General features: G+C 31.7%; 50 protein-coding genes and 3 pseudogenes (2 of these 53 only partly in view). 44 read left to right on the forward strand and 9 right to left on the reverse strand.

The window, feature by feature from the left end; translation table 11 throughout:
- Window positions 1-366, forward strand: partial view of a hypothetical protein gene (locus NMU03_RS08225; protein ID WP_290142160.1) — the 3' portion only. It extends 87 nt beyond the left edge of the window; only the last 366 of its 453 coding nucleotides appear in the window; its start codon lies beyond the left edge, outside the window; its stop codon occupies window positions 364-366.
- Between the two features lie 351 nt (window positions 367-717).
- On the opposite strand, the gene NMU03_RS08230 is transcribed toward NMU03_RS08225, so the two are convergent.
- Window positions 718-1,017 carry a PTS sugar transporter subunit IIB gene (locus NMU03_RS08230; protein ID WP_290142162.1) on the reverse strand — a complete coding sequence of 100 codons (300 nt, stop codon included), beginning with the start codon at window positions 1,015-1,017 and terminating at the stop codon, window positions 718-720.
- A 143-nt stretch (window positions 1,018-1,160) separates the two neighbouring features.
- Between NMU03_RS08230 and NMU03_RS08235 the strand changes: the two genes are divergently transcribed.
- From NMU03_RS08235 to NMU03_RS08255, 5 genes are all read left to right on the forward strand, one after another.
- Entirely contained in the window at window positions 1,161-2,195 is a 1,035-nt protein-coding gene (locus NMU03_RS08235) for a MerR family transcriptional regulator (protein ID WP_290142164.1), read from the forward strand.
- Between the two features lie 32 nt (window positions 2,196-2,227).
- Window positions 2,228-3,250 (forward strand): MerR family transcriptional regulator, encoded by a 1,023-nt coding sequence (locus tag NMU03_RS08240; protein WP_290142166.1) that lies wholly within the window; start codon window positions 2,228-2,230, stop codon window positions 3,248-3,250.
- Window positions 3,251-3,322: 72 nt separating this feature from the next.
- Complete coding sequence (locus NMU03_RS08245) at window positions 3,323-4,009, forward strand: GTP pyrophosphokinase (RefSeq protein ID WP_290142168.1); 687 nt, start codon at window positions 3,323-3,325, stop codon at window positions 4,007-4,009.
- Between the two features lie 215 nt (window positions 4,010-4,224).
- A complete protein-coding gene (locus NMU03_RS08250) occupies window positions 4,225-5,496 on the forward strand; it encodes a transposase (protein WP_272595458.1) in 1,272 nt (423 codons plus the stop codon).
- A 667-nt stretch (window positions 5,497-6,163) separates the two neighbouring features.
- Entirely contained in the window at window positions 6,164-6,682 is a 519-nt protein-coding gene (locus NMU03_RS08255; RefSeq protein WP_290142170.1) for a suppressor of fused domain protein, read from the forward strand.
- A 37-nt stretch (window positions 6,683-6,719) separates the two neighbouring features.
- Here NMU03_RS08255 and NMU03_RS08260 read toward each other — a convergent pair whose 3' ends face one another.
- Window positions 6,720-8,393, reverse strand: a complete 1,674-nt coding sequence (locus NMU03_RS08260) for a glutamine--tRNA ligase/YqeY domain fusion protein (RefSeq protein ID WP_290142172.1) — start codon at window positions 8,391-8,393, stop codon at window positions 6,720-6,722.
- Window positions 8,394-8,524: 131 nt separating this feature from the next.
- On the opposite strand from NMU03_RS08260, the gene ispF reads away from it, so the two are divergent.
- The 7 genes from ispF to NMU03_RS08295 all read left to right on the forward strand — a co-directional run bounded on the left by ispF (window position 8,525) and on the right by NMU03_RS08295 (window position 13,216).
- Complete coding sequence (gene ispF / locus NMU03_RS08265) at window positions 8,525-9,004, forward strand: 2-C-methyl-D-erythritol 2,4-cyclodiphosphate synthase (RefSeq protein ID WP_290142301.1); 480 nt, start codon at window positions 8,525-8,527, stop codon at window positions 9,002-9,004.
- Between the two features lie 6 nt (window positions 9,005-9,010).
- Complete coding sequence (gltX, locus tag NMU03_RS08270; protein ID WP_290142174.1) at window positions 9,011-10,441, forward strand: glutamate--tRNA ligase; 1,431 nt, start codon at window positions 9,011-9,013, stop codon at window positions 10,439-10,441.
- Between the two features lie 85 nt (window positions 10,442-10,526).
- A complete protein-coding gene (locus NMU03_RS08275; RefSeq protein WP_290142176.1) occupies window positions 10,527-11,330 on the forward strand; it encodes a DUF5011 domain-containing protein in 804 nt (267 codons plus the stop codon).
- Entirely contained in the window at window positions 11,320-11,889 is a 570-nt protein-coding gene (locus NMU03_RS08280) for a rhomboid family intramembrane serine protease (protein WP_290142178.1), read from the forward strand. The genes NMU03_RS08275 and NMU03_RS08280 overlap by 11 nt, the downstream gene beginning before the upstream one ends.
- Entirely contained in the window at window positions 11,886-12,326 is a 441-nt protein-coding gene (locus NMU03_RS08285) for a YaiI/YqxD family protein (RefSeq protein WP_290142180.1), read from the forward strand. The genes NMU03_RS08280 and NMU03_RS08285 overlap by 4 nt, the downstream gene beginning before the upstream one ends.
- Before the next feature lie 39 nt (window positions 12,327-12,365).
- Window positions 12,366-12,854, forward strand: coding sequence for an NUDIX hydrolase (locus tag NMU03_RS08290; RefSeq protein WP_290142182.1), 489 nt, complete (start codon window positions 12,366-12,368; stop codon window positions 12,852-12,854).
- Window positions 12,855-12,937: 83 nt separating this feature from the next.
- Window positions 12,938-13,216, forward strand: coding sequence for a hypothetical protein (locus NMU03_RS08295; RefSeq protein ID WP_290142184.1), 279 nt, complete (start codon window positions 12,938-12,940; stop codon window positions 13,214-13,216).
- Window positions 13,217-13,264: 48 nt separating this feature from the next.
- Here NMU03_RS08295 and NMU03_RS08300 read toward each other — a convergent pair whose 3' ends face one another.
- On the reverse strand, window positions 13,265-13,987 hold the full coding sequence (locus tag NMU03_RS08300; protein ID WP_290142185.1) for a hypothetical protein: 723 nt from the start codon (window positions 13,985-13,987) through the stop codon (window positions 13,265-13,267).
- A gap of 125 nt (window positions 13,988-14,112) precedes the next feature.
- Between NMU03_RS08300 and NMU03_RS08305 the strand changes: the two genes are divergently transcribed.
- From NMU03_RS08305 to carB (NMU03_RS08330), 6 genes are all read left to right on the forward strand, one after another.
- On the forward strand, window positions 14,113-14,931 hold the full coding sequence (locus tag NMU03_RS08305; protein WP_290142187.1) for a Cof-type HAD-IIB family hydrolase: 819 nt from the start codon (window positions 14,113-14,115) through the stop codon (window positions 14,929-14,931).
- Entirely contained in the window at window positions 14,931-15,536 is a 606-nt protein-coding gene (locus NMU03_RS08310) for a PCC domain-containing protein (protein ID WP_290142189.1), read from the forward strand. Before NMU03_RS08305 ends, NMU03_RS08310 begins: the two co-directional genes overlap by 1 nt.
- Window positions 15,537-15,575: 39 nt before the next feature.
- Window positions 15,576-15,869 carry a hypothetical protein gene (locus NMU03_RS08315; RefSeq protein WP_290142191.1) on the forward strand — a complete coding sequence of 98 codons (294 nt, stop codon included), beginning with the start codon at window positions 15,576-15,578 and terminating at the stop codon, window positions 15,867-15,869.
- A complete protein-coding gene (locus NMU03_RS08320; protein WP_290142193.1) occupies window positions 15,866-16,084 on the forward strand; it encodes a metallophosphoesterase family protein in 219 nt (72 codons plus the stop codon). Before NMU03_RS08315 ends, NMU03_RS08320 begins: the two co-directional genes overlap by 4 nt.
- 106 nt (window positions 16,085-16,190) lie before the next feature.
- A complete protein-coding gene (gene ilvA / locus NMU03_RS08325; RefSeq protein WP_290142195.1) occupies window positions 16,191-17,393 on the forward strand; it encodes a threonine ammonia-lyase in 1,203 nt (400 codons plus the stop codon).
- Window positions 17,394-17,624: 231 nt separating this feature from the next.
- On the forward strand, window positions 17,625-20,843 hold the full coding sequence (gene carB, locus NMU03_RS08330; RefSeq protein ID WP_290142197.1) for a carbamoyl-phosphate synthase large subunit: 3,219 nt from the start codon (window positions 17,625-17,627) through the stop codon (window positions 20,841-20,843).
- Window positions 20,844-21,253: 410 nt separating this feature from the next.
- On the opposite strand, the gene purF is transcribed toward carB (NMU03_RS08330), so the two are convergent.
- Window positions 21,254-22,657, reverse strand: a complete 1,404-nt coding sequence (purF, locus tag NMU03_RS08335; protein WP_290142199.1) for an amidophosphoribosyltransferase — start codon at window positions 22,655-22,657, stop codon at window positions 21,254-21,256.
- Window positions 22,658-22,911: 254 nt separating this feature from the next.
- Between purF and NMU03_RS08340 the strand changes: the two genes are divergently transcribed.
- The 14 genes and pseudogenes from NMU03_RS08340 to NMU03_RS08405 all read left to right on the forward strand — a co-directional run bounded on the left by NMU03_RS08340 (window position 22,912) and on the right by NMU03_RS08405 (window position 41,762).
- On the forward strand, window positions 22,912-25,002 hold the full coding sequence (locus tag NMU03_RS08340) for a glutamine synthetase III family protein (protein ID WP_290142201.1): 2,091 nt from the start codon (window positions 22,912-22,914) through the stop codon (window positions 25,000-25,002).
- Between the two features lie 75 nt (window positions 25,003-25,077).
- On the forward strand, window positions 25,078-26,166 hold the full coding sequence (gene asnB / locus NMU03_RS08345; RefSeq protein WP_435372939.1) for an asparagine synthase (glutamine-hydrolyzing): 1,089 nt from the start codon (window positions 25,078-25,080) through the stop codon (window positions 26,164-26,166).
- A complete protein-coding gene (locus NMU03_RS18025; protein WP_435372940.1) occupies window positions 26,118-26,606 on the forward strand; it encodes an asparagine synthase-related protein in 489 nt (162 codons plus the stop codon). The genes asnB and NMU03_RS18025 overlap by 49 nt, the downstream gene beginning before the upstream one ends.
- A gap of 13 nt (window positions 26,607-26,619) precedes the next feature.
- A pseudogene (gene gltB / locus NMU03_RS08350) lies at window positions 26,620-30,047 on the forward strand (glutamate synthase large subunit); the annotation flags it as partial.
- A 210-nt stretch (window positions 30,048-30,257) separates the two neighbouring features.
- On the forward strand, window positions 30,258-31,100 hold the full coding sequence (locus NMU03_RS08355) for a GltB/FmdC/FwdC-like GXGXG domain-containing protein (protein WP_290142302.1): 843 nt from the start codon (window positions 30,258-30,260) through the stop codon (window positions 31,098-31,100).
- An 11-nt stretch (window positions 31,101-31,111) separates the two neighbouring features.
- Window positions 31,112-32,566, forward strand: a complete 1,455-nt coding sequence (locus NMU03_RS08360; RefSeq protein WP_290142203.1) for a glutamate synthase subunit beta — start codon at window positions 31,112-31,114, stop codon at window positions 32,564-32,566.
- A 244-nt stretch (window positions 32,567-32,810) separates the two neighbouring features.
- Complete coding sequence (locus tag NMU03_RS08365; RefSeq protein WP_290142205.1) at window positions 32,811-33,692, forward strand: Rpn family recombination-promoting nuclease/putative transposase; 882 nt, start codon at window positions 32,811-32,813, stop codon at window positions 33,690-33,692.
- 136 nt (window positions 33,693-33,828) lie between these two features.
- On the forward strand, window positions 33,829-34,116 hold the full coding sequence (locus NMU03_RS08370) for a DUF4351 domain-containing protein (RefSeq protein ID WP_290142207.1): 288 nt from the start codon (window positions 33,829-33,831) through the stop codon (window positions 34,114-34,116).
- 258 nt (window positions 34,117-34,374) lie between these two features.
- Window positions 34,375-35,970: pseudogene (locus tag NMU03_RS08375) on the forward strand (ammonium transporter).
- 206 nt (window positions 35,971-36,176) lie between these two features.
- A complete protein-coding gene (locus tag NMU03_RS08385; RefSeq protein WP_290142209.1) occupies window positions 36,177-37,256 on the forward strand; it encodes a carbamoyl phosphate synthase small subunit in 1,080 nt (359 codons plus the stop codon).
- Window positions 37,249-40,441 (forward strand): annotated as a pseudogene (gene carB, locus NMU03_RS08390) (carbamoyl-phosphate synthase large subunit). The gene NMU03_RS08385 and the pseudogene carB (NMU03_RS08390) overlap by 8 nt, the downstream one beginning before the upstream one ends.
- A gap of 169 nt (window positions 40,442-40,610) precedes the next feature.
- Window positions 40,611-40,880: a hypothetical protein gene (locus NMU03_RS08395; protein ID WP_290142211.1), complete on the forward strand. Its 270-nt coding sequence runs from the start codon at window positions 40,611-40,613 to the stop codon at window positions 40,878-40,880.
- A 75-nt stretch (window positions 40,881-40,955) separates the two neighbouring features.
- Entirely contained in the window at window positions 40,956-41,219 is a 264-nt protein-coding gene (locus NMU03_RS08400; protein WP_290142213.1) for a hypothetical protein, read from the forward strand.
- 6 nt (window positions 41,220-41,225) lie between these two features.
- The gene (locus NMU03_RS08405; protein ID WP_290142214.1) at window positions 41,226-41,762 is read left to right on the forward strand and encodes a HipA domain-containing protein; all 537 of its coding nucleotides are present in this window, start codon (window positions 41,226-41,228) and stop codon (window positions 41,760-41,762) included.
- Window positions 41,763-41,775: 13 nt separating this feature from the next.
- On the opposite strand, the gene NMU03_RS08410 is transcribed toward NMU03_RS08405, so the two are convergent.
- The 3 genes from NMU03_RS08410 to bilS form a co-directional block, all read right to left on the reverse strand.
- A complete protein-coding gene (locus NMU03_RS08410) occupies window positions 41,776-43,005 on the reverse strand; it encodes an MFS transporter (protein WP_290142215.1) in 1,230 nt (409 codons plus the stop codon).
- Window positions 42,995-43,825 (reverse strand): zinc dependent phospholipase C family protein, encoded by an 831-nt coding sequence (locus tag NMU03_RS08415; RefSeq protein WP_290142216.1) that lies wholly within the window; start codon window positions 43,823-43,825, stop codon window positions 42,995-42,997. The genes NMU03_RS08410 and NMU03_RS08415 overlap by 11 nt, the downstream gene beginning before the upstream one ends.
- A gap of 133 nt (window positions 43,826-43,958) precedes the next feature.
- Window positions 43,959-44,438, reverse strand: coding sequence for a flavodoxin family protein BilS (gene bilS, locus NMU03_RS08420; RefSeq protein WP_290142217.1), 480 nt, complete (start codon window positions 44,436-44,438; stop codon window positions 43,959-43,961).
- A gap of 155 nt (window positions 44,439-44,593) precedes the next feature.
- Between bilS and NMU03_RS08425 the strand changes: the two genes are divergently transcribed.
- From NMU03_RS08425 to NMU03_RS08460, 8 genes are all read left to right on the forward strand, one after another.
- Window positions 44,594-45,487, forward strand: a complete 894-nt coding sequence (locus NMU03_RS08425) for a D-alanyl-D-alanine carboxypeptidase family protein (RefSeq protein ID WP_290142218.1) — start codon at window positions 44,594-44,596, stop codon at window positions 45,485-45,487.
- 11 nt (window positions 45,488-45,498) lie between these two features.
- Window positions 45,499-46,008, forward strand: coding sequence for a dUTP diphosphatase (locus NMU03_RS08430; RefSeq protein WP_290142219.1), 510 nt, complete (start codon window positions 45,499-45,501; stop codon window positions 46,006-46,008).
- Complete coding sequence (locus NMU03_RS08435) at window positions 46,009-47,133, forward strand: CapA family protein (protein WP_290142220.1); 1,125 nt, start codon at window positions 46,009-46,011, stop codon at window positions 47,131-47,133.
- A gap of 130 nt (window positions 47,134-47,263) precedes the next feature.
- Window positions 47,264-47,899 (forward strand): CDP-alcohol phosphatidyltransferase family protein, encoded by a 636-nt coding sequence (locus NMU03_RS08440; protein ID WP_290142221.1) that lies wholly within the window; start codon window positions 47,264-47,266, stop codon window positions 47,897-47,899.
- Complete coding sequence (locus NMU03_RS08445) at window positions 47,896-48,756, forward strand: phosphatidylserine decarboxylase (RefSeq protein WP_290142222.1); 861 nt, start codon at window positions 47,896-47,898, stop codon at window positions 48,754-48,756. The genes NMU03_RS08440 and NMU03_RS08445 overlap by 4 nt, the downstream gene beginning before the upstream one ends.
- Before the next feature lie 12 nt (window positions 48,757-48,768).
- On the forward strand, window positions 48,769-49,542 hold the full coding sequence (locus NMU03_RS08450; RefSeq protein ID WP_290142223.1) for a ParA family protein: 774 nt from the start codon (window positions 48,769-48,771) through the stop codon (window positions 49,540-49,542).
- Window positions 49,529-50,413, forward strand: coding sequence for a ParB/RepB/Spo0J family partition protein (locus tag NMU03_RS08455; protein ID WP_290142224.1), 885 nt, complete (start codon window positions 49,529-49,531; stop codon window positions 50,411-50,413). The genes NMU03_RS08450 and NMU03_RS08455 overlap by 14 nt, the downstream gene beginning before the upstream one ends.
- A gap of 787 nt (window positions 50,414-51,200) precedes the next feature.
- Window positions 51,201-52,589 carry an MATE family efflux transporter gene (locus tag NMU03_RS08460; protein WP_290142225.1) on the forward strand — a complete coding sequence of 463 codons (1,389 nt, stop codon included), beginning with the start codon at window positions 51,201-51,203 and terminating at the stop codon, window positions 52,587-52,589.
- On the opposite strand, the gene NMU03_RS08465 is transcribed toward NMU03_RS08460, so the two are convergent.
- Both NMU03_RS08465 and NMU03_RS08470 read right to left on the reverse strand, forming a co-directional pair.
- The gene (locus tag NMU03_RS08465) at window positions 52,553-53,839 is read right to left on the reverse strand and encodes an ABC transporter ATP-binding protein (protein WP_290142226.1); all 1,287 of its coding nucleotides are present in this window, start codon (window positions 53,837-53,839) and stop codon (window positions 52,553-52,555) included. The two genes, NMU03_RS08460 and NMU03_RS08465, sit on opposite strands and share 37 nt — an antisense overlap.
- Window positions 53,811-55,133: an FtsX-like permease family protein gene (locus tag NMU03_RS08470; RefSeq protein WP_290142227.1), complete on the reverse strand. Its 1,323-nt coding sequence runs from the start codon at window positions 55,131-55,133 to the stop codon at window positions 53,811-53,813. The genes NMU03_RS08465 and NMU03_RS08470 overlap by 29 nt, the downstream gene beginning before the upstream one ends.
- Before the next feature lie 217 nt (window positions 55,134-55,350).
- Here NMU03_RS08470 and NMU03_RS08475 point away from each other — a divergent pair, with 217 nt between their 5' ends.
- From NMU03_RS08475 to NMU03_RS08485, 3 genes are all read left to right on the forward strand, one after another.
- The gene (locus NMU03_RS08475; RefSeq protein ID WP_290142228.1) at window positions 55,351-56,184 is read left to right on the forward strand and encodes a DegV family protein; all 834 of its coding nucleotides are present in this window, start codon (window positions 55,351-55,353) and stop codon (window positions 56,182-56,184) included.
- Between the two features lie 72 nt (window positions 56,185-56,256).
- Window positions 56,257-56,496 carry a DEAD/DEAH box helicase family protein gene (locus NMU03_RS08480; RefSeq protein WP_290142229.1) on the forward strand — a complete coding sequence of 80 codons (240 nt, stop codon included), beginning with the start codon at window positions 56,257-56,259 and terminating at the stop codon, window positions 56,494-56,496.
- A gap of 92 nt (window positions 56,497-56,588) precedes the next feature.
- A protein-coding gene (locus NMU03_RS08485; protein WP_290142230.1) for a DEAD/DEAH box helicase crosses the window boundary here: on the forward strand, window positions 56,589-57,671 show its 5' portion. The gene runs 1,242 nt beyond the window's last position; the window shows 1,083 of its 2,325 coding nt (coding positions 1-1,083); the start codon lies at window positions 56,589-56,591; its stop codon lies off the right edge, out of view.

Below are 57,671 nucleotides of genomic sequence, written 5' to 3' on the forward strand. Positions count from 1 at the left end.
CATATAGATACATCAGGTGTTCTGATTATGCATTATCCTCATTTTCAATGTGTTTGTGTATCAGCAAAAGATTATCAAGCATCTTCTGTTAATATTATACAAGGCACTCAGGGAAGTTTATGTATTGAAAGTCCTGTCAGTCAAATTAAAGATATAAAACTAATCAAAAATGACGGAACACAAATCAATATTCATGGACATAATCATCATGTCATGTATGAAGAATGGTTAGCTTTTATAGAAATGTTTCAACATAAAGATTATGAAAGATGTTATAAAATGTTAGAACATAGTTTAACTGTCAGTAAAATTCAAACAATTGCTAGAAAAAAAGCAGGAATAATATTTCCGGCTGATTCTTTATAAAATATTCTTTTAGCAAATTTTATTGACTTCAATGAAGTCATGATTTATAATGTAAATGAAAAGGAACAACTGATATAGTGGTTAAGCCTTGGATTTATAAGTTCGAAATAACTGCCTAAACTTTTCCGTGGCTAGAGGCAGTTATTTTTTTATGCTTTTATCAATAATAATAAGAAGCAATTTTATTATAACATTTAAGAATGTCACAATAAATGTTAGAAAACCTAACATAATCATAACGATTTGTAATCACTTAATGCTATGTTGTCCTTTGAAAGTTGATTTTAAATAAAAATAGCTACCTCAAAATCAAGGTAGTTATTTTTATAATATGATATAATAATTGTAGTTCTAAATTTGAGCTAATGCTTCTTCAAGAACTTTTTTAGCATTGAATTGAGTGAAATCTTCATCGCTAATTAAAATAACTGGAGTTTCAGGTCTTGCGAGATCTTCAAATTTTCCAATTGAACTTCTTAATTGAGGAGTCACTAAAATGATATCTGCCTGTTCAATAGAATATTCAATCATTGTTTCAGTTGTTGCCCATATAATGATTTCAACTCCTATTTTAGAAGCTTCATCTTTTAAGGCAGAGGCAAACATATTAGAAGTCACTCCAGCTTTACAGCATAATATTATTTTTTTCATAAATTGTTCTCCTTTCTTTGTTTTATAAGATTATTTTATCATAAGTATGGAAAAAGTGAAAAAAATTCAATAAAAATAAAAAAACTCTTGACTGTAGAGCGACTCTATAGTGTTCAATGAGGTTGTAGAAAGGAAGGATTTATATGAAAACAAGTGATTTAGAAAAAGAATTAGGTTTATCTAAGCATACGATTCGTTATTATGAAAAAGAAGGTTTGATTACACCACAAAGAGATGATAATGGTTATCGTCGTTATAGTGAGGAAGATCTTCAAACATTAAAGTTAGTGAAGTTTTTAAGAGGTTTAAATATTTCTATTGATGATGTCAAAGCGATTATTCAAGGGCAATTAGATTTTCATGAATGTTTAAAAGTCAATCAAATTCATTTAGAAAATCAAATAGAAAGCATGAAAGAAGTCAAAAAGACAATAGATAACTATCATGATAAAGATTTGCCTTTGATTCCAGCTTTAGAAAATATAGAAGTCAATACAAAGAACTGGAAATTAGGTTTTCAAAAAACAACAAAAGCTGTATCTATTGGTAGAAAACTTACAAAATCTTGGGCTAAAAGACAAATTGTTTATGGTATGATTGTAGGTGCTTTGATGTCATTGCTTATTTCTATGTGGTTTATATCAGATGATTATCCAATATGGATGAAGGTTTTGATTTACTTCATTGTGTTTATAATTATGCAACTGTTTATTATAGCTTTTTCTTATAAGAGTACAAGTTCAGCCATGTTAGATCAAACCTTAAATCAATCCATAGAGTTTTTAGATGATGGTATACGCTATTATCAATTTAAAAATCCAATCAAGAATATTCGATATTTCTTTGCAGTATTATTTGGTAAAGATGAAAAATTTATGCAACATTATCGTTATGAAGATATTCGTAAGGTTTCATTGTTTGCTCAAAAACGATATATGAAACTTGTTTCACCAATTGCATATGAAAATTATGTTGTTGATTTTGAATTTGAATTTCATGATGGACAAAAGTTTTATTTCTACTATCCAATGATTTTAGATGATGATTCAAGATATATTGCGACAATTTTAGAGGCTAAAGTTTCATGTATTGAAGATAAAGATCACATTTTATATGCTATGAAAAATGGTTTAAATATAACAGATTACATGATGAATGAAAATAAACAAGATTTATAATATATTTGATAAGATGAAGGGAAGGATAGATTATGAAAACAAGTGATTTAGAAAAGGAATTAAAGCTATCTAAACATACGATTCGTTATTATGAAAAAGAAGGTTTGATTACACCTCAAAGAGATAGTAATGGTTATCGTAATTATAGTGATGAGGATGTTCAAACATTAAAGCTAGTGAAGTTTTTAAGAGGGTTAAATATTTCTATAGACGATGTCAAAGCAATTATCAATGGTGATTTAGATTTCCATGAATGTTTAGAAGTGAATCAGGTTCATTTGGAAAAACAAATAGAAAGTATGAAAGAAATGAAACAAGCTATAGATGCTTACCGTGATAAAGATTTACCATTGATACCAGGTTTAGAAAATATAGAAGTTAATACAAAGAATTGGAAACTTGGATATCAAAAAACAACCAAAGCTGTATCTTTAGGAAGAAAATTAACGAAAGCGTGGGCCAAAAGACAGATGTTGGCGGCAGGAGGAAGTTCTCTAGCATTATCAGCAGCTTTTACAGTATGGTTATCAATAGTGATTGATCCTATTATCGTACGAATTATTGTCTTTATATGTTTCTTTTTAGGATTGTTTGTGCTAATGATTGCCACTGCATTCGCCAGAACATTTGCAATGATGATGGATAATTCTTTAGATCAATCTGTGGAGTTTTTAAGTGAAGGGATACGTTATTATCAATTTAAAGGCTTGAAAGCGAATCTTAAATATTTTATTGCAGTATTAATGAATAAGGATAAAGATATTATGAAGTTTTATCGTTATGAAGATATTACAAAAGTATGTATTTATACTAATCTTAAGTATATGGGTATTGGTGCGCCAATGGCTATCGATGTTTATGTAATGGACTTTGAATTTCATTTCAGTGATGGCAACAAGTTTTATTTCTTTTGGCCGATGATTTTAGACGATGATTCAAGATATATTGGAGCTATTTTAGAAGCTAAAGTTCCTTGTATTGAAGATAAAGATAATGTTTTATATGCCATGAAAAATGGTTTAAATATTACTGATTATATGTTGAATAAGGATTAGCACAACATTTCACATTTTTACATGATGATTTTATTGAATTAGACATCTATCATAATGATAGGTGATAAAAAAATGAAATTATTTAAAGATTATAAAAATTATTGGGACTATATGCAACCTTATCGTAGTGCAGTTAATTTAGTAAAAGCAAAACTTGAAGGCATTGATGATGAATTAAAGTGTGAACATGGATATAGTCCTATTCATCAGATTCAATCAAGAATAAAATCACTTGAAAGTATTGAAGAAAAGATAGAGCGTAAACATTATTCAAATACGCTAGATTCATTAAAGAAACTTTATGATATTGCAGGATTAAGAGTCATTTGTCATTATATCAATGATATTCAGTATATTTCCCAATTGTTTATCATGCACGAAGATATTCATTTATTAAAGACAGTGAATTATATTGATTATCCTAAAGAAAGTGGATATCAGTCTTTACATTTGGTTGTTGAAGTATCTATCTATTGTCAAAATGGTTTAATGAAAATACCAGTAGAAATTCAACTTAGAACGATTGCGATGGATTGTTGGGCAAGTTTAGAACATGATTTGCTTTATAAAAATAAAAGAGCAATTTCAAAGGATATTCAAGATGAATTGAAAGAATGTGCCAAACGCATAGCGTTAACTGATTTACAAATGCAAAGAATATATCAAAAAGTTTATCAGGAAAAAAGAAAAAGAAGAAACAATCATCAGTCAAACGAGAAATGCTATCAAATCTATAACTTCATAATATTGGTTAAATGAGGATTTTATATATATTATCATTTCATAGAATAAAAATCCTATGTTATAACATACTTATATATGACAAACTACTGTTTTGAGTTTCGGTAAAAAAATAAAAAACAGGTAAAAAGTTATTCACAAATTGCCTGTTTTGCTTTATTTATAAGGAAAATCAGCCTCTTAAATGTTATAATAATTTTAGATCAATAAACAAAATTTAGGAGGGATTTTCCATGAGTTATTTTACCACAGATCTATATGAAACGAAAAGAGAAATTGTCAATTTTTCTAATAAATTATCAGACAGTCTTGATAAACCTGCTGCCAAGTTTGTCATGGACATGATGTTTGGTCTTGCAAGAAGTCAAAGTGTTCTACTTAGCGATATTGCCAGAGCTCTTGATGAAAATATCAAGCTCAATTATACAATTGACAGATTATCCAATCATTTGGCTCAATTTGATGATGAAGCAATGAACCAAATGAAATCCAATTATAATGATATGGTTATCAAGCATCTTAGCGAAGACAGGATCATTTTACTTGATAACAGTGAAATCATCAAAAAATATGGAAGAAAATTTGAAGATCTTTGTATGGTCAGGGATGCTTCCTCACTTAAGGATGACATTTATCCTGGATACCATGTATGTGAGGCAACTGCCCTCACACAGGATCAACATCATCCAATATCTTTGTATAGCCATATCTATTCAACTGAAAGTGAAGGATTCAGGTCAATGAACGATGAAACAATAAAGAGCATAAAATATGTCAAATCTCTCATTCCTGAAAGATGTACATTTGTATGTGACAGAGGATATGATGCCAATGTATTTTATGATTACTTCATAGATGAAAATCATAATGCAGATGATTTCATCATCAGACTCAAAGAAAATAGAACATTATTGTTTAAAGGGAAGCCAAAGAAAGTAGGAGAAATCGCCAAAAGAAGAAAAGGCAAGATTAAGATGAACATGTATTTTTCTAAGGAAGATAGTGAAGTCTATGTATCACATACGAGAGTGGAACTGCCATCACAAAAGGGAAGGATATTAAATCTAGTCATTGTGTATGGATTAAGTGAAGAAAAACCGATGATGCTTTTAACGAATAGAGAGATCAGGAATAAAAGAGATGTGCATAAGATAGTGAGGGCATATATGTCAAGGTGGCGAATCGAGGAGAAATTCAGATTCAAAAAGAATCAGTATGGTTTTGAAAATATAAGAGTAAGGACAATGAAATCAATAAATGTATTGAATACGATATTGATGATGCATATAGGGCATATAACACTGTTGGCAGAGAAAGTAGACAAGAAATTACTGGTCATAAAGATGATAGAGAGAAGCAAATCGCTTAAAGGAAAGAGATATTACTGGTGCTATCAGATCAGTAAAGGGATACAGGAAATATTAAAATATGCACAAAAGGGAATCAAGGAGTTTCAAAATATAAGAGAGAAGCAGGAATACAGGCAGCTACAACTGAAACTATAAAATGAACATATAGTAAATAATAAAAAAGGTCATGAAAATGACACTTTTTCAGCTACAATAAAAAGAGAACAAAAACAAAAAAGATGATATAGATAAGAAAACAAGGGTTATGACAATAAACAACAAGACATACCCTTCAAAAAAGAATGCAAAAAACCGAAAGTCAAAACTACTGTTCATTGATTTTATTATTGTTATGTGGTATATTATATTTAGAAATCGGAGAACCATAGCCTGAGTTGGAATAAAGTAGTTTGTTGACAGAGATGCAACTCATGTTGTTATCTCTGTTTTATTTTTTATATATTCTTGGCCAATAAAACCAAACAATCCAGTCGCAAGCATCGATTGAGTAAAAGTCACTAGTTCATCAAAGCTTAAATTCTTTCCATTTTCATACCAATGTAACTTTACGCTGATTAGTGCTGAATAACAAAAAGTAATAATATAATCTTTTAAATCACGTGGTTTATAGAGCTTTTTTTATTTGATGTATGATATAATAGTGAAAAGAAGAAAAGAGGGATTTTATGAGTTTGTTTGATAAAGCAAAAAAGAAAAAGAAGTCGAAACAAAAGATGTTTCGACATTAGGATGGGATGCAATTGTTCAGGTATGTGAAAAGATATATCCTAATCAAAAAGATCCTAAGCATTATGGGACGTTGGTGAGTTGGAGATTAGGTGGCAATGATCCATTAGATGGCATCAGTATTTATGATGGTGGTGACTATTGGCATTTTGTGACTTTTGGATTATCGGAACTTTATGAGAAAGAATCTAAGAATCAAGAGATTAGTGGGTATGGTATGGAATTTACTTTGAAATTAAAGAAAGGTTATAGTGATGATGAGGAATCTGAAATCAAAGGTATTTGTGGTATCCTTCAAACACTCGCTAGAATCACTTTTCAAAAAGGAGAAGTCTTTGGACCTTATGAATATATCTATACTGGACAAAAACAAGGTGTGGATATAAAACAGACTTCTATGTTAACGGGTTTTATTACTGTTGTTGACAACGATTTGAAAACAACCATGACACCAAATGGTCAAGTGACTTTTGTGGAATTGATTGGGGCGACAGATAAAGAACTTCTCGCTGTTCATAACCATCAATTGACAGTAGAAGAACTTTATCAAAAAATAGGAGATATCACTGATTATCAAAGAGAATCAGTGATATAGTAAAAAAGCATGAATTTCATTTCATGCTTTTAAAAAACTATTTTTTTGGTAATTTAAATGAACTTTTTAATGAAACAATTCTATTGAAAACAAGATGTTCGTCTGTAGAATCTTTTGTATCAACACAGAAATATCCATTTCTTACAAATTGGAATGCATCTCCTGGTTTGGCTTCTTCAATTGCTGGTTCAATATAACAATCTTCTACAACTGTTAAAGAGTTAGGATTTAAATTCATACTTCCATCTTCATTATAAACACCTTTTTCTTCATCAACAAGGTTTTCATATAATCTTGCAGTGACTTTTTTCGCAAATGGTACAGGTACCCAATGAATTGTTCCTTTGACTTTACGTCCTGTAAATCCAGTTCCGTTTTTTGTGATAGGATCATATGTACAATGGATGATAGTAACTTTGCCATTTTCATCTTTTTCATAGCTTACGCATTTGACAAAATATGCATTCATTAAACGGACTTCGTTACCTGGGAATAAACGGAAGTATTTTTTAGGTGGTTCTTCCATAAAATCATCACGATCAATCCAAAGTTCTTTACAGAATGGAATTTGTTTGATACCTAATTCAGGATTCTCCATATTCACTTGGGCATCTAAATATTCAACCTGTCCTTCAGGATAATTATCAATCACAAGTTTAATAGGATCTAAAACAGCCATCACACGAGGTGCTTTTGGTTTTAAATCATCACGAATACAGTATTCAAGCATCGCATAATCTACAGATGAATTACTTTTTGCGACACCAACTAAATCCATAAATGTTTTTAATGATTCAGGTGTAAAACCACGTCGTCTTAAAGCTGCAATTGTGACTAAACGAGGATCATCCCAACCATCGACAATGCCTTGATCAACCAAGCGTTTAATATAACGTTTACCAGTCACAACATTTGTTAAATAAAGTTTTGCAAATTCAATCTGTTTTGGTGGTTCAGGATATTCTAATTCTTGAACAACCCAATCATAAAGTGGACGATGATCTTCAAATTCTAATGTACAGATTGAATGCGTAATATGTTCAATCGCATCTTCGATAGGGTGCGCAAAATCATACATTGGATAAATGCACCATTGATCACCAGTGTTGTGATGTGTCATTCTAGCAATACGATAAATAATCGGATCACGCATATTGATATTTGGAGAAGCCATATCAATTTTGGCACGAAGAACCTTACTTCCATCAGCAAATTCTCCATTCTTCATTCTTTCAAATAAATCAAGATTTTCTTCAATAGTACGATCACGATAAGGTGAGTTCTTACCAGGTTCTGTTAAAGTTCCACGATATTCTTTAATTTCTTCAGCTGTTAAATCACAAACATAGGCTTTTCCTTTTTTGATTAATTTGATAGCTGCTTCATACATGTGTTGAAAATAATCAGAAGCAAATTTCACTTCACCATCATAATGTGCACCTAACCATTCAACATCTTTAATGATAGAATCTACAAACTCAGTTTTTTCTTTTGTTGGATTTGTATCATCAAAACGGAGATTAAATGTTCCATTATATTTTTTAGCAAGTCCATAATTTAATAAAATAGACTTTGCATGACCAATATGTAAATAACCATTAGGTTCAGGTGGAAAACGTGTCGCTACTTTTGTATATGTTCCTTCCTCTAAATCTTTATCTATAATTCTTTCAATAAAATTTTTACTGATAACTTCTTTGTTATTATCCATAGTCCAACCAACCTTCCTTCAATATATGCTTTAGTTTACCATATTTTTTGAAAATATAAAACAGTTTCTAAAGATATAGTTTTGTATATTAGCCATATTTATGCTAGAATAAGGCAGAAAGGGTGATGAACATGATGAGAATTGGACAATCTATTGATATTCATCAGTTGGTTGAAGGACGACCACTTATTTTAGGTGGTGTGGAAATCCCTTATGAAAAAGGGTTAAAAGGACATAGTGATGCTGATGTTTTGCTTCATGCGATTATTGAAAGTGTTATTGGAGCGATGGGACTAGGAGATATTGGGAAACATTTTCCTGATACTGATCCAAAATATAAAGGCATTTCATCTATGGTTTTATTGGAACATACCTACAATATGATGAAACAAGAAGGCTATGTTATTGGTAATATTGATAGTTTGATTTTATGTGAAGAACCAAAGATGGCACCACATATTCGTCAAATGAAAGAAAATGTTGCACGAGTTCTTCATTGTGACATCACACAGGTGAATATTAAAGCCACAAGAGGAGAAAAGATGGGCTTTATTGGTAGAAAAGAAGGTATTGTTGCCCAAAGTGTTGTATTATTAAATAAGGAAGGATAGATAAAAATGAGTAAAATACGAACAAGATTTGCCCCAAGTCCAACAGGATATATGCATATTGGGAATCTTAGAACAGCTTTATATGAATATTTAATTGCAAAACATGAAGATGGGGATTTTATTTTAAGAATTGAAGATACAGATCAGGAAAGAGAAGTTGCTGGTGCTGTAGATATGATTTATGATGTTTTAGAAAAAACAGGTTTACATTATGATGAAGGACCTGATCAACCAGGAAAAGTTGGACCTTATATTCAATCACAAAGATTAGATATTTATAAGGAATATGCGGATAAATTGGTTGAATTAGGTGGTGCACATTATTGTTTCTGTGATGAGGAAACAATTGAAGCCGCTAAAAAAGAAAACAGTGATCATGAAGAATTGGGATATATTGATCCATGTAAATCATTATCTTTAGAAGAAGCAAAACAAAGAATCGCTAATGGTGAAAAATATGTTGTCAGACAAACCATTCCAAGTGAGGGAATCACTTCTTTTGAAGATGAAGTTTATGGACATATTGAAGTTGAAAATGCTGGATTATCTGAAGGTGTCTTATTAAAAAGTGATGGTTATCCAACATATAACTTTGCTAATATCGTTGATGATCATTTAATGAATATTACTCATGTTGTCAGAGGGAATGAGTATTTATCATCAACACCTAAATATAATTTAATCTATCAGGCATTTGGATGGGAGCCACCTGTTTACATTCATTGCCCACCCGTTATGAAAGATGAAACACATAAATTAAGTAAACGTAATGGGGATGCTTCTTATCAAGATTTAATTTCTAGAGGATTTTTAAGTGAAGCTATCTTAAATTATATTGCATTGTTAGGATGGTCACCAAAAGAAGAAAAAGAAATTATGTCTTTAGATGAATTGATTCAAGAATTTAGTGTGGATCGTATTTCTAAATCTGGTGCTATTTTTGATATAGATAAATTAAAATGGATGAATAGCCAATATTTAAAAGAAAAATCTTTAGATGAAGTGGTTGATTTATGTTTGCCATTCTTACAAAAAGCTTATGATTTATCTAATAAAGATGAAACATGGATTCAAAAATTAATTGATGTACATCGTGACCATATCAGTTATGGAGAAGAAATCATTGAACAAGTGGCATTATTCTTTGAAGATGAAATGCAAGTCAGTGATGAAGCTAAAGCATTTATGCAAGATGAAAGTATTCCTCATACATTAGCGGTTTTTAAAAATCATCTTGAACAATTACCAGATGAAGAATTTGATGAAGATCATATCTTTGCATGTATTAAAGCAACACAAAAAGAAGCGAAAGCAAGAGGAAAGATGTTATATATGCCAATTCGTATTGCGACGACAGGTATTATGCATGGACCTGATCTTGCTAAATCAATAGTATTATTAGGAAAAGAAAAGGTTTTATCAAGATTAGAAGGATAATACCTTCTTTTTCATTAAAAAAGAAATCATTTGACACAAAAATTTCATATTTTCGTGCTATACTATTATCTAGGGGTGGTATACAATGCAAAATAAAATTATTGTTTCAGTATTAGGCTTTTTTATTCTTGTTGATACAATACTGATTTATTTAGCATTAACTATTTCCCCAGCTAAACTCAAAAGAAATGTTTTTACCTTTCAATATGGTCAAGATATTCCTACAGAGGTTAGTGAATATGTCAATGCTAACGGCTCGGTTTTAGAAAATGTGAAATTAGATTTATCTCAAGTTTCTAAAGAAGTTGGAAAATATAAGGCATCTATTACTTATTTTAATGAAACACAATATTTTGAAATCGTTGTTCAAGATACAATTAAACCAAAGTTTCAATTAAAGAAAGTTGAATGGCATATCCAAGTAGGTGAAACTCTAGAAGCTAAAGATTTAATTCAAAACATTGAAGATTTTTCTAAGACACATGTCTATTTTTATAATGAAAAAACACAGGAAAAAAGTGAATCAAAAAATTTTCCAATAGAAGGAACACAAATTGAAAGAATTATTGTTGAAGATAAACATGGAAATCAATCAAGTGCATTAAGAGTGAAGATTGTTGTTGAAAAGAATAAGCAGCCTCCAGTGATTAATGGTATTGATGATATTGAAATTCAAGTCGGTGAAACAATTGATTTAATGTCAGGTGTTAAAGCTAAAGATGATCTTGAAGGAGATATTACATCACGTATTATTGTCAGTGGTCATGTAGATAATATGACACCAGGAATTTATGAAATTATGTATACTGTCAGTGATAAAGATGGAAATACAACACAAGTTATAAGAAAAGTGACAGTGATAGAGGTAGAAATAGAAGATGATAACTAATATTTATGTATTGATATGTGCAATTATATTTATATATATTCAATTTATGCAACATGATGATAAATGGCATTGCGCTTTAAAATTAGGAGGATTTTATCCTCCTTATATTAAAGAATTTCATCAGTATTGGCGCTTTATAACAAGTCATTTTATTCATGCAGAATTTTTCCATTTCTTGATGAATGCTTATGCTTTATACCAAATTGGACATTTTTTAGAAGCATGTTTAGGAACACTCCCATATTTATATTTGATACTCATATCAATGATATTAAGTTCAATGTTGAGTTATAGTGCAGCTGAACTTTCTTCACGTTATTATGATACATTGACAATTGGAGCTAGTGGCGTTGTCTTTGGATTCTTTGGTGCTATTATTGTTTTAGGTTATGTTGTGGGTGGACCATTTATGAGTGTTTTAGAAAATTTTACAATGGTCATTGTGATTAATCTTGTTTATACATTTATAGATAGTCGTATCTCAAAGACCGGACATATTGGTGGACTCATTGGCGGTATCCTCGCTATGGTGATGATGTTGGCATTGCATATTGTATGAGAATCTTTGTAGACGGTGATGCTTCGCCTTATAAAAATGAAATCTATGATTTATCTATTCAATATCAAATTCCAATGTATGTTTATTTAGATTATGCTCATTTGTTAAAAGAAGCACCTTATCAGGTTATTGAATGTGAAATTGGACGAGATAGTGTTGATATGCGTATTTTATCTGATTTACAAAAGAATGATATATTAATTACACAGGATTATGGTTTATCTGCTTTGGCATTAGGTAAAGGTGCTTATGTTTTACATGTTTCAGGCTTACAAATTACATCAAATAATATTGATGAATTATTGTTAAGACGTTATCTTGGAGCACATCAAAGGAAAAGTCATAAACATATTAAAGGTCCATCAAAACAAACAAAAGAAGATAAAATATATTTTTTAAAACAATTAGAAAGCTTATTGAAACACTTATGCAAATAGGTGTTTTTCATATATTAAAGTCAAAAACGGAGGAAATATATGGAACTTTGGGATGCGTATGATAAGTCTTTTATAAAAATATCAGGATTAACACTCATAAGAGGAAAAGAAATACCAAAGGGTGTATATCATTTGGTCTGTGATGTTTTGGTTCAACATGAAGATGGGACTTATTTGTTAATGAAAAGAGATTTAAGAAAAACATTTGGTGGTATGTGGGAAGCAACGGCAGGTGGTTCAGCGTTGGTAGGTGAAAAGCCGTTAGAATGTGCTAAAAGGGAACTTGTTGAAGAAACAGGGATTATAGCTGATGAACTTATAGAGGTAGGAAGATGTATGGGGCATCATGAGATTTATGTTGAATATCTTTGCGTGACGAATTGGGATAAAAATCAGATTACATTACAAGAGGGTGAAACAATAGCTTATCAGTGGGTAGAGCGAGATATGCTTCGTGCAATGAATGATGATGAATTAGTGACTGAAAGAATACAAAAGTTTATACATGAATTAAATAGTTGGTATTAAAAAAATCATTTCTATTCATAAGGTTTTTATAAGAATATGCGAGAAAGAAAACGATAATAAAATGAAAATGGAGGAAGAAAATCATGTGGATGATTACTGGAATCATAAGTGTTATAACAACCATTATTGCTTTGTTAATGGCTGTGAATCAAAATAAGAAAAAAGTTTATATCAGTGTTACTGCAATAACATTTTTAGTGATAACTTTATTATTACAGTATAATCAAGTGAATGTTTGGGTGATGAAGGAAGATTGGTCTGCCTTAATGGATGTTATTCCTTCAATGAATGGTATCTTATGTGGATACACTGTGATTATCTTATTGGCTAATGGAATCGCTATGGCTATAAAGAATAAATAAAAAAGTTTCATAACGAAACTTCTTCATGTGCCCACTTAAAGATAAATTCTATCTGAGATGGGCAATGCAATGTTCATAATAATAAAGTTTAGTAATAGCTAGTATCCTTTTAGCGTTTTGATGCCATATCACTAAATAATCATGGGCCTCCTGATAATAACCTAATCCTCCTAAAGCACTAGAAATATTCATATGTGAAGTATAATTCAATATTGCTTTTTGAAAGATTGGTACATTACAAAGGTGATAAGTCATTTGAATATAGAGTTGACAATCTTGATATAAGTAAAAGTAATAATATTTCTTTTCAAGATGGACATTGATAAATGCAAAAATGAAATAGAGCGTTGTGATAGTTATGAAAAGTAATATAACAGGAAAGTTCGTAGATTGATGAAATAATATATTGATAAATATATGATATTCTAAACCAAGAGTGACTGTTGCTATGCAGAAATAATAGATAAGTAATGCCAAAATACGTTTTTGAACATACATAGTGGCATAAGATAAAGCCTGATCATGATGAATATCAGGATGCTTTTCTAAGAAATCTTCTAACCAATTATTGATAGGCATGATTGTTTTATTTTTAGAAAAATACATTCTCCAATAAAGCATCATAATACCAATAAACGAGATAGTATATATTGTGCGAATGATAGATGTATAAATATAAACATTGATACGCAACAAGAAAAACAAAAAGACTAAAAATGATAAAAATGTATAGATAAGTATTTGATTTCTAAGTTTATTTTTTAGATTCATATAGATTCCTCCAATGAAGTGATTATATTATAGATATTTCTCTAAAGTATGTGAAAAGTAACGAAAAATAGGATATGGACAAAATAAATAAAATTTTATAAGATAATAAAGACATGGAGGGTATTATGAAATATAAATTAATAGCGTTAGATTTAGATGGGACTTTAAAAGATTCTCATAATCAAATTACATTAAAGACAAAAGGAGCTTTAATTGCTTTACAAAAACAAGGTGTAAAAATTGTTTTAGCATCAGGTAGACCAACGGCAGGTTTAAGACATGAAGCTAAAGAACTTTTATTGGATCAATTTGGTGGTTATTTGTTATCGTTTAATGGAGCGAGAGTTGCAAGTGCGAAAACAAATGAAACAATATATGAACAGACATTAACGATTGAAGAAGCAAAATTAGCATATCAAAGAGCGAAAGAATTTAATATGGCATGTATGACATATAAAAATGATATGATTTACACAGAAGATATTGACGATGAATACGTTTGTGTAGAAGCAAAAATTAATGATATTGGAAAAAAACAAGTTTCATCATTTATAGATATCTTAGAAGATCCTATTCATAAGGTTTTATTGACAGGTAAACCAGAATATGTGGCTTCGATTGAAGAAGAATTTAAAAAGCCTTTTGGCGATAGTTTAAGTATTTATCGTAGTGCACCATTCTTTTTAGAAGTGATGGCACAAAACATTGATAAAGCTGCTTCTCTTCATCGTCTAGCAACTACATTAGGTATCAAACAAGAAGAAGTGATAGCTTTTGGTGATGGCTATAATGATTTAAGCATGATTGAATATGCTGGATTAGGTATCGCTATGGGTAATGCTGTTGAAGGCGTCAAAGAACGTGCACAAATCATTACGAAAACAAATGATGAAGATGGTATTGCTTATACTTTATCACAAATATATAAAGGAGTGGAATATTAATGTTACCTAAAGATACTGTTATGCTTTTAAGTTTTATTAATATGAAATTAAGAGATCAGTATGATTCATTAGAAGCATTATGTGAAGATTTAGATGCTTCACAACAAGAAATTATTGAAACATTGAAAAAATTGATTATGTCTATGATCAAGAACATAATCAATTTAAATAAGGAGATAAAAATGGAATATAAAAGAATCAATCAAACTATATTTGTAAGAATAGATAAAGATGAAGAAATCTTAGAACAAGTCAAAAAAGTTGCTTTACAAGAACAGATTCAACTTGCTAGTATTCAGGCATTAGGAGCTGTCAAGGATATCACAATAGGTGTCTTTCAAACAGATACGAAACAATATCTTGCCAATACATTTCAAGGAAGTTTTGAAATTGTTTCCTTAACTGGAACTATTGATACGATGAATGATGAATTTTATTGTCATTTACATATGAGTGTTGGTAATGAAAAAGGTGAAGTCTTTGGTGGACATTTGAATAAAGCTATTGTTAGTGCAACATGTGAAATGGTTATCACATTGATTGATGGAAAGATTGATAGAGAATTGAATGAAGAAATAGGACTTAATTTATGGAAGTTTGCATAATATGTGCAGACTTTTTAGCAATAGAAAGGAGTTGAAAGAATGATTTATTTCACAAGTGATTTACATTTAGGACATGAAAATATTATACGTTTAAATGATAGACCTTTTGAAAATGTAGAGGATATGAATAGAGTATTGATCCAAAATTGGAATAGTTTTGTAAAGAAGAATGACTTTATTTATATTTTAGGTGATTTGACTATGAAACTTCCTTTAGAAAAAGCGAATCAAATCATTAGTCGATTAAATGGAAGAAAGATATTGATTAGGGAAATCATGATAAAAACTATGATGAAAATCTTTTTGAAGATATTTGTGATTATAAAGAATTGAAGTATCAAAAGCGATTCTTTGTTTTATCTCATTATCCATTTTTAGAGTGGAATCATAGCTTTAGAGGTTCTATGCATTTACATGGGCATCAACATAATCAAAGTCTTTATAATTTAGAAATGAGAGAAAAAGGGATAAAGAGGTATGATGTGGGTGTGGATGCTAATGAGTATAGACCGATAAGTATTGATGAAATCATAGAGCTTTTTGATTAAAGCTAAATGATATGTATATTATTTGTGAATATGAAAAAAACAAGTTCAAATAAATAGTGAGTTATGTTATAATGTTAAAAATGTATGAGTAGAAGGGAGATTTAATATGTTAGATTTAAAACAGTTTCAAGAAGCGAAAAAGAGAGTTGATGAAGTGATTGTTCCTACTCCCTTAATATATAGTGAGGCTTTTTCAAAAGAATGTAAGAATCAGGTTTATATTAAACCAGAAAACTTGCAGAGGACTGGAGCTTTTAAGATTAGAGGGGCATACAACAAGATTGTGAAAATGGATGATGAGTCCAAACAAAAAGGATTAATTGCATCTTCAGCAGGGAATCATGCACAAGGGGTGGCATATGCAGCTTCTAAATTAGGTGTGAAAGCAACGATTGTGATGCCTAAACATACACCATTAATTAAAGTAGAAGCAACACAAGCTCATGGTGCAGAAGTTGTGTTAGCTGGAGAAGTTTATGATGAAGCCTATCAGGCTGCTTGTGATTTACAAAAAGAATATGGTTATACTTTTGTCCATCCGTTTAATGATGAGGATGTGATTGAAGGACAGGGAACTATTGCTTTAGAAATTTTAGAAGAATTGCCTGATGCTGATATTATTTTAGTACCTATTGGTGGTGGTGGATTGATTTCTGGAATTGCTTGTGCTGCTAAACAAATTAAACCAACGATTAAAATTATTGGTGTTGAACCAGAAGGAGCCGCCAGTGCTTTAGCCGCTATTAATGAAGATCAGGTGGTGGCTTTAAAAGAAGCTAATACGATTGCTGACGGAACGGCTGTTAAAGAAATTGGTGATATGACTTTTGATTATATTAAAGAATATGTGGATGGCATTATTACAGTTTCTGATTATGAATTGATGGATGCTTTCTTATTGCTTGTTGAAAAACATAAGTTGGTGGCTGAAAATTCAGGGATTTTATCATTGGCGGCACTTAAGAAATTAAATGAAAAGAATAAGAAAGTGGTGTCTTTAATTAGTGGTGGGAATATTGATGTTTTAACAATCTCATCTATGATTAATAAAGGATTGATTGCTAGAGGACGCATCTTTACATTTACAGTACAATTATTAGATAAACCTGGTGAATTGGAATATGTTTCTCATGTTTTATCTCAATGTAATGCCAATGTTATTGGTGTTGAACATAATCAGTTTAAAAACTTTGCTCGTTTCTCTGAAGTGGAGTTACGTGTGACTTGTGAAACCAATGGGGAAAAACATATTCAAAAGATTATTGATACATTTAATGATGAAGGTTATGAAATTGCAAGAATTAATTAATAATTTTTTATCTTTGTGATTATTATTTATCATTTTCTTGAATGTATAAAAGTAAAAATATATACTTATTAAGAATAAGGAAAGGAATGAGAAAAATGAAAGATTTTGGATTAAAAATCACTCATAAAACATCAATGATTTCAAAATCTTCTTTTTCTTATTTTTTATATTTGTTATAGGACATATCATTGTTATTTGATATGTCTTTTTTATGAAGAAGGAGGAAAAGTTATGCCAAAAAGAGAAGATGTAAACACAGTATTAGTGATTGGTTCTGGACCAATTATCATTGGACAAGCTTGTGAATTTGATTATTCAGGAACACAAGCATGTAAAGCATTAAGAAGTTTAGGATATAAGATTGTTTTGGTGAATTCAAATCCAGCAACAATCATGACAGATCCTGAAACAGCTGATGTGACTTATATTGAACCTTTAAATTTAAAGAGATTAACACAAATTATTGAAAAAGAAAGACCAGATGCCCTGTTACCTAACTTAGGTGGACAATCAGCCTTAAACTTATGTGCTGAATTAAATAAAGCTGGTGTTTTAGATAAATACAATGTTAAAGTACTTGGAGTTCAAGTAGATGCCATTGAACGTGGGGAAGACCGTTTAGAATTTAAAAAAGCCATGAATGAACTTGGTATTGATATGGCAAGAAGTGAAATTGCCAATACCGTTGAAGAAGCTTTAGCCATTGCTGATAAGTTAGGATATCCAGTTGTTGTAAGACCTGCCTATACAATGGGTGGTGCTGGAGGAGGACTTGTTTATAATGTTGAAGAATTAAAGACAGTCGTTTCTCGTGGTTTACAAGCTAGCCTTGTTCATGAATGTTTGATTGAAGAATCTATTCTTGGATGGGAAGAATTAGAAGTTGAAGTTGTTAGAGATGCTAAAAACAATATGATTACGGTATGTTTTATTGAAAATATTGACCCATTAGGTGTTCATACTGGAGATTCTTTCTGTAGTGCACCGATGTTGACAATTTCTCAAGAAGTGCAAGATCGTTTAAAAGATCAGGCTTTTAGAATTGTTGAATCTATTGGTGTTATTGGGGGAACAAATGTTCAGTTTGCTCATGATCCAAAAACAGATAGAATCGTTGTTATTGAAATTAATCCAAGAACTTCTCGTTCAAGTGCATTAGCTTCTAAAGCAACAGGTTTCCCAATTGCCTTAGTTTCAGCAATGTTAGCAGCTGGTTTAACATTGGATGAAATTCCTTGTGGTAAATATGGAACTTTGGATAAATATGTACCTGATGGAGATTATGTGGTTATTAAATTTGCAAGATGGGCATTTGAAAAATTCAAAGGTGCACAAGATAAATTAGGAACACAAATGAAAGCTGTTGGAGAAGTTATGAGTATTGGTAAAACTTATAAAGAAGCTTTCCAAAAAGCCATTCGTTCATTAGAAATTGGTCAATATGGATTAGGTTATGCGAAAAATTTCAATGAACTTACAAAAGAAGAATTATTAGAAAAATTAACTGTTCCTACAAGTGAAAGACAATTCATTATGTATGAAGCTTTAAGAAAAGGAGCAACAGTTGAAGAATTATATGAATTAACAAGTATTAAACATTACTTCATTGAACAAATGAAAGAATTAGTTGAAGAAGAAGAAATGTTGAAATCTTATGCAGGAAAACAATTACCTGTTGATGTGTTAAAACAAGCTAAACAAAATGGTTTCTCTGATAAATATTTAAGTCAAATCTTAAATGTTGAAGAATCTGTTATTAGAAATGAAAGAATTGCTAATGGTATAACACAAGCATGGGAACCAGTACATGTGAGTGGTACTGAAAATAATGCATACTATTACTCTACATATAATGCAAAAGATGATAGCGATATTCATCATGATAAGAAAAAGATTATGATTTTAGGTGGTGGACCTAACCGTATTGGGCAAGGAATTGAATTTGATTATTGCTGTGTTCATGCTTCTCTTGCTTTAAAGAAATTAGGTTTTGAAACAATTATTGTTAACTGTAACCCAGAAACAGTATCTACTGATTATGATACTTCTGATAAATTGTATTTTGAACCACTAACATTAGAAGATGTTTTAAGTATTCATGATAAAGAAAAACCTGTTGGTGTAATTGCTCAATTTGGTGGACAAACACCATTAAACTTAGCATCTCAATTAAAAGCCAATGGTGTACATATCTTAGGAACAACGCCTGAAACAATTGATATGGCAGAGGATAGAGATTTATTTAATGAAATGATGGAAAAATTAAATATTCCTATGCCTGAATCAGGAATGGCTGTTAATGTAGATGAAGCATTAGATATTGCTAAAAGAATTGGTTATCCGTTAATGGTAAGACCTTCTTATGTTTTAGGTGGACGTGGAATGGAAGTTGTTTATGATGATGACAGCTTAAAAGAATATATGGCAGCAGCTGTTGGTGTGACACCTGATCGTCCAATCTTAATTGATAGATTCTTAAATAACGCAATGGAATGTGAAGCTGATGCTATTAGTGATGGTACAAATGTCTTTGTTCCAGCTGTTATGGAACATATCGAATTAGCGGGTATCCATTCAGGAGATTCAGCTTGTATCTTACCTTCAAAACATATTCCAATGAGACATTTAGAAACAATTAAAGAATATACAAAAAAAATTGCTAAAGAAATGAATGTACGTGGACTTATGAATATGCAATATGCAATTGCTGGTGATAAAGTTTATGTCTTAGAAGCTAATCCAAGAGCTTCACGTACAGTACCGCTTGTATCTAAAGTATGTAATATCAACATGGTGAAAATTGCGACTGATATTGTAACAAGTGAATTAACAGGTAGAGAATCACCTGTTCCAACATTAACAGAAAAGAAAATTCCTCATGTTGGTGTCAAGCAAGCAGTATTCCCATTCAATATGTTCCCAGAAGTTGATCCTGTTTTAGGACCTGAAATGAGATCAACAGGAGAAGTTCTAGGTTTAGGTGGTTCATTTGGAGCAGCGATATATAAGGCTGAAGAAGCTACACAAACTGTTTTACCGACTGATGGAAAAGTTTTAATCAGTGTTAATGATATGGATAAAGCACAAGTTGTTGATTTGGCAAAAGGATATTATGATGCTGGATTTACAATTGTCGCAACTGGAAATACTTATGCCTTAATTAATGAAGCAGGTGTACCTGTTGAAAAGATTAAGAAATTAAATGAAGGTCGTCCAAACATTACTGATGCTTTAACAAATGGTGAATTAGCAATGGTGATTAATACACCTCATGGTAAACAAAGTGCTCATGATGATAGTTATATTAGAAAAACAGCTATTAAGATGAGAATTCCATATATGACAAATATTGCTGCTGCAAAAGCTGCATTAGAAGGAATTATGGAAATGAAGATTCATGGTAGCCATGCTGTAAAATCTTTACAAGAATACCATAGTGAAATTCAATAAGATAAAATATGAGAATAGATGATGAATTCATTTATTCTCTTTTTTCGTCTTAATTGGCGAAATTCTTTTTCTAACTATTATCTATAAAATATCATTAAATTCATCTTTTTTGATATATTTATTGTTGAGGTGGTTTGATGGAATCAATCATTATCGAAGTGATTTATATAGTTATGATGTTTGTTGGAATTATACTTTACGAAGCAATCAATGATAAGTGTATTATATGTTTTTTTGGTCAATCTTTCTTTCCTAATTTGTTTCAAAGAAAAGGACAAGAAAAAAGATTCAAGATTGGTTGGCATTTTTTTATTTGTATTCTCCGGTGTTCTTGTTTTGCATCAAAGTTATATTTTACGCATGTTGAAAATCAGTTGTTTTGCCAGAAAAAACTTATCCTCAGATAAGCTTTAATCATCTTGAAATTCATTATCATAAAGAGGCGTCACATAATGACGGTTGAAACAAGCCGTGCATAAATCACAGGTATGTTCCTTTTTAAAGTGAATAGATTGTTTTAATCCTTCTTCGCTAATAAAGGCAAGTGAATCAGCACCAATATATTCACAAAGTTCAAGTACGGACATTTTATGTGAAATGAGTTCATCTAAAGTTGAAGTATCAACACCATAGAAACATGGATAACGAATAGCAGGTGAAGCTATTCTGACATGAACTTCAGTTGCTCCAGCTTCTTTCAGTAAAGCAACAATACGTTTTGAAGTTGTGCCTCTAACAATGGAGTCGTCAATCATGATGACTCTTTTTTGATTGACGATTGAAGAAACAGCAGAAAGTTTCATACGCACACCTTGATTTCTTAATTCTTGAGTCGGTTGAATAAACGTTCTTCCCACATATTTATTTTTAATTAATCCCATTTCATACGGAATATGCGATGCTTCAGAATATCCAATAGCAGCTGAAATAGATGAATCAGGTACACCAATCACAATATCCCCGTCAACAGGACTCTCCTTATAAAGTTGTTTTCCCGCATTTTTACGTGTCGTATGAACATTAATCCCATCAATAATACTATCAGGACGAGAGAAATACACATATTCCATTGCACAGATTTTATCATGAATAGGGTGTTTGGTATAAAGGCGAGAAAGTAATTGATTGTCTTTGACTCTAACAATTTCACCTGGTTCAACATCTCTGATAAACTTAGCACCAACAATATCTAAAGCACATGTTTCTGATGCAAAAACATAAGCACCATTAGGTAATTGCCCAATTGTCAGAGGTCTTAAACCGTAGCGATCTCTAATCGCATAAAGACGATCTTCTAATAATATTAAAAAAGCAAAAGCACCATCTAATTTTTCTAATGAAGCACAAATACGATCAATCATATGTCCTTTTTGACGTTTGATCAAATGTCCTAGGATTTCTGTATCAGAAGAAGATGAGAAAATACTTCCTTGAGCTTCAAGTTCAGCCTTTAAGACATTGGCATTGACAATATTTCCATTATGACAAATACCCATATCACCATTTAATGTTCTAAAAAGTAAAGGTTGGACATTCATAATGCCACCACCACCAGCAGTTGAATAGCGGACATGTCCAATCGCATGAATACTTTCCATTTGATTGAGTTTGGCATCATTGAAAACTTCTGTGACAAGTCCTTCACCTTTATGAATAGAAAGCTGATGATTATTTGCTGTTAATATACCAGCACCTTCCTGTCCACGATGTTGAAGGGCATGTAAACCATAATAACAAAGTTTAGCAGCGTCTTGATGTTGAAAAACACCAAAAACACCACATTCTTCATGCATTTCTTTTAAATCATTATCCATTCTTGTTCTCCTTTATATTAAGGAATAGGAGATATACTATTGAAATTTGTTGTATAAGATGTAACACAAAAAATTGATATTTTGGGATTCAATATCTCCTATTCGTGTTTATTATAACGAAATATGAGTTTGTTTTCAATAGAATATAATAATAATTTATTAAAATGATAAAAAATCATTGACAAAGGTACTCCTTTGTAGCATAATGCAAGATAAGCAAACGTAAAATAGGCGTATATAAGGAGTGATAGATTATGGAAAAGAAAATAACTGATATTTTTGGTACATTGGTTTTTGATGAAGAAGTAATGGAAGAAAGACTTGCAAAAGATACTTTCAGAGAACTTCAAAAAACGATTAAAGAGGGGAAATCATTAAATATTAAGATTGCTAATGCTGTTGCGAATGCAATGAAAGATTGGGCAGTAGAACATGGCGCAACGCATTATACGCATTGGTTTCAACCAATGACAGGTGTAACAGCTGAAAAACATGATGGGTTTATTGGAACGAACAGAAATGGTAAGGTTATTTTAGAGTTTTCTGGGAAAGAATTAATTAAAGGGGAACCGGATGCCTCATCTTTTCCAAGTGGAGGTTTACGTGCCACATTTGAAGCACGTGGTTATACAGCATGGGATCCAACATCATATGCTTTTATTAAAAATGGTGTATTGTGTATTCCAACAGCGTTCTGTTCTTATTCAGGACATGCTTTAGATAAGAAAACACCATTACTAAGAAGTATGCAGGCTGTCAATAAACAAGCTTTACGTATTTTAAAATTATTTGGTAATGAAGATGTTAAAAGTGTTAAAACAACAGTAGGTCCTGAACAAGAATATTTCTTAGTTGATAAAAAATATTATGAACAAAGAAAAGATTTAATTTATACAGGAAGAACTTTATTTGGAGCACCATCTCCTAAAGGACAGGAAATGGAAGATCATTACTTTGGAACAATTAAAAGTAGAGTTCAAGAATTTATGAATGAATTAAATGAAGAATTATGGAAATTAGGTGTCCTTGCCAAAACTGAACATAACGAAGTGGCACCTGCTCAACATGAATTAGCACCTATATTTTCAACAACAAATATTGCGACAGACCACAATCAATTAACAATGGAATTGATTCAAAGAATTGCTAAAAAACATGGGACGGTAGCATTATTACATGAAAAACCATTTGAAGGTATTAATGGAAGTGGAAAACATAACAACTGGTCATTATCAACAGATACAGGTGTGAACTTGTTAGAACCAGGCGAAACACCATATGAAAATGCTCAATTCTTAATCTTCTTATGTGCGGTTATTAAAGCTGCTGATGAACATCAAGATTTATTAAGATTGTCAGTCGCAACAGCTGGAAATGATCATCGTTTAGGAGCAAACGAAGCACCACCAGCCATTATTTCAGTATTTTTAGGTGATGAATTAACAGAAGTCTTAAAAGCCATTGAAGAAGATCGTGCTTATGATTCTAAAGAAAAAGAAGTAATGAAGATTGGGGCACATGTTTTACCAAAATTCCCTAAAGATACAACGGATCGTAACCGTACTTCACCATTTGCTTTTACAGGTAATAAATTTGAGTTCCGTATGCCAGGGTCAAGTTCTTCAATTGCAGGATGTAATATTGTTTTAAATACAGTCATTGCAGATGAATTAAAACAATTTGCTGATATTTTAGAAAAAGCACCTGATTTTTCTTCAGCATTACATGCTTTAATTCAAGGAACAATTAAAGAACATAAACGTATTATTTTTAATGGTAACGGTTATGATGATGCTTGGGTCGAAGAAGCAAAAAAACGTGGATTATTAAACTTACGTACAACACCTGATGCTTTACCATATTTTGTCAAAGATGAAAATATTGAATTATTCAAAAGACATAAAGTCTTTGATGAAGAAGAAGTACGTTCTCGTTATGAAATCATGATGGAAGAATATGTGAAGATTTTAAATATTGAAGCCTTAACAATGTTGGATATTGCACAAAAAGAAATTTTACCTGCAGTGAGTCAATATTCATATGACTTGGCACAAACATCTACGTTGAAAACAAGTGCTGAAGTTGGTTCAGTATATGAAAAAGCTATGTTAAAGGATATTTCACAATTATTAGATGAAGCTTATCTAGCAACACAACATTTAAAAGATGTTCTAACAAAAGCACCAAGTTTAGATGGTTTTGAACAAGCAGCTTACTATTATCGTGATGAAGTCATTCCAGCTATGGATGCTTTACGTGCACCATGTGATAAACTTGAACAAATCACATCAAAAACTGCATGGCCATTCCCAACTTATGGTCAATTGTTATTTGGTATTATATAAATAAATGAGAGAGGGGTATGAGATATGTGTTCAATTATGGGGTATAGTTCAAAGTCTATAAAAAAAGAGGTGTTTTTGAAAGGATTTGAAAGAACACATACAAGAGGACCGGATGATATGCGTATCGTAGATACGGGTGAAGGACTACTTGGATTTCAACGTTTATCTATTATGGGATTAAATGAATATGGGATGCAGCCATTTCAAAGAGGTCAACATTATGTAGTCTGTAATGGGGAAATTTACGGATTTCGTGTCATCAAAGAGAAATTAATGAAGCAGGGGTTCACTTTTCAAGGGGAGAGTGATTGTGAAATCCTGCTTCCTCTTTATCAACAAATGGGTGTCGATATGTTTAGACAGCTTGATGGAGAATTTGCTTTGATTTTATATGATGGTGACCGAAAAAGTTTTATTGCCGCAAGAGATCCAATTGGTATTCGACCATTATTTTATGGTTATGATGACAATCAACATATTGTCTTTGCTTCAGAAGCTAAAAATTTGGTTGGTATCTGTGAAAAAATTATGCCATTTCCACCAGGACATTATTATCAGGATGGTCAGTTTATCTGTTATCGTGATATAAGTGAAGTTAAAGATTATCATCATGATGATTTAGATACGATTTATATAAAGATTCATGATTTATTAGTGAAAGGCATTGAAAAAAGATTGGATGCTGATGCACCACTTGGATTCTTGTTAAGTGGTGGTTTAGATTCATCACTTGTCTGTGCTGTGTCAGCTCGTCTTTTGAAAAAACCTATTCGTACTTTTGCGATTGGAATGGAAAAAGATGCCATTGATTTAAAATATGCCAGAGAAGTTGCTGATTTTATTGGTAGTGCCCATACGGAAGTGATTATTACCAAAGATGATGTGATTGAAGCATTAGAACCAGTAATCTATGCCTTAGGCACTTATGATATAACAACCATTCGTGCATCGATAGGAATGTATTTACTTTGTCAATATATTCATCAACATACTGATATACGTGTGTTATTAACGGGGAAATTTCTGATGAATTGTTTGGCTATAAGTATACAGATTTTGCGCCAGATGCAAAAGCTTTTCAAGAAGAAGCAGAAAAACGTATTCGAGAATTATATATGTATGATGTCTTACGTGCTGATCGTTGTATCAGTGTTCATTCTTTAGAAGCAAGAGTTCCTTTTGGAGATTTAGCTTTTGTGGATTATGTGATGCATATTGACCCAGAAAAGAAAATGAATACTTATGGTAAAGGAAAATATTTATTAAGAAAAGCATTTGATAAAGGTTATTTACCTGAGAGTATTTTAATGCGTGAAAAAGCAGCGTTTTCTGATGCAGTGGGACATTCTTTAAGTGATGAATTAAAAGCTTATGCTGAATGTTGTTATAGTGATAAAGAATTTGAACAAAAATGTAAACAATATGATTTTGCGAAACCTTTTACAAAAGAGTCTTTATTATATCGTGAAATTTTTGAAAAATATTATCCACATCAAGCACATATGGTTAAAGATTTTTGGATGCCTAATCAAGCATGGGAAGGATGTCAGGTCAACGATCCTTCTGCAAGATTTTTAGCAAATTATGGTGATAGTGGGAAGTAGAAAGGGTGATTGAATGGAAACATATAATCAAGGATTACGCCATGTTTTAGAACATGATGCCTGTGGAATCGGGGCTGTTGTGCATATTGATGGCCGTCAAGATTATCAAGTTGTTGATCAGGCATTGACAATTGTTGAAAAACTAGAACATCGTGCTGGAAAAGATGCCAGTGGTGAAGTAGGTGATGGAGTCGGTATTTTATTACAGATTTCACATCGCTTTTTTACCAAAGTCGCAAAAACTTTAGAAATCACTTTACCAAAACCTTATGAATATGCGGTAGGAATGTTCTTTTTGCCACAAAAAACACTCACAAGACAAAAAGCTATGAAAACATTTGAACATATTGTCAAACTTCATCATGTTCAGTTTTTAGGATGGCGAAAAGTGCCATGTCATGAAGACATTTTAGGTCAAAAAGCTAAAGATTGTATGCCTTATATTATGCAATGTTTGATTCAAAAACCTAAAAATTGTCAAGATCGTATGGATTTTGAAAGAATACTTTATATGATTCGTCGTGAATTTGAAAAATCATCACCACAGACTTATGTTGTGTCATTATCTTCTTCTACAATTGTTTATAAAGGAATGTTTTTGGTTCATCAGTTAAGAGAGTTTTATGATGATTTACAAGATCACGATTATCATAGTGCAATTGCTTTGGTACATTCTCGTTTTTCTACGAACACCAATCCAAGCTGGCAAAGAGCCCATCCTAATCGTATGATTGCTCATAATGGAGAGATTAACACGATTCGTGGGAACGCTAATCGTATGCTGGCAAGAGAAGAAACATTGCACTCTGATTATTTTGAATCAGATATGTCTAAGATTTATCCAATTGTGGATGTGCATGGATCGGATTCAGCGATGTTAGATAATACTTTAGAGTTTTTATATATGAATGGCATGCCTCTAGCAAAGGCGATGATGTTGTTGATACCGGAGCCTTGGAAAAATACAGCTATGTCACAAACAAAAAAAGATTTTTATCATTATTATGCATCTATGATGGAACCTTGGGATGGACCAGCAGCCATCTTATTCTCTGATGGTATTTCAATGGGAGCAACACTAGATCGTAATGGACTAAGACCATCACGTTATTATATTCTTGATGATCAAACCTTGATTTTATCATCTGAAGTGGGTGTATTGGATATTGATGAAAGTCGTATCGTTAAAAAATCGCGTTTACAGCCAGGTAAAATATTATTGGTTGATATACAAAAACAACAGCTTATTGAAGATGAAGTTTGTAAAATGAATTATGCGAAGGAACATCCATATGGAGAATGGTTGGATTATTATCTTTTACATTTAAAAGATTTACCAGCACCGGACAAAAAATCTCATATTCATAGTCAAAGTGATCGTGATATTTTATATAAAGTCTTTAATTATAGTTATGAGGATGTCAAGGATATGATTTTACCAATGGCTCAAAATGGCGCTGAACCAACAGCGTCAATGGGAACAGATATTCCTTTAGCCATGTTAAGTCAAAAACATCCAACATTATTTCATTATTTTAAACAACAGTTTGCGCAAGTAACCAATCCACCCATTGATGCTTTAAGAGAAGAAGTGGTTGTAGATACAACGGTATATTTAGGTTCAAGTGGCAATTTATTACAAGATCAGTCAAAGAACTGTCAGGTATTAGAAATTAATAATCCAATTCTTGATAGTCGTGATATGGATAAGTTAAAACAATTAAATCAAGATGGTTTCCATAGTCAAGTGATTTCATTATTATATTATAAAGGCATTTCTTTAAAAGAAGCCTTAGAACAATTATTCTTAGATTGTGACAAAGCCTATCGTCAGGGTGTCAATATTTTAATTTTATCTGATAAAGGTGTGGATGATAATCATTTGGTTATTCCATCATTATTAGCTGTATCAGCTATTGAAAGTCATTTGGTCAAAACAAAGAAGAAAACAGCTATGTCTATTGTCTTGGAAAGTGGTGAACCACGAGATGTGCATCAATTTGCCTGTTTATTAGGTTTTGGTGCGACTGCGATTTATCCCTATTTAGCCCATGAATGTATTATTGAAATGATTCAATTAAATATGTTAGATAAAGAAGATAATAAAGCGATAGAAGATTATAATCATGCGATTTTAAAAGGTATTGTGAAGATTGCTGCAAAGATGGGAATTTCAGCTTTACAATCTTATCAGTCAGCTCAAATTTTTGAAGTTGTTGGTTTAAAAGAAGATGTGATGGAAAATTATTTCCCAAATACTGTTTATCGTGTGGGTGAAAAAGGAATGGAAAATATTGAACAAGATATTCATTACTATCATGACCATGCTTTTGATCCACTAGGTTTAAAGACAGATACTTCATTAAAGAGTTTAGGTTTCCATAAGTTCCGTCGCGGGCCACAAAGTGAAGAACATATGTATAGTCCTGAAACCATTGTGTTATTACAACAGGCAACACAAACAGGAAACTATGATTTGTTTAAACAATATTCAAAACAATTAGACAATGAACCTTTTGCCCTTCGTCATTTATTAGAATTTGATTTTAGTCAAAGACAACCAATAGATATTGATGAAGTAGAAAGTGTAGAATCCATTGTAAAACGTTTTAAAACAGGTGCGATGTCTTATGGTTCTATTTCTAAAGAAGCCCATGAATGTTTAGCCATTGCGATGAATAGATTAGGTGGAAAATCTAATTCAGGTGAAGGTGGAGAAAATCCTGAACGTTTATATACAGAGAAAAATAGTGCAATTAAACAAGTGGCAAGTGGACGCTTTGGAGTTACAAGTGAATATTTAGTCAGTGCCAAAGAAATTCAAATCAAGATGGCACAGGGAGCAAAACCAGGTGAAGGTGGACATTTACCAGGACAAAAGGTTTATCCATGGATTGCCAAAACACGTTATTCAACTCCGGGAGTCACTTTGATTTCACCACCACCACATCATGATATTTATTCGATTGAAGATTTGGCACAACTCATTTATGATTTAAAAAATGCCAATCGTCAAGCACGTATTTCTGTCAAACTTGTTTCAGAATCAGGAGTAGGAACGATTGCGTCAGGCGTTGCGAAAGCTGGCGCGAGGTTATTTTGATTTCAGGTTATGATGGTGGAACTGGTGCGGCACCACAAAGTTCTATTCATTATGCAGGTTTGCCTTGGGAATTAGGTTTAGCTGAGGCTCATCAAAGTTTAATTGAAAATGATTTAAGAACGCATGTTGTTTTAGAAACAGATGGAAAATTAATGACTGGACGAGATGTTGCTGTGGCGGCATTATTAGGGGCTGAAGAATTTGGTTTTGCGACGGCACCATTAGTCACAATGGGTTGTATGATGATGCGTGTTTGTCATTTGGATACATGCCCTGTCGGGATTGCGACACAAAATGAAAAATTACGTCAACGTTTTAGAGGAAAACCTGAATATGTGATGAATTTCATGTTGTTTATTGCTCAAGAATTACGTGAAATCATGGCACAGTTAGGATTTGCCAGTATTGATGAAATGGTTGGACATATGGAACTTCTTAAAGCAAAAGAAGGTTATGAAAATGTGACATCTTTCTTTAGTCAACAAAATTATCATGCTTATTATCATCATGAAGATGTTTACGATTTCCAACTTGAAAAGACACAAGATATGCAAAATCTTTTACCACGTTTCTTACCTGCATTTCAGGCGGAAAAGCCTCATCGTGAAAAAATTAAGATTTCCAGCCTTGATCGTAGCTTAGGAACATTGCTTGGTAGTGAAGTGACACAACGTTTTCATGGTCAGCTTAATGATGATACTTATGTCATTGAATGTAATGGTGGGGCAGGTCAATCATTAGGAGCCTTCTTACCTAAAGGCATGACAATTGATATTCAAGGTGATGCCAATGACTATTTTGGTAAAGGTTTATCAGGTGGTAAATTGATAATCAAACCATCAGCACAGGCTAGTTTTATAGCACAAGACAATGTGATTATTGGAAATGTCGCTTTATATGGCGCAACATCAGGAGAAGCCTATATATGTGGACGTGCCGGTGAACGTTTTGCAGTCCGTAATTCAGGAGCTATTGCCGTTGTTGAAGGTTGTGGCGATCATGGGTTAGAATATATGACTGGTGGAAAAGTCGTTGTCTTAGGAAAAACAGGAAAGAACTTTGCAGCTGGTATGAGTGGTGGTATTGCCTATGTTTTAGATCAGGATCATGATTTATATTTACGTTTGAATAAAGAACTTGTGACAATGCAGGAAGTCACAGAACATATTGATATTGAAGATTTAAAATCTTTGCTTAATAAACATTATCAGGCGACACATTCATCACTTGCTTATGACATTTTGGAATATCTTGAAACTTGGTTACCTCATTTTAAGAAAATTGTTCCTGTACACTATGCTAAAATGACAAAAAGTATTCACAGTTATGAAAAACAAGGTTATACATATGATGAAGCAGCACTTATGGCATTTCAAGAAGTTCATCAATAGGAGGATGTATTATGGGAAAATCAACAGGATTTTTAGAATATGAAAGACAAGAGAATCTGTCTCAAAAACCTCAAGAAAGAATTAAAGATTACTTAGAATTTCATCAGCCATTAAGTGAAGAAAAACGTCGTCAGCAAGCCGCTCGTTGTATGAACTGTGGTGTTCCATTTTGCCAATCAGCGATTGAAATGAATCATATGGTTACGGGTTGTCCTTTACATAATTTAATACCTGAATGGAATGATGAAATCTATCATCATAATGACGCTTTAGCTTTATCACGTTTGTTGAAAACAAATCCTTTCCCAGAATTTACAGGACGTGTATGTCCTGCCCTTTGTGAAAAAGCTTGTGTCTGTGGTGTTCATGATGATTCAGTAACAATTAAAGATAATGAATTATTTATTATTGAAAAAGCTTTTGATAATGAATTGATGACACCATCAGTGTCTTCTGTTTGTTCCTTTAAAAAAGTGGCAGTGGTAGGCAGTGGTCCAGCTGGACTAACAGTGGCTTATCAACTCAATCAACGAGGCCATCAGGTTGTTGTTTATGAAAGAGAAGATCGTTTGGGTGGATTACTGATGTATGGTATTCCTCAAATGAAATTAGAAAAATCTGTGATTGATCGTCGTATTGAGTTGATGAAAAAAGAAGGTATTACATTTTACACAAATGTTGAAGTGGGTAAAGACATTTCTAAAGAAGAATTATTAAAAGAATATGACGCTGTGGTTTTATGTTGTGGGGCTAAAAAAGCAAGAGAGTTAAATGTCAAGGGAAAAAATGCGAAAGGTATCTATAAAGCTGTAGACTTTTTGAAGATGAGTACACAAGATTTACTTGCCAATCAATCACCTCGTATCAATGCGAAAAATTTAAACGTTGTGGTTGTTGGTGGGGGCGATACAGGAAATGATTGTGTAGGCACTTGTATTCGTCAAGGCTGTGCATCTGTCTTGCAATTGGAGATGATGCCGGCACCTCCACTAGAAAATACGCGTTCATGGCCAATGTGGCCAGATCAGCTTAAGGTCGATTATGGTCAAGAAGAAAGTATGGCTATTTTTCATCGTGATCCTCGTCTTTATGAAACAACAGTCAAAGAATGTCTTGAAGAAGATGGTCAATTAGTTGCAGTGAAAACTGTACAAGGTTCATTTGTCGATGGACAATGGGTAGAAAAGCCTGATAGTGAACAAATCATCAAAGCAGATTTATTATTGATTGCGGCAGGTTTTGTTGGGGTTGAAGATGAAACAGTGCAATCTTTAGATTTAAAACTGACATCAAGACAGGTTGTTTTGACAATGCCAAAAAGTTATCAGACACAAGATGAAAAAATCTTTGTAGCTGGTGATATGCATCGTGGACAATCATTGGTTGTTTGGGCGATTGCAGAAGGAAAGGCATGTGCTAAAGAAGTTGATCAATATTTGATGGGTTATAGTTATATGAATGAATAAAATAATTGAAAAGCAGAGAAACCAAATGATATGGTATCTGCTTTTTTTATGTCAAATAACTCTTAAAAATAAAAAAGTGAAATTTTTTGTAAAAAGTTGGAAATAAAAAAAGAAAAATAGAAAAAATTGCATATATAAATAATAGGAGGGTTGACGATATTATACAACAGTATTTACTATAAGCAAATATTGTTGTATAATATCATTGAGCCCTCTTTGAATATATGGAAAGGAGGAAACTATTATGGGTCTACAAAAAGATCATATTTTTAAGGATTTCTTTAAAGATGCCAAACGTTTTGCTGATATGATGAACGCTATTTTATATGGCGGTCAGAATGTCATTCAACCTGAAGAACTTCAATTAATGGATTCCAATGAAATCTTTGTAGGCAAGTATATTTCCAAAGAACGCAGACGTGATGTCATCATGTTGTGGAAAGGAAAAGACTTTCAGGCTATTCTTGCATTGGAGGCACAGAGTCAGGTTGACTTTACAATGGTATCAAGAACACTTCTCTATGATGCATTAACCTACAATATGCAGGATAAGAATTTAAAGGACCATATGTTCCCGTATGTAATAAGCATAGTCTTGTTTCATGGCAAAGGGAGATGGACTTCCAAGACATCACTGTTAGAAAGAGTCAATGTACCTAAAGGCATCAAGCATGAAAGAAACGATTGGAAAATGAATGTGGTAGACATTAAGGATTTGGATTATCACCTACTTAGAAACGAAGATAATCGCAATGTTGTCAAGACAATAGGAACGATATGGAGAAAAGAGAAGGAAGATTTCAAAGGTATGGAAGTATCAAAAGCAGCTGCAAGGGTGATAGCGATACTTACTGAAAGATTCGGCATTTTAGATCTAGTGGAAGGAGATGAAGGAACTGTGGCAATGTGGTCATTTTGGCAGGACATTGAAGATTCAGGTATGAAAAAAGGTGTACAACAAGGTAAAATGGAAACATTAAAAATGATACTAACCAGTCTTTTTGGAAAACTTACACCTGAATTGACATTGAAAATTGAATTAAGTAATGAAGAAAGATTAAATAAACTTGCATTACATATTTCAGACATTCATAGTGAAACAGATGTCTATAAGATACTAGAATAATACAATAAAGGAATTTCGTTAATGATGGCGAAGTTCCTTTTACTGAAAAGTGAAGACAATCGTAATGTTGTCAAAGCAGTAGAGAATATGTAAAAAAGAACTTAATAATCTCAAAGGAATCTTTGTCACAAAAGCTGTGGCAAGAGTTATTGCTATCTTAACAGGAAAAGAGGAAATCTTAGACCAAGTGGAAGGAGATGAAGGGACAGTGGAAATGTGGTCATTTTGGAAAAATGCAGAAAATTCAGGGATTCAAAAAGGTATGCTGCGAATAGTTATTTCACAACTCAAAAATGTATTAGGAAAACTCACACCTGAATTGACATTAAAAATTGAATTAAGTAATGAAGAAAAATTAAATAATCTTGCATTACATATTTCAGACATTCATAGTGAAGCTGATGTCTATAAGATACTTGAATAATACAATAAAGGAATTTCGTTAATGATGGCGAAGTTCCTTTTTTGATTTTCTAAAACTTTTTTGTTGATTTTATCATGCTATTTTTGAAACTTTGAGTAAAAGTTTATTTGTTGCTTTTGGATTTAAAGTTTTAATATTGAGAAAATGTGATTTTATAAGTAATAATATTTTATTAATATAATAAAATATTATTGACAAATGAAATACACCTCATCATAATGCATATATACTCAAAAGGGTATAAAAGGGGGAATCAAAATGGAAGAAGTTTTACAAGAAGTATTTGGTATTTGGTTTTTGATAGGAGCATCGTTTGTCTTTTTTATGCAGGCAGGCTTTGCGATGGTAGAAGCAGGTTTCACACGAGCGAAAAATGCTGGTAACATCATTATGAAAAACCTTATGGATTTTTGTTTAGGGGCTGTTGCCTTTTTAATTTTAGGTTATAGTTTCTTATGTGAAAGTGATCTAGCAGGGGGATTTATTGGATGGCTAGGATTTGGTAATGGTCCACTTACAAACTTTGGCCAAACTGACTGGTCAAGTTTTGTATTTAATCTTGTTTTCTGTGCTACTGCTGCAACGATTGTTTCAGGAGCAATAGCAGAAAGAACAAAATTTTTATCTTATTGTGTTTATAGTTTTGTGATTAGTTTAGTTGTTTATCCAATTGAAGTACATTGGGTATGGGGTCCTGATGGTTGGTTAGCTGCAATGGGATTTCATGATTTTGCTGGTTCAGCAGTCATTCATTTCTGTGGTGGTTTAACAGCTTTAATTGGAGCCAAACTTGTTGGTCCACGTATTGGAAAATTCAACAAAGATGGCAGTCTAAATGGGATTCCAGGTCACAGTTTAACAATTGGTGCTTTAGGATGTTTCATCCTTTGGTTTGGATGGTATGGTTTCAATGGTGCTGCTACAAATGGTTTGTAGTTAGCGACAATCTTTGCCACAACAACAGTGGCTCCAGCATTAGCAACTTGTACAGTTATGATTTTTACTTGGCTTAAATACGGTAAACCTGATGTTGCTATGTCATTAAATGGTTCACTTGCTGGTTTGGTTGCGATTACCGTCGGTTGTGATGCAGTCAATGTTTTAGGTACATCAATCATTGGTATTTTAGCAGGATTTACAGTTTTATTCTTTGTTTGGCTTTTAGATTATAAATTAAAAATAGATGATCCAGTTGGTGCTGTTGCTGTTCACTTAGGAAATGGAATATTAGGAACAATTTGTGTTGGTTTATTTGCTTGTGGAACAGATACAATGCCACAAGCACAAGGATTATTCTATGGTGGTGGTTTTGATTTATTAATCACTCAAATCACAGGTTTATTAGCTATTGGTATTTGGACAGCTGTTTTAATGACTATTACATTTGTTGTGATCAAAGCAACAATTGGTTTACGTGTCAGTGAGGAAGAAGAGCTTGTTGGTTTGGATAAATTAGAACATGGACTTCAAAGTGCTTATGCTGGATTTATGTTTGAAAATGAAGTATATTCAGGTGCTACTGCTAGCTCATCTATGGATATACCAGCCATGATTGTAGAAAATCAAGAAACATCAGTTACACCAAAACATCCTTCAGGTATCTATAAAGTTGTTGTTATTGCGAAAACTGAGCGTTTCGATACATTAAAATCAAAAATGGATAAAATTGGAATTACGGGTATGACAGTCACAAAAGTGTCAGGATGTGGTGTTCAAACTGTTGTTGATGCTGCCAGAAAAGCATTGTACACAGGACATATGGGCGATGGTAAGATTTTCATTTATGAAGTTGAAAATGTTGTCAGAATTTCTTCAGGAGCACAAAGAGAAAAAGCATTAATTTATGAGAGGTAATAAAAAATATTATCACAATAATAAAAAATTATAAAAATATCTTGATAATTCGTAGAAAATTGACTATACTTATACCAGAATAAAGGAAGGGGATGAGGATAATGATGAAACTAGGCATGAAAACAACTCAATGCTTATCATCTTTATTCTCATTTTTTATTAAAAACATATCACGATTGATATGTTTTTTTATAAAAGGAGGACTTATGAAAGCATATTTGATATTAGAAGATGGGCATGTTTTTGAAGGTGAACATTTTGGAGGACATAAAGAAGTCATCAGTGAGTTTGTTTTTAATACATCAATGACTGGTTATTTAGAAGTTTTAACCGATCCTTCTTATGCTGGACAAAGTGTTGTCATGACATATCCATTAATTGGAAATTATGGTGTTTGTTTAGAAGATCAAGAATCAAACCAACCTTTTGTAGAAGGTTTTGTGGTGAGTGAACTGGCACGATTAGGAAGTCATTTTAGAAAAAATATGGATTTAGAAACTTATTTAAAACAACATGATATTATAGGAATTCAAGGTGTTGATACACGTTTTCTTACAAAATTAATAAGAAGTAAGGGATGTATGAATGGTTTAATCACAACCCATCATTATGATGATATCAGTGATGTACTAAAACGTATTCAAAATTATCAGGTAAAAGGTGTTGTCAATCAAACAACATGTCAACAACCTTATGTTTTAGGTCAAGGACAATATAAAGTTGCTTTATATGATTTTGGAGCGAAACAAAATATTGCTAGAGAATTAGTGAAAAGAAATTGTGAAGTCACAGTTTATCCAGCACGTACACCAGCTCAAACAATTCTTGAAGGACATTTTGATGGTATTATGCTTTCTAATGGTCCAGGTGATCCAAGTGAATGTCAGGATATTATTGAAAACATTAAGATATTAAGCCAAAGTGGTATCCCGATTTTTGCAATTTGTTTAGGACATCAGTTGATGTCTTTAGCACATGGTTTTCAAACTGAAAAAATGGTTTATGGACATCATGGAGCCAATCATCCAGTCAAAGATTTAAATACGAATCGTGTTTATATTTCAACACAAAATCATAACTATGTTGTTAGAAAGGAATCAATTGATGAGAGTCTTGCAAAAATGTGGTTTCAAAACGTTAATGATGGGACATTGGAAGGAATTGAATATTTACAAGAACCCATTAAAACAGTTCAGTTTCATCCTGAAGCGTGTGCTGGACCACTAGATACAGCCAATTTATTTGATCAATTTATAGAAATGATGGGAGGAAAACAAAATGCCTAGAAATCATGAAATTAAAAAAGTATTAGTTATTGGCTCTGGTCCCATTATTATTGGACAGGCAGCTGAATTTGATTATGCTGGAACACAGGCTTGTCGTGCTTTAAAAGAAGAAGGTGTGGAAGTTGTTTTAATCAATTCCAATCCAGCGACAATTATGACTGATCAGGATATTGCAGATAAAGTATACATAGAACCATTAACTGTCCCGGTTGTCAAACATTTAATTGAAGTAGAAAAGCCAGATAGTTTATTACCAACATTGGGTGGACAAAATGCTTTAAATATCGCAATGGCATTAGCTGATGAAGGCTTTTGGAAAAACATCATGTGCGTACAATTGGTACATCAACAGATACTATTAAATTAGCGGAAGATCGTTTGGAATTTAAAACTTTAATGGAAAAAATCAATGAACCATGTGCGGCTTCTACGGTCGTTAATCATGTTGATGAAGCATTAGATTTTGCAAAAAAGATTGGTTATCCAGTTGTTGTCAGACCGGCTTATACATTAGGTGGTACTGGTGGAGGTATTGCAAATAACGAAGAAGAATTACATCATATTTGTTCTAATGGCTTACGTTTATCTCGTGTTAGCCAATGTTTGATTGAAAGATGTATTGCAGGATGGAAAGAGATTGAATATGAAGTCATGCGTGATAGTCATGGTAATTGTATTACCGTATGTAATATGGAAAATCTTGACCCTGTTGGTGTGCATACGGGTGATAGTATTGTCGTAGCACCAAGTCAGACCTTATCTGATAAAGAATATCAAATGTTAAGAAGTTCAGCTTTAAATATTATTACAGCCTTAAATATTCAAGGTGGATGTAATGTACAATATGCTTTAAATCCTAATAGTTTTGAATATTGTGTGATTGAAGTTAATCCACGTGTTTCTCGTTCTTCAGCTTTGGCTTCTAAAGCAACTGGTGATCCTATTGCTAAGTTGGCAGCTAAAATTGCCTTGGGTTATACATTGGATGAAATTATTAATGCAGTTACAGGAAAAACATATGCATCTTATGAACCAACATTGGATTATATTGTATGTAAGATTCCAAAATGGCCTTTTGATAAATTTGTTGGTGCATCAAGAAAACTTGGAACACAGATGAAAGCAACGGGAGAAGTCATGAGTATTTGTCATAATTTTGAAGGTGCTTTTATGAAAGCTTTACGTTCTCTTGAACAAAATATTTATGATTTACATATTCCTGAAGTTGATGGATTATCATTGGATGAATTAAAAGTGAAGTTAAAAGATGTCGATGATCATCGTATCTTTGTAGTAGCAGAGGCTTTAAGACAGGGTATGAGTGAACAGAATATTCATGATATTACACGTATAGATTGCTGGTTTATTGATAAGATCAAACATCTCGTGGAAGTGGAAGAACAGTTAAAAACACAACCATTAACAGTTGATTTATTAAAACTAGCCAAAAGATTAGAATTTCCAGATCGAATCATTGCCAAATATACCAATCAAACAACACAAGCGATTCATCAAATGCGTTTAGAGAATGATATTGAAGCTGTTTATAAAACAGTGGATACATGTGCAGCTGAATTTGATGCCACAACACCTTATTATTATTCAGTCTATGGTGGTTATAATGAAGTCAAGCCACAAAATCAAAAGAAAAAATTATGGTTTTAGGTTCAGGTCCTATTCGTATTGGACAAGGTATTGAATTTGATTACTGTTCAGTCCATTGTGTATGGGCATTAAAACAAGCAGGATATGATACAATTATTGTCAACAACAATCCTGAAACAGTATCAACTGACTTTGATATTGCTGATCGTTTGTATTTTGAACCATTAACACCTGAAGATGTTGAAAGTATTGTACGTATTGAAAAACCTGATGGAGCAATTGTCCAATTTGGTGGACAAACAGCCATTAAATTAACCAAAGCTTTAATGGAAATGGGTGTACCTATTTTAGGAACATCAGCTGATAATGTAGATGCAGCAGAAGATCGTGAAAGATTTGATGAAATCTTACAACGTTGTGAAATTGATAGACCAAAAGGATCAACTGTTTTTACAACACAAGAAGCTTTAGAAGTGGCACATCGTTTAGGGTATCCTGTTTTAGTGAGACCATCTTATGTCTTAGGTGGTGCTGGCATGGAAATCGCATTAAATGATGGTGATATTAAAAAGTTCATGGATATTATCAATCGACAATATCAGGAACATCCAATCTTGATAGATAAATATTTATCTGGAAAAGAAGTGGAAGTGGATGCGATTTGTGATGAGTATGGTGTCTTAATACCAGGTATTATGGAACACGTAGAACGTGCAGGTGTCCATAGTGGTGATAGTATTTCCGTTTATCCACCACAAAAAATCAAACCAGAAATTAAAGATGTGATTGTTGATTATACACAAAGACTCGCCAAAGCTTTACATGTCATTGGACTTATCAATATTCAGTTTATTGTTTATGAGGATCAAGTTTATGTCATTGAAGTGAATCCACGTTCTTCTCGTACGATTCCATATATTTCTAAAGTCACAGATATTCATGTTGTTGATGTTGCTACTCATGTGATTATGGGACAATCAATTCAAGAACAAGGATATACTTATGGTTTAGCCAAAGAAAAAGACACAGTTGCCATTAAAATGCCAGTCTTCTCATTTGAAAAAATTACTGGAGCTGAAATTAGTTTAGGCCCTGAAATGAAATCAACAGGAGAAGTTTTAGGTGTATCACATGATTTTGATGAAGCAATTTATAAAGCTTTTATAGCGACAGGTATTGATTTACCAAAGAAAAAGAATATTATCTGTACAATTAAAGATAGTGCTAAAGAAGAATTCTTACCTATCGCCAAAAAGTATTATCAATTTGGTTATGATATTTATGCGACAATTGGAACTTTTACTTATTTAATTGAACACGGTGTACCTGCACATCTTGTCAATCGTATTGCTGATAAGAAAAATACAATCTTTGATTTGATGTTGACAGATACTGTTGATCTCATTATTGATATTCCAACAAGAAATAATAATTTAAAAGATGGTTTTATGATTCGTCGTTTTGCAGTTGAAGCAGGTATTCCTATTTATACTTCTTTAGATACTGCTCAAGCATTAATTAATTGTCTTGAAAAAAGACATCAAGGCGATACATCATTAATTGATATTACAAAAATATAGTTTGTTTCAATCGACAATAATGCTGATGATATATTGCATTGTTGTCGATTGTTTTTTGATTAACAAAACATTGTCGAAAATTACTTGTCAACGCTAATGAAAGAATATTGACAATATGTTATAATGGTAAAAGATAAAGAAAAAGAGGAGTTGAATGAATTATTAATTAATGAATAAAAATAAAGTTGTCTTAGAATTTTCGTATGATAAAGATACACATACAGTGACAAAAATTATTCGTATTATACATCCTGAATATGCTCCTCTAGGAATTGTAGAATATAAAACAGGAATTACAAGAAAAGCATTAAATAATTGGTGGAAAGACCGTTCTATTCCTGCTTCAAGAAGTCAATTTAAAGAAGTTATGACTCAAATGGATATTCAGTCATCTGTGGAATTACTTGAAAGATGTTTTGGATTAAGTTTAAGTGATTAATATTGGATAAAAGAAGTTGATTCTGATATCCATTGGGAAGATATTAACTTTTTTAATAATGATTTTAGTGCAGACATGGGAAAACTGTTAATGGGGCAAATCAATTATTCTTGTGATTTGGATATTTTTAGTCCTGATAATTCAAGTGATGGCAATTTAAAAAAGAAATGGAAAATTATTAATGGTGTACGTTATCTTGTAAAAGGTGGGAACAGTTTCAATAATCAAGAACCTTTTAATGAAATCATAGCGACAAAACTCTATGAAAGAATACTTGATCAAAACGACTATGTCCCTTATCAGTTGCTTGAAGAAAATAGTACATTTTATAGTGCCTGACCAACAATGGTTCATACAGATGAAGAACTTGTATTAGCTTATTATATTGATCGTACAATCATGCAAAGAGGAAATGATTCTTTATATCATCATTTTTTAAAAGCCTGTCAAACACTCGGTATTCCCAATGCAAAGTTAAGTATTGATAAAATGATTGTTTGTGACTATATTATTGCCAATTATGATCGTCATTATCGTAATTTTGGAGCTTTGAGAAATACTGTAACATTAGAATGGGAAGGCATTGCACCTCTTTATGATAGCAGAAGCTCGTTATGGGCAACATTACCAACCTCAATGATTGGAAGTTCTTATAAAAGTAAGCCATTTAACTCTTTACCTGAAGAACAATTAGAACTTGTAGAAGATTTATCTTGGTTAGACGTCACTAAACTTAAAGAATTTGATAAAGAGGTAGAGGATATTCTTAACAGAAACCCATTGATGGATGAAAGTAGAGTTCAAGCAATTGTTCAACAAGTTCATTTGAGAATTGAAAAGATATCAATGTTAAAAAAGAGAATATATGATATAAAAAAATAGCCATTGGCTATTTTTAAATTTTTTGAGCTTTCACAAAGAAGAAAAGTCCAAGTATAAACATAATGGCTAGTGAACCAACACCAATATTCATCATTCCTGTGATTTGAGAAATCAATGAAACAAGAGTTGTTCCCATAAAAGAAGCCCCTTTACCACAAATATCATATAAACCAAAATATTCACCTGAACGATTAGCAGGGATAATTTTTGCATAATAAGAACGTGATAGAGATTGAATAGCGCCTTGAAAGATACCAACCCCAATAGCTAAGATCCAAAATTGATATTGTTGTTGGAGAGTGATTCCATATAAGGCAATTAAGAAATAAGCAAAAATACATATTTTAATCAGTTTTGTATTTTCAACACTACTGCTTAATTTTCCAAAAATTAAGGCAGCTGGAAAAGCCACGATTTGTGTTAATAATAATGCTAATAATAATCCAGTTGTATTTAATCCTAATGCTGTACCATAGGCAGTTGCCATATCAATGATTGTATAAACACCATCAATATAAAAGAAAAAGGCAATTAAGAAGAATAGAACTTTTGGATTATTTTTTAATTCACCAAAGATATTTTTTAAACGTGTAAAACTTGCTGATACAAAATGTTTTTCTTTTTCTAAATAATAAGTTTGATAATACCCTTGAAGTAATGGCACAGATAATAATAACCACCATAAAGCAATCAATACAAAACAAATGCTCATAGCGATTTCCATTGTTAAATTGAGTTTATCATAAAATAAGACAAGTGCTAAACTTCCTATAAAAGGAATACAGCTTCCAATATAACCCCAAGCATAACCTTTAGCGGAAACATTATCCATACGCTCAGGTGTTGTAATATCTGTCAACATAGAATCGTAAAATACTAAACTTAATGAATATGCAGATTTCACAATCACAAATAAACATAAAAACCATAACCATGAAGATGTAAAACCAAGTAAAATACATCCTAAAGCACCAATTAATAAGGCTATCATAAAAAGTTTTTTCTTCCAACCTTTAAAATCAGATGCCGTTCCTAGTATCGGTCCTAAAATTGCAGTGATAATTGTCGCAATAGATGTTGCATAACCCCAGAATGCTAGATAGTTTGTTTCAGATACATTGGCTGAAGTGGCTAAAAAATTAAAATAAATAGGCATGATTGTAGAAACAAGTAAAGTAAAAGCCGAATTTCCTACATCATATAAAATCCATTTCTTTTCTAAAGCAGTTGTTTTAGATAGCATAGTCTTTCTCCTTTTCATAACTTAAAACAGGAATATCCTGCCATCCTTCATGAGCACTAAAATGATTTAAAAAATCGTGACTCAAGGCTTCGTTCTTTGTTAAGTAAGCATAATAGTTTTCACTTAGCATCAAACAATGAGGAATGGATTTTTTCATAAGTTTTTCTAAACGTAGGTTACTATCATCACATTCGTGATGTGGTTTTACATCCATTAATAAACCACGATAACCTTTGTATTTACCAGAAATCAATAAGAACGTCTTGACTAATGTTCTGATGATTGGTTGATGACTGGCAAGAATACGATTATATGTTTTCATTGATTTGAGTGTTGATAATATTTGTTGATTTGTAAATTGTGGAAAGAATGTCTGAATGACTTTGGCATTATCCATTGTTGGATTTAAATGCTTTGTTAAATCAGTATAAAGAGGTTTATGCTGACGCTGCAATAAAAGATATTTATCCATTTCACATTCAATCAGTGAATGTGAAACATGCGAAACTTCAATCTTCTTTTCAATATAACTATGACATTCATAATCTAAAGCAAAATGAGCAATAAAACCTAACATATAAGCAATCTTGGCTTCACGATGACTTTTTTCTAAAATGACATGACGTGAACTTTCAAAGAAATCATAGGCTTTTTGTTTATGCATAGCACTTCCCCAACGATTTAAATCGTTATAATGATAAATTTGATAATAGAAAAAAATATCAGGTCCATGTAATCCTATTTCATAAAGATCTTGATGTTCTTGAATGATTTTTTGAATATGGGCTGGATAGACTTTTTCATTTCTTCCCCAAAACAATAATGCGTATATATGGCTGGCATATATGAACCCCTCCTAACGTGTATATCTTACCACAAAAATATCAAAATAATGTAAAAAATATATAAAATATTTGTAATGAATACCATCATAGGGACATCCTATGATGGTATTATAGAGCTTTTTCAAGCTGCTGGATGAGTAATTGTTGGTCTTGCACGTTTGGATGGGATAAAGCCTGATCAAAGTTTTCTATCATAGGTAAGAATTTTTCAGGTTGTGTTTGAGTCATTTGTTCGTAACGTTTTCTAACAGAAAGAGGCATTTTTCCCTGACACATAAATTCTGCAATATTTTCATTATCCTTGGCAATATAATCTTTAACACGTTGCATAATACGATTAAAATATTCCTGACTTCCACCAAAACCAGCAGTTCCAAATAAGAGTATTTTTTGATGATGGAGTTGTTTTAAATATGTTTGAATAGCTTCATCACAAGTTCCTTTATCAGTCCAAAAACCAATAAACAGATAATCAGCTTGTAAAGGAGCTTGCTGAGCTTTACCGTAATAACAGCACTCTTCTTTGAAGTGATTATGAATTGTTTTGGCATTACCAGTTGGACTTGAAAAAATAACAGCATATGACATAAATAAACCTTAAATTATAGACATTATAGGAATTTATGGAAATGTTGTCAAATTAAATAAATTTATAAAAAATTAAGGAATTTTTTGTATGTTTGGTTTATAATGTAAGCCAAATAAGGGTATAGTTTTATTAAATGAAACGGAAGGAGGAAATCATGAAAAAGATTATTGGATTCATGCTTGCTTTTTTAGTGATAACAGGATGCCAAGCAAAAGATGATGAAGCACCCGTTTTATCTTTGTCTAAATCAAGAGTACAGATAGCGTTAAATGAATCTATTGATTATCTTCAATATGTTGAAAAAGCATACGATAAGAAAGATGGAGATTTAATTAAGCAAGTGAATTATACTACGATTGATACATCTACAGTTGGAAAAAAGACGATTCATTATGATGTGAAAGATCAAGCAGGTAATCAAAGTCAAACAGATTTAATTGTGGATGTTGTAGAATATTTTGGAGATTTGATTAATCCAGTGACAGCACAGGCAGATATTGTTGAAAACCCTGATGATGTGACTGTTCTTGTCAATAAATTACATGAAATTCCTGAAGGATGGAAACCTGATGATTTAGAAAAAGTCATCGATTGTAGTCAAAAATTACGTCATGAAGCTAACGAGGCTTATACAAGGTTTTATCAGGCAGCGAAAGTGAAGGGAATTGATATTTATACAATTTCTGGTTATCGTGAACCTGAAACACAAGAGTTATATTGGAATAATGTCGTGAAAGTGTCTGGTGAAGAACATGCTATTCAATATAATGCGTATCCTCGTCGTAGTGAACATGAACTTGGTTTATGTGTGGATGTTTCCTATACAACAGAAGGTGATCGTTTGAGTGAAAAGGTTGCTGATAGTGCATTAGGAAAGTTTATTGAAAGCGATGCTTATCAATATGGCTTTATTTTACGTTATCCTAAAGATAAAGTACGTATCACAGGTTATAATTATGAGCCATGGCATATCCGTTATGTTGGGGTTGAACTGGCAACTCAATTACATAATGAAAACAAAACATTAGAAGAATATTATGAAGGTTAAGGAGAACAAGTATGACAACAGCAAAATTTTATAAAGTATCTTATCAACAATTTGAAGAAGCGTATTTAGATTATGATTCCAAAGCAACATCTAAACAAATTCAAGAAGTCTATGATGCGATTCAACTTCCAAAACGTGCAACAAAAGGATCAGCAGGATATGATTTTTATACACCAATAGATATTTGTTTAAAACCACAGGAAACGATTAAGATTCCAACAGGGATTCGTTGTGAAATGAATGAAAGATGGGTTTTGATGATATATCCAAGAAGTGGTTTAGGGTTTAAGTATCGTTTACAGTTAAATAATACAGTTGGTGTGATTGACAGTGATTATTTTTATTCTGATAATGAAGGACATATTTTTATCAAGATGACAAATGACACAAATGAAAATAAGACTGTTGAAGTTTTGGCAGGTCAAGGCGTTGCACAAGGTATATTTATGCAATATGGTATTGTTGAAGATGATGATGCAAGTGAAACACGTAATGGTGGATTTGGGAGTACGACAAAATAAATGAAGAAAATTCTTTTATGGGTAGTGGTAGCACTATTGATTGGTGGTTGTCAAAAAACAACACCTAAACAAGAAGCATCTAAACAAGTTGAAGATGACATTGTTTCATTTGTTGCTGTAGGGGATAATTTAATGCATCAAAAATTATTAGATGGAGCAAAAACAGAAGATGGTTATGACTTTTCTCCGTATTATACAAATATCAAACCTTATATTGAACAGGCTGATTTAGCATTTGTTAATCAAGAAACAATTTTAGGTGGTGGTAAACCTTCAGGATATCCATATTTTAATACACCTGATGAAATGGCAAAGAATTTACATGATGTTGGTTTTGATATTGTTAATGGCTCAACCAATCATGCATTAGATCAAGGATACAAAGGTGTTCAACATTCTTTAGAAGTTTTTAAACAATATCCTGATATGACTTATATTGGTTTATATGAATCAAAAGATGATCGTATACAAGTTGTTGAGAAAAATGGTTTACGTATTGCCTTTTTAACATATAATCAAACGCTAAATACAACTCAGGACTATCCATCTTATTGTATTCATGATTTTAATCAAGAACAGATCAAACAAGATGTTGAAAATGCACAGGAAATCAGTGATATTATTATTGCCTCTTGTCATTGGGGTGTAGAAAACGATACTGAACCACAACCGTTTCAAAAGAAAAATGCAAAATTGTTAGCTGATTTAGGTGTCGATATTATTTTAGGAACACATACCCATACATTAGAACCCATTGAATGGATTGAAGGAAAAGATGGACATAAAACACTGTGTGCTTATAGTTTAGGTAATTTTATTAGTGGGATGTTAGAAGAAGAAACACAGTTAGGTGGTATGGTGTCATGTGATTTTCATAAAGTGGGTAGTGAATGGACAATTGAAAATGTTTGTTTAACACCACTAATGAATCATTATGAGGCATCTGATTTAAAAGATGTCTATGATACAAGAGAGATGTTTACTGTATATAGATTAAAAGATTATACGGATGAACTTGCAAAAACTCATGCTTTGCAAGGTTATGAAGGAATTCAAATTTCTATTGCTCGTATGCAAGAAAAAGTGAAAGAAAGAGTAAGTAGTGATATTCAAATAGATATGTAAGGAACATATGTTCCTTCCTTTTGTTAATGGAATGATGACGAAATTTTGACTATTATAGAAAAGCTCTATAAAAAAATGTAGAAGTATGCTATAATACAACCGTTAAAATAAAAAATGTGGGAGAAAGAGTATGATTGGTTTTTATAATTATACTGTCATATTAACTTATTTAAGTTTAATAAGTGCTTTATTTGGTACCCATTTAGCTTTTAAAGGGAACTTTGGTGGTGCGCTTATTTGCTTATTATTAAGTGGTGCTTTTGATTCTTTTGATGGAATGGTAGCACGTACAAAGAAAGACAGAACAGAAGAAGAAAGAAAATTTGGAATACAGATTGATTCATTAGCGGATATGTTTAGTTTTGGTATTTTTCCAGCTATTATTGGTTATACCATGATTAATTCTTTGCCGTTCAATGTAGTCTCTTGGGTATGGTTTGGTATTTTTGCTTTATATGCTTTATGTGCAATTAGTCGTTTGGGATATTTTAATGTTGTAGAAGAAATGCGTCAAAAAGAAACAACAGAAAAACGTAAGTATTATCAAGGCTTACCTGTAACAAGTGCAGCATTAATTTTTCCATCTGTGTATCTGTTAAGACATATTTTGACACCAGAAATGACGTATGCTATATATGCATGGGTAATGTTCTTTACAGCATGGGCATTTATTGTTAATTTTAAAGTGAGAAAACCAGGATTACCAGGTATTATAGGTATGCTTGTGATTGGTATTATCATTTGTGTAGGATTGTTGATGTTATGAAAATATTTGATCGTCAGGGACAAGAATTAAAAGTCAATCAAAGTCAAAATCAATTATTAAGATTGTTATATAGTCATTTTTTAGGAAGATGTGCACTGAAAGTGTTAACCCTTCCTTTTATTACCTATATTGGTGGTTGGTATATGAACAGTCGTTTTTCAAAACGTAAGATTCAACCATTTATTACCCAAAATCAAATAAATATGAGTCAATATGAAAAGCAAGATTATTGTTGTTATAATGACTTTTTTACTAGAAAAATCAAAAAAGACAAAAGACCTATCCATATGCAAGATGATGTTTTGATTGCACCAGCAGATTCAAAATTATCATATTATCGTATTACACAAGATACGCATTTAAAAATCAAAGATTCTATCTATGCTTTATCAGATCTTTTACAAAATGAAACATTGGCTCAAACATATGATGGGGGAGTCTGTCTGATTTTTAGATTAACTGTTGATGATTATCATCGTTATTGTTTTATTGATGATGGAACAAAAGAAAAAGATGTTTATATTCAAGGTGTATTTCATACTGTCAATCCCATTGCAAATGATTATTATCCTATCTATAAACAAAATTCACGTTCTTATTCTTTATTACATACAAAACATTTTGATGATGTGATTTATATGGAAGTTGGAGCGATGATGGTAGGAAAGATTGTCAATCATTCCTTAATGTCTTTTCATCGTGGTGATGAAAAAGGATATTTTGAGTTTGGAGGTTCAACAATTGTTGTCTTATTGAAAAAAGATATTGTTGAAATAGATGAAGATATTATACAAAATTCATTAAATCATGATGAAACACGTGTACTTATGGGAGAAAGAATTGGAATAAGAAAATAAGGAGGAAAGAAAATGTCAAAGGTTATAGCTGTTACAAATCAAAAAGGTGGAGTTGGTAAAACAACAACAAGTGTTAATCTGAGTGCAGCTCTTGCTTATATGGGAAAAAAGGTTTTATTGATTGATATTGATCCTCAGGCGAATGCAACGCAGGGATTAGGTATTGATCGTTTATCTTTAGAATATACAATTTATGACGCTATTACACAACAAATGCCAATCAGGGAAATTCGCATTCCTTCAGGAGTAGATAACCTTGACATTGTTCCTGCGAATATTGATTTGGCTGGTGTGGAAATAGAACTTTCACAAGTGAAATCAGGACGTGAACAAAGATTGAAAGGGGCATTAGGAGATTTAAGAAATCAATATGATTATGTGATTATTGATTGTCCTCCAGCTTTAGGTTTGTTAAATACCAATGCTTTAACAGCTGCTGATTCAGTTTTGATTCCTGTTCAATGTGAATATTATGCTTTGGAGGGATTAACACAATTATTAAATACAATCTTATTGACACAAAAAGTCTTTAATGAAAATCTAACCATTGAAGGTGTATTATTAACAATGTTAGATGCACGTACAAATTTAGGCGTCGAAGTTTCACAGGAAGTGCGTAAATATTTTAGAGAAAAAGTTTATGATGTGGTGATTCCAAGAAATATTAAATTATCAGAAGCTCCATCTGAAGGATTAAATATTTTTGATTATGATGCTCATTCTGAAGGAGCAAAATCATATGCAAAACTAGCGAAGGAAGTGGTGAAACGTAATGGCCGCAAGTAAAAAGAAAAAGAGTGGTTTGGGAAAAGGTTTAAATGAATTATTTCAAGGTGAAGATATTCAAACAATGATTGATGCGATTGAGAAGAAACCTTCTCAATTTTCACAGATTCAAGTGCCAATTGAACAGATTCGTCCTAATCCTTATCAGCCAAGAAAACATTTTGATGAAGAAAAATTGAATGAATTGGCACAATCTATTAAGGAACATGGGATTTTTCAACCAATTATTTTAAAAGAAGCTATTCAAGGTTATGAAATTGTTGCGGGAGAAAGACGTTATCGTGCAGCATCGCTTGTAGGATTGAAAGAAATACCAGCGATTATTGTTGATTTTACAGATCAACAGATGATGGAAATAGCATTGTTAGAAAATATTCAAAGAGAAGATTTGAATGCGATTGAAGAAGCACAGGCTTATCAAACTATGATGACAAAGCTTAAATTAACGCAAGAAGAACTTGCCAAACGTATAGGTAAGTCAAGAGCTCATGTGGCTAATACAGTCAGACTTTTAAAGATGCCTCAAAAATTACAAGATTATGTTTTAGAAGGAACGCTGACAATGGGGCATATTAAACCATTGATTACAATTGATGAAAAGAAAGCGTTAGAAGTCGCAAAAAAAGCAATTGATCAACAGTTATCGGTTAGAGAAGTTGAAGATATTGTCAAAGGAATTAAACTTCAAGAAGCAAGAAAATCGAAACCAAAAGAAGTGAAACCTAAAGAATATGTTTACGTTGAAGGTTTGTTACGTAAAAAATATCGTACAAAGATTAAAGTCGATGAACATACGATTACTTTAAAATATACGGATACTAAAGATTTAAATCGTATCCTAGAATTAATGGGTGTTATTGAAGAAGAATAAAAAGATAAAAGAATTTCTGTAAAAGGAAATTCTTTTTTGACTAAATAATTCAAATATTTTTAATATAAGTCAAATTTTTAATGAATCAAGTGAAATAATTATGAAATAACTTAAATATTTATTGAATTAAATCAAATTATTTATTAAAACAGAAATATTCTCTTAACTCTATTGTATTTGATTATAGAGCTTATATACTAAAAGTGTAATGGTATTGACCTATTAAATAAATGTTAAGAAAAGAGGTATTAATTTTGAAGAGAAAGATTTATTTACAAAGATTTGTTTTTTATTTGTTGTATTATCTGTTTCCATATATCTAAAAGTGAATAATTTTTTATACACCGCTCCATTAGGAGCGTTTGATTAAACACTAACTATTAATCAATTTAACGAATTTTCAAAAATCCTTATAGTAAGCAGTTTATTATTACTTACTATATTCTTTCTATATTATAAAATGACAACACTTTTATCTCATATTACATTATTAGATATACTCATTTTATTGTACTATTTTTCATATTTTATGATTGTTTTGGCTACTCGCTTTGCACAAGCTGAATTCGATGGGGAATTAGCACAATTAACATTTATGTTATCATCTATCACATTTTTACAATCTTATTTTTTAAACATTGTACCTGTTGGAATATTCCTTTATATTCCAATAATATATTTGTTTTTCCAGCGAAAAAATCATTAAACAAATATGAGGTATGTCTTTTAACATATCTTTATTTGTGTTATACTTTTATAATCATTGTAATAAGTAGAGGTTTTAAGTATGGAAAAGAAAATGAATTTGTTGGAAGGTCCTATTTTTCAAACGCTGATGAGATTAGCGTTGCCTATTATGGGGACGTCTTTTATCCAAATGGCTTACAATTTGATTGATATGCTTTGGATTGGTAGATTAGGTGCTGGAGCTGTAGCGGCTGTTGGAAGTGCTGGGATGTATATGTGGTTATCCAATGGTGTTAGTACTATTGTCAAAATGGGTGGACAGGTCTGTGTTGGGCAAGCAATGGGTTCTTCACAAAAACAAAAGGCTGTTGAATATAGTGAAGCGACGTTTCAGCTAGGTATCGTTTTTGGATTGATATTTGGAATTATAACAATTCTTTTTTATCAGCCAATGATTGGTTTCTTTGATTTAAATTCCAAAGAAGTGATTCAACAAGCACAAATCTATTTAATCATAACTTGTGGATTGGTTGTGATTAATTTTATCAATCAAATTTTTACAAGTTTGATGACAGCCATAGGCAATAGTCATCATCCTTTTATTGCTACAACAATAGGATTGATTGTGAATATCATTTTGGATCCTTTATGTATTTTTACATTACACATGGGTGTGATGGGAGCAGCAGTTGCTACAGTCATTGCACAAATGATTGTTAGTTTATTGATGATTTATTATGCTAGAAAAGATACTCTTTTGTTTGATACATTTAAACTTATGACAAAGGTGCCTTATCAAAGATTTCGACATATTATAAAAATTGGTTTACCAACAGGAATTCAAAGTATTTGTTTTACATTTATTTCTATGGTTATTGCGAGATTTATCGCTGGATATGGGGATGAGGCTATAGCTGTACAAAAAGTTGGTTCACAAATTGAATCTATTTCATGGTTAAGTGCCGAAGGCTTTGGAAGTGCTCTGAATGCTTTTGTGGCACAAAATTATGGAAATCAAAATTTAGAACGTGTTCAAAAAGGAACGATTTCAGCATTAAAGACATGTATGATTTGGGGGCTTTTGACAACAATTATTTTACTTGTTTTCCCACAATATATTTTTCAGCTCTTTATTAATGAAAAAGATGTTATTCCTTTAGGAGTTGATTATTTACAGATTCTGGCTTTTTCCCAATTATTTATGTGTATTGAAAGCACCTTGGCTGGAACATTAAATGGAATAGGAAAAACCTTTATTCCATCATGCATATCATCAACTTTAACAGCGACTAGAATTCCAATGGTTATGGTTTTATCAACGACTTTTTTAGGGTTAAATGGAATCTGGTGGTCTATTTCTATTTCAAGTATTTGTAAAGGTTTGGTTATGATGGTTTGTTTTATTTATGTTATGAAAAAATATCACCGCAAAAGTGATATTTTTTCGTATACTTACTTATATTTGATTAAATCTTTATGTGTTCTTTGATAATATTTTTGACGACTGTAATCATCGGGATATTGTTGATATGTTTCTTCAATGTGTCGAGGATCATCAACAGGAATATGGAGTTGATGGAAATAATGAATAAAGTGAATGAAATCATCTCTATTTTTAAGTTTTAATTTATAAATACCTTTTTCACTGACACAATCTAACTGAATATTAAAAATATACTGACTAAAGATACCAAAACTTTGAAAATGAGCCGTTAAATTCATACGTATTTCTTGAATGTCCTGTAAATCAAATTCAATATCATCATTTCTCACATTCGTATATTTCACATGTGTCCCTTCAATATATAAAGAGGTGCTGTTTTTAAGAATATTCTCATCGCTTTCAATACCATCCATAACCATATAAACAGTTTGTCTTGATACAAAAGCAATATCTTGATTTTGAATATTCATTTGTTGAGGTTTTGTATCTTGTGAAGAACTTGTTGGTTGAATCGTTTTATCAAATTCAAAAAGCAATGTATCTTGATGAATGATGTCATTGATTTGATCTAAAAATTCTCTTTGATTGGCTTGATTTCTTTGAATCACTGTTTTAATACCACTATCATAGAGATACATCATTGTTTTTGCATAACTGGCGATCATAGGATCATGGGTTACCAAAACAATCGTTGTATCATTTTGATTAAGCTTGGATAAGATTGTGAGTAACTTATGAGAATTTTTAGAATCCAGATTACCGGTTGGTTCATCGCAGAAAATAATTTCTGGATGATTAATCAATGCTCTGGCAATAGCTGTTCTTTGACATTCCCCACCAGAACATTCATGAGGAAACTTGTCTAAGATTTTTTCAATTTCCAATGTTTTTGCCATTTCTAAAACTTTTGCTTCAATCTCTTTTTTGCTTTGATGTCCTAAAATAATAGGTGCAGCAATATTATCATAAATAGATAAATAAGGAATCAGATTATGATTTTGAAAAACAAAACCTAATTTTTGGTAGCGAAATTCACATAATTCATCTTTACGCATTCGTGATAAATGTTTACCAAAGATTTGAATATCACCACGACTTGGATTATCCAATGTAGATAAACAATTCAATAATGTACTTTTCCCTGAACCAGAAGGACCCATAATACTAATGAAATCTCCTTTTTGAAGTTCAAAATTCACATTGTTTAAAGCGTAGATATTCTTTCCACGTTTTAATAAAATATCAGGGTCATAAATTTTAGAAATGTTATTCGCTTCGATTAAGATATTTGACATGAGAAGTAACCTCCTTTATAAATTGCTTTTCTTTGCAGATCATATACATCATAAAAATCAAATATAAGACAACATAAAGTATTTCTAAACTATACATCACTTGACTCTTTAAGATATGACTCATAATAATATATTGCCCCAAATAATGAATATAGAGATAAGGAATAAAGACAATGGATAATAAGAAAATAAGATTTTTTAAAAGTGAAATTTTAAAGAGTTGCTGGGGATGGTATCCTAAAGCGCCTTGAGTGGCATAAGTTCTTTGTAAAGATTGAAGATATAAAGTATATTTAATGATAAAACTCAACAATAACATCATAAGTATCATGACAAAGCAAGGAATAATGAATGGGCTTAAGAAGTTCGTTTGATCACACATAATCAATAACATAAAGATAAGTGGTAGAATAATGGAATGAATATTGGTAATTGATGACAACTGATGAGTCATATACATATAACTTGTCATAGCATGAAAGAGAAATGGATGGTGGACAATCTGTTGATGGCATAAATCAAATAATAAAGGAATAAAACGATTAGATAGATAAATAATGGCTGAAAAACAAAGCAAGAAATAAACCAATTTATTTTCTAATAACGAAATAGTTATTAATGCATATATTGAATAGAAAAGAATAATAAATTCAATGATGGCAATAAGAATAGAACCAATGGGAATTTGACGTTTATAGAAATGACGACTCATCGATATCTTATAGGGAGCAATTCCTCGTGTTGTTTTTTGTGTCAAGGTTTCCATGATATGACAATCAATATAAGTAAACTGACTGGCACTGATAGCAAGAATTAAAATGAAAGTGGCCAAAATGAAGAACATGTATATAAAAAGTGTATAAGGAATATTGTATTGGAAAAGGAAGTTTAATTGAATAAACTGGAAGAAAGTATTCATTCCTAACATCCATAGAATACCTAAACAAAAACCTAATAAAAATGCAATGATAAGCATGATACCATATTGAATCATTAAATAAGTAAAAAGGTCTTTGGGTTTTCTTCCAAACAACAATAACATAGAAAATTCATGTTGCTTATTTTGGATAAAATATTTTGTGATAAAGATGCTTAAAACAATAGCGATAATCAAGGCTATAAAAGGAATAAAACTTATAAACATAAATGTGATGGTATCTAATCCAAGATGACTTAAATGTTCATACATGGCAAGAAAACAAAATTCAAAAGATGCCAATAATGTTAAAATGATCAACAACAGACAATAGTCTTTCTTTTGATGGCTTACTATTTTTTGAACAAACGCAAACATATATTTTCCCTTCTTTCTGTGTTTGTAAAGAATGTTCTTCCTACTTATATAATACACCTATAATAAAATAATTTAAATAATTTTTAATAATATTTTATAAAAAATAAATTGATTTATTTCTCTATTAAATATGGTTTTAAAAACTACATTTATATTGACATTCAAATATATATTTGTTAATTTATAATTAAAGAATATACATATAAGGAGAATGGTTATGAAAATTATTACAGATACAGGAGCTTTATTATCACCTAAAGAGGGAGAAAAATTAGGTGTAGGTGTTCTTCCATTAAATGTTATTGTGGATAAAAAAAGTTATAAAGAATTTGTAGAAATTGATAGTCAAGAGTTTTTGGATATGGTTAAAGAGGGTCATATTCCTAGTTCATCACAACCATCTATTGGGGAAACAATTGAAATGTTTGAACAATATCCTGATGAAGAACTTTTAGTTATAAATATGGCTGATGGTTTATCAGGAACATATCAAAGTACTATGAGTGCAAAAGAAAGTGTTGATCATAGTGACAATATTCATGTGATCAATTCAATGACTTTATGTGGACCACAAAAATATTTAGTAGAAAAAGCATTGGCTTTAAAAGAAAAAGGGTTGGATATTCATCATATTATGAAAGAATTGCATAAAAGTATTGCTTGTGAAAAATCATTTTTGATTCCACAGGATTTTGGATTCTTAAAACGTGGAGGACGTTTGACACCATTAGCGGCTACACTTGGGGGTATGTTAAAAATTACACCAATTATGACAACAACCAAAGATGCCAAAAGATTAGAAAAATATGCTATGAAAAAGACATTAAAAAGTGCAGTGAAAGAAATTATTAAGGCTTTTCAGGAACTAGGGGTTAATGAAGAATTCAAAATTTATGTGACACATGCAGGAGTATTAAAACAGGCACAAGATGTTGTCAAACAATTACAGGCTACTTTTGAAAATACAATTATTGAAATGTATGATCTTTCTCCTGTTTTTATTGCCCAAGGTGGACCTGGCTGCATTGCAATTCAAACAATTAGAAAATAGGTAGAATAGGGACTATTAATGATGTCATTAATGGTCTTTTATTATATAATGATAAAAAGGATGGTGGTTATAGTGAATTGTCAAGATATATTAGAATTTAAGGGGAGCTGGAGAAATTATCAACAAAAAGTATTGGATCAGTTAGATATTATGAGTCATGATCGAAAGGTTCATATTGTATCAGCGCCAGGCTCAGGAAAAACAACTTTAGGGATTGAAATTATCAGACGTTTAAATCAACCAGTATTGATACTTGTTCCAACAATTACTATTCGTCAACAGTGGGTAGCAAGAATCAATGAAGCTTTTTAAAAACGGGATATAAAAGTGAGGATTATATTTCACAAGATTTAAAACATCTTTGTTTAATTAATGTAGCGACTTATCAATCGATTCATAGTGCAATGAAAAAAGTAAATGCCCAAGAAGATGAGGAAAATATGGATTATCATGATTTTTCTTTAATTGATGCTATGAAAAAGGCGGGGATTAAAACATTATGTTTAGATGAATGTCATCATTTAAGAACAGAATGGTGGAAAGCATTGGAAGATTTAAAAAAGCAGTTAGATTCGCTCTTTACAATTTCATTAACCGCAACACCACCATATGATTCATCCATTGCTATGTGGATGAGATATTTAGATATGTGTGGTGAAATTGATATAGAGATTACCGTTCCAGAACTGGTCAAAGAAGGAAGTTTATGTCCCCATCAAGATTATGTTTATTTTAACTATCCAACATCTAAAGAAGAAAAACAGATGAAAGCTTTTCAAGAAGATGTACAAAATGTTATAAGCTATATAATGCAACATCAAAAGTTTCAACAGGCTATTTTATCCCATCCCTATGCAACATCTACCTTAGATTTAGATAAGGCTTTAGAGAATCCAGCCTATTTATCTTCGATACTTATTTATTTAGAAAGCCAACATTTATCTTATCCTAAAGAGTATTTAAAAATACTAGGAGTTAAGAAATTGGAGAAAATGTCAGAAAAATGGATGACCATTTTACTGCAAGGTTTTTTCTTTGATGATAAAGAGGCCTATAGAATAAGTGAAAGTGATTATCATGAACTCTATCAATATGTAAAATCACATGGAATGATTGATCAAAAGAAAGTTGTAATGCAGGTAGATATTGCTTTTGAAAAGATGCTTATCTCTTCACTTGGCAAATGTGAAAGTATTCAGGATATTGTTCATCATGAATATCAGTGTATGCAAAAGGATTTAAAATTATTAATTTTAACAGACTACATTAAAGGTGAGTATGAAAAGGCTATTGGTGATGAAACGATGAGTGTTCATGCATTAGGAGTCTTGCCATTCTTTGAAATGTTAAGAAGACATAGTGTTCAACAGACACAATCATTACACTTGGCTGTTTTATGTGGCTCAATGGTTATTATTCCTGCTTCTTTGAAAACACAATTAGAACATCTCGTACCTCAAGATACAAATCTCACATTTCAATCATTT

The organism is Allocoprobacillus halotolerans (assembly GCF_024399475.1).
GTDB classification, from domain to species: domain Bacteria; phylum Bacillota_I; class Bacilli_A; order Erysipelotrichales; family Coprobacillaceae; genus Allocoprobacillus; species Allocoprobacillus halotolerans.

What these genes read in the sequence shown, in the direction of transcription:
- NMU03_RS08230 (WP_290142162.1), bottom strand. Translation starts at nt 1,017, where the DNA reads ATGAAAAAAATAATATTATGCTGTAAAGCTGGAGTGACTTCTAATATG.
- NMU03_RS08235 (WP_290142164.1), top strand. Translation starts at nt 1,161, where the DNA reads ATGAAAACAAGTGATTTAGAAAAAGAATTAGGTTTATCTAAGCATACG.
- NMU03_RS08240 (WP_290142166.1), top strand. Translation starts at nt 2,228, where the DNA reads ATGAAAACAAGTGATTTAGAAAAGGAATTAAAGCTATCTAAACATACG.
- NMU03_RS08245 (WP_290142168.1), top strand. Translation starts at nt 3,323, where the DNA reads ATGAAATTATTTAAAGATTATAAAAATTATTGGGACTATATGCAACCT.
- NMU03_RS08250 (WP_272595458.1), top strand. Translation starts at nt 4,225, where the DNA reads ATGAGTTATTTTACCACAGATCTATATGAAACGAAAAGAGAAATTGTC.
- NMU03_RS08260 (WP_290142172.1), bottom strand. Translation starts at nt 8,393, where the DNA reads ATGGATAATAACAAAGAAGTTATCAGTAAAAATTTTATTGAAAGAATT.
- ispF (WP_290142301.1), top strand. Translation starts at nt 8,525, where the DNA reads ATGATGAGAATTGGACAATCTATTGATATTCATCAGTTGGTTGAAGGA.
- gltX (WP_290142174.1), top strand. Translation starts at nt 9,011, where the DNA reads ATGAGTAAAATACGAACAAGATTTGCCCCAAGTCCAACAGGATATATG.
- NMU03_RS08275 (WP_290142176.1), top strand. Translation starts at nt 10,527, where the DNA reads ATGCAAAATAAAATTATTGTTTCAGTATTAGGCTTTTTTATTCTTGTT.
- NMU03_RS08280 (WP_290142178.1), top strand. Translation starts at nt 11,320, where the DNA reads ATGATAACTAATATTTATGTATTGATATGTGCAATTATATTTATATAT.
- NMU03_RS08285 (WP_290142180.1), top strand. Translation starts at nt 11,886, where the DNA reads ATGAGAATCTTTGTAGACGGTGATGCTTCGCCTTATAAAAATGAAATC.
- NMU03_RS08290 (WP_290142182.1), top strand. Translation starts at nt 12,366, where the DNA reads ATGGAACTTTGGGATGCGTATGATAAGTCTTTTATAAAAATATCAGGA.
- NMU03_RS08295 (WP_290142184.1), top strand. Translation starts at nt 12,938, where the DNA reads ATGTGGATGATTACTGGAATCATAAGTGTTATAACAACCATTATTGCT.
- NMU03_RS08300 (WP_290142185.1), bottom strand. Translation starts at nt 13,987, where the DNA reads ATGAATCTAAAAAATAAACTTAGAAATCAAATACTTATCTATACATTT.
- NMU03_RS08305 (WP_290142187.1), top strand. Translation starts at nt 14,113, where the DNA reads ATGAAATATAAATTAATAGCGTTAGATTTAGATGGGACTTTAAAAGAT.
- NMU03_RS08310 (WP_290142189.1), top strand. Translation starts at nt 14,931, where the DNA reads ATGTTACCTAAAGATACTGTTATGCTTTTAAGTTTTATTAATATGAAA.
- NMU03_RS08315 (WP_290142191.1), top strand. Translation starts at nt 15,576, where the DNA reads ATGATTTATTTCACAAGTGATTTACATTTAGGACATGAAAATATTATA.
- ilvA (WP_290142195.1), top strand. Translation starts at nt 16,191, where the DNA reads ATGTTAGATTTAAAACAGTTTCAAGAAGCGAAAAAGAGAGTTGATGAA.
- carB (WP_290142197.1), top strand. Translation starts at nt 17,625, where the DNA reads ATGCCAAAAAGAGAAGATGTAAACACAGTATTAGTGATTGGTTCTGGA.
- purF (WP_290142199.1), bottom strand. Translation starts at nt 22,657, where the DNA reads ATGGATAATGATTTAAAAGAAATGCATGAAGAATGTGGTGTTTTTGGT.
- NMU03_RS08340 (WP_290142201.1), top strand. Translation starts at nt 22,912, where the DNA reads ATGGAAAAGAAAATAACTGATATTTTTGGTACATTGGTTTTTGATGAA.
- NMU03_RS18025 (WP_435372940.1), top strand. Translation starts at nt 26,118, where the DNA reads ATGTATGATGTCTTACGTGCTGATCGTTGTATCAGTGTTCATTCTTTA.
- NMU03_RS08355 (WP_290142302.1), top strand. Translation starts at nt 30,258, where the DNA reads ATGCAAAATCTTTTACCACGTTTCTTACCTGCATTTCAGGCGGAAAAG.
- NMU03_RS08360 (WP_290142203.1), top strand. Translation starts at nt 31,112, where the DNA reads ATGGGAAAATCAACAGGATTTTTAGAATATGAAAGACAAGAGAATCTG.
- NMU03_RS08365 (WP_290142205.1), top strand. Translation starts at nt 32,811, where the DNA reads ATGGGTCTACAAAAAGATCATATTTTTAAGGATTTCTTTAAAGATGCC.
- NMU03_RS08385 (WP_290142209.1), top strand. Translation starts at nt 36,177, where the DNA reads ATGAAAGCATATTTGATATTAGAAGATGGGCATGTTTTTGAAGGTGAA.
- NMU03_RS08395 (WP_290142211.1), top strand. Translation starts at nt 40,611, where the DNA reads ATGAATAAAAATAAAGTTGTCTTAGAATTTTCGTATGATAAAGATACA.
- NMU03_RS08400 (WP_290142213.1), top strand. Translation starts at nt 40,956, where the DNA reads ATGGGAAAACTGTTAATGGGGCAAATCAATTATTCTTGTGATTTGGAT.
- NMU03_RS08405 (WP_290142214.1), top strand. Translation starts at nt 41,226, where the DNA reads ATGGTTCATACAGATGAAGAACTTGTATTAGCTTATTATATTGATCGT.
- NMU03_RS08410 (WP_290142215.1), bottom strand. Translation starts at nt 43,005, where the DNA reads ATGCTATCTAAAACAACTGCTTTAGAAAAGAAATGGATTTTATATGAT.
- bilS (WP_290142217.1), bottom strand. Translation starts at nt 44,438, where the DNA reads ATGTCATATGCTGTTATTTTTTCAAGTCCAACTGGTAATGCCAAAACA.
- NMU03_RS08425 (WP_290142218.1), top strand. Translation starts at nt 44,594, where the DNA reads ATGAAAAAGATTATTGGATTCATGCTTGCTTTTTTAGTGATAACAGGA.
- NMU03_RS08430 (WP_290142219.1), top strand. Translation starts at nt 45,499, where the DNA reads ATGACAACAGCAAAATTTTATAAAGTATCTTATCAACAATTTGAAGAA.
- NMU03_RS08435 (WP_290142220.1), top strand. Translation starts at nt 46,009, where the DNA reads ATGAAGAAAATTCTTTTATGGGTAGTGGTAGCACTATTGATTGGTGGT.
- NMU03_RS08440 (WP_290142221.1), top strand. Translation starts at nt 47,264, where the DNA reads ATGATTGGTTTTTATAATTATACTGTCATATTAACTTATTTAAGTTTA.
- NMU03_RS08445 (WP_290142222.1), top strand. Translation starts at nt 47,896, where the DNA reads ATGAAAATATTTGATCGTCAGGGACAAGAATTAAAAGTCAATCAAAGT.
- NMU03_RS08450 (WP_290142223.1), top strand. Translation starts at nt 48,769, where the DNA reads ATGTCAAAGGTTATAGCTGTTACAAATCAAAAAGGTGGAGTTGGTAAA.
- NMU03_RS08455 (WP_290142224.1), top strand. Translation starts at nt 49,529, where the DNA reads ATGGCCGCAAGTAAAAAGAAAAAGAGTGGTTTGGGAAAAGGTTTAAAT.
- NMU03_RS08460 (WP_290142225.1), top strand. Translation starts at nt 51,201, where the DNA reads ATGGAAAAGAAAATGAATTTGTTGGAAGGTCCTATTTTTCAAACGCTG.
- NMU03_RS08465 (WP_290142226.1), bottom strand. Translation starts at nt 53,839, where the DNA reads ATGTCAAATATCTTAATCGAAGCGAATAACATTTCTAAAATTTATGAC.
- NMU03_RS08470 (WP_290142227.1), bottom strand. Translation starts at nt 55,133, where the DNA reads ATGTTTGCGTTTGTTCAAAAAATAGTAAGCCATCAAAAGAAAGACTAT.
- NMU03_RS08475 (WP_290142228.1), top strand. Translation starts at nt 55,351, where the DNA reads ATGAAAATTATTACAGATACAGGAGCTTTATTATCACCTAAAGAGGGA.